We start from the raw sequence: 56,135 nt of genomic DNA, 5'->3' as shown, positions 1-56,135 counted from the left end.
CGGACCTGAATGGGAACTCCCAGAAAGGTTTTCATCGGCGGATGGTCGGGCGGGAATCCCACCGACACCGGATGCCGGGACAGGTCCACCAGCCGGACCGGCTTCGGATCCGTGATCAGGAAACCGAGGACGCCGCGGCCGCGGGGCAGGTCGCCGATCCGCTCCCGAGTCTCCTGGTCGATGCCCTCGTAGACGAACTCGCTCAGTCCCTCGGTCGGGGCGAGGACCCCCAGCGCACCGTATCGGGCGTCGACGAGATCGATCGCGGCGTGCACGATGGTGCGCAGCGTGTTGTCGAGGTCGAGCCCTGACGTGACCGCGAGCATCGCCTCGAGCAGGCCGTCGACGTGATCGCGCACATCGACGATCTGCGCGATGCGGTCCTGCACCTCGGTCAGGAGTTCGCGCAGCCTGAGCTCGGACAGGCTACCGAGTAGAGGTCCTCGGTCGCGCTCGTCCGGTAGACGGGTCACACGACGCATTGTCCCACCCGGCGACCTCGCGAGGAGCCGGAACAACCATAGGTCTTATCAGGTGCATGTCGGTTTCGGCGGCATCTTCGTCGCCAGCACCGCCGCCTGCGTCCTGCGCTCCACCCCCAGTTTGGTCAGCAGCCGGGACACGTAATTCTTGACCGTCTTCTCCGCGAGGAACATGCGTGCGGCGATCTGCCGGTTGGTCAGCCCCTCACCGAGCAGGGCGAGCAAGGTCCGCTCCTGATTGGTCAGGTGCGCGAAGATGCCGTCCTTCCCGTCGGCGTCCGCGCGAACCTTGTCCATCAGGACGCCGGCGGCACGACTGTCCAGCAATGATTTGCCGGCCCCCACATCGTGGACCGCCTGAGCCAGCTCCATGCCCCGGATGTCCTTCACGACGTATCCGCTGGCCCCGGCGAGGATCGCGTCGAGCATCGCCTGCTCGTCCGTGAACGAGGTCAGGATGAGGCAATGCAGGTCCGGCATCAGCGAGTGCAGTTCCCGGCACAGCTCGATTCCGTTGCCGTCGGGCAGGCGCACGTCCAGGACCGCGACATCCGGTTTCAGGGCAGGCACCCGCGCCATCGCCTGCGCGTACGACGCGGCCTCACCGATGACCGTCAGAGCGGGATCGGAAGCGAGGAGATCCGCGATCCCGCGTCGGACCACCTCATGGTCGTCCACCAGGAAAACCCTGATCATGGGCACCCTCCAGAACTTGCTGCGTCACCCTCGGAGAATCCAGATTACGCCGGCGAAGATCGGAAACGGGGCCGGTCAGCGCGCGGCCGGCCGGAACGGGCCGGATCCGCGACGGCGCGGCCGGTGCGGCATCAACATTGCCGCCGCCAACCCCACGGTGGCGACGAGCGTTGCCGCGGCGCCGACTCCGACGAGCGGAGTCGCGAGCCACGCACCGAGCAGGACCACCAGGCCCGCGGTCACCGCCCCCGACACCACCGCGAGCGCGAACCCCGCGGGATGCACGTACAGGAATTCGCCGGGTTCGTCCTCCCACCGGTGACGATCCTCGCGCGGCGATGCGGTGGAGTGTTCGAACATGGTGTCCTCGTTCCTTCACCGGCTGCTTGCGTCTTGCGCCGGCCCTCGTACAACGGTGCGATAACGGGGAGCGCAATTCCAGGGCCGAAGGTCACACGTCCGTCCTCAGATGTCGGCGGCGCCGAACCACCGGGGTAGCACACCGAGCAGATCCCGCCACGCGGCCGTCCGCTCGTCCTGCCCGCCACGGACAGCCCGCCCGTCTGGTCGAGCAGCAATCCGCGTCCGCCGTGCATCAGCCTGTACAGGCGACCGCGCTTCAGGGCGGCGTCCCGAAGCCGCCCGCCGAGCAGGTCGGACATGTCCGAGAAGAAGCCGTCGATCTCGTACCGTCTGCCCTCCGCGAGGAATCGGTTCAGCAGGTCGCGCTGATCCATCAGTTCGTTGCTGCGCACGTGCAGGCTGGGTGAGCGAACCACGTTGGTCGGCTCCGGTTCCTCGTCCGGCATGAGCACGGCCACACCGTGCAGCCTCAACTTGCCGGCCGGCATCCGGCCGGTCCGCCGCCGGCCACGATCACGTCGACATGAATACCCCCATTCGCGACTTCGACGTTGAAGGGAGCACGGAGTGGACGATCCCTGCCCTTCTTAACGAGACGACATGGCTGGTGGAGGTCGTCGTCGACGAACACGACTCGGATGAAGGCGGCTCCAGAATCCGCGCGCAGGCTCGGCTCCGAACCCGCGACACCCGCACGTTCGTCGGGTCCGGGCTCGCCCGCCGGAACCCGGACGATGCCGAAATCTCCGAGATCGGAGAGGTATTGGCCACCGCACGCGCGCTGTCCGACCTCGCCCACCAACTGATCGAGGCGACCGCGGCCGACGTGGAAACAGCCACTCACAGCCGAGTCCATCTCGCCGGATAAGTGCGCCCGTCGACGCACACCCGTCAGTCAGTGGGGGATGCGGCGGCCGACGGAGAGGACCGATTCGACGGGCCGTCTCGGTGTCTGCCGCGGTGCCGACTTCTTCTCGGTAGTACCCACCCTGATCAGCGCCTGCGGGAACCCGCGGTCGGGGAGCAGGTCGCGGATGATGTCCCTGCCCTGACGGAGTTCGGTCATGTGGGTGAGCGGACAGGTCGACAAACCGCCGACGGTGGCCTCGAGCAGCACCGCCGACAGGGCCTCTCCGGCGCGGAGCCACTCACCGCGACCGTCCGCGGCCGTGCTCAACACCAGCACCGTCGAGCGGTCCGGCTCCGTGGTCGCACCGGCGTCCAGGCCGGCGGGGAAGCGACGCCCGATGTCGACGCGGTCCCGGTCGTCCGCGGTGGCGAGCGCATCGGGGGGAATTCCGCCCTGAGCGATGGAATGACCGGCCCACCAATGCAGCTCGGCCTGGTAGGCGGTGTCGTACTTTCGTGCGGCCGCGGTCGTTTCCGTTGCTCGCGCGAGCGTCGGTCGCGCCTCCTGCCTCAGCACGGTCAGGTTCACGTCTCGGCGGTGTACCACGTCGTTCAGCGCGGCGGGCAGCGGCGTCTTCACGCTGACCGGCCCGAAGGGCCTGCGGTCGGAGTGCCGGTGCCGGATCGCGGCGAGCAGATCGAAGTCGTGCGACTGGGGCCGGGCCTCGTGACGGAACCGGATCGTCGCCAGGTGACCCGAGTGCGGCCCCTCCGGGACACGCCGGACGTCCGCTGCCCATTTGAGTGCAGTCAGCGCCGTCTGGAGATGATGCAGTGCTGCACCGCAGCTGACGACCAACTGCCGGCCCGTCGGGTCGGTGGAAGCCAGGACGCGGCCGCGTGCGGTGTAGAGGTCGAGTTGGCCGTCGGTGTAGGTCCATTGCCACGGCTGGCTGTTGTGTACCGACGGCGCCCGGCAGGCAAGGTCCACGGCGATTCGGACGACGTTCTCGTCGGGAATGGTGCTGTCCACGACCGCCTCCTGGGGTGAATCGCGTTCCGCCTCGGCCGACGCGGAACGCCGGTGCCTAGATCCCAGTGTTCGCCGTCCATCGACGCGAGATTAGGGCCGATGGTCACCGCCGGGGCAACGATTCGCGGACGGGATTGCTTCCATTTCGGCGCAGCGTCGAAATGAAACGACAGCGGCGCGACGGTTGCTGGTCGTTTGCGGTGACCAGTACGGTATCGACCCTCATGCCCGGTGTGCGCACGCGGTCATAGATGCAGAATCGGACGAGTCGCCTCCGACCGTGACCAGGTGGTGCGCCAGCCGACACCCTCGGCGTCGCCATCCCCAACGTGCGGTCCGCACCATCCCGACTGGTTGCGTGCCGTCGGGGGGGTCCACCAGGTCGCGAACGCCGCAGTGGCGGCCTGTTTCGACGATCTGCGGACGCCGCACCGCGATCCCGGCGACGTGGTCGATGCTGGCCGTGCGCGGGTTGTCGGTCAACGCGTAGGTCGGCACCACACCGAAGCGGCGCACCGAGGCACGCGATCAACGTCGGCAATGTTTGGTCCCCCACCGGGATCACCACCCGGTAGCGTGACCAGGCCAGCCAGGCGCAGAACAGCAGCGTCGAGCGCAGGGCTCCGCCCGCTCCGGGTACTTTCGGGCCTTCACCCCAGTCGAATTGCATCCACAGCCCGGGTTCGGTGATTCTCCCACTCGTGGGAGGTACCCCCCAGGTCGGTAGGTGCGGTGGTGCCCGGCCCGCCATGCGGCTTTCGCCTCCGCGACGGCGCGTCGAGTGGCGTGTTCGGTGCCGTCGAAGCAGAGGGCAAGGAGGCGTTCGTGGACGATGTCGGCGCGGACCCTGCCTTTGCTGCGCTCAACCCATTGCTCGATCTGGGGTAGATGATCGTCGATGATGCGGGGTCGCCGCGACGGGCCGGTCACCGGCATGCCGGCGTCGGACGGTGACGTAATGCCGGACGGTTTTCGGATCGACCCCGGCCAACGACGCCGCGGAGTGCGCGGTGCCGGTGGTGTCGTAGGCCTCGAGAATTTCCATGATGTCCCTGTCAGACCTCTTCATGCGTCCCTCCGGTGGGAGTCGCTCGTATGTGGTCGAAGACCTCGAGCAAAACCCCGGAAGGGGCGTCTGTGCCAGGGCCGACACACCGCCGGCCCCATGTCCATCGACAGGGAGATCAGCTGTCCGTCAGCAGGGACGAACCTGTCCGCCTACAGGGAGGTTGGTAGGTCCGCTTGCAGCTGTCCGGTGCTTCGCCCGATGGACAGGTCAGTGCGCAAGTCGGATAGGCACGCTGCTGTGACGCTCCTACTGTTTCCTTCACGTGATCTGAGTCACGTCGGTACGTGACCGTGGAAGCAGAGGAGTTCGCCTTGTCGGGAAGTTGTTGTTCGTCCGGTTCCGAACCTGGCCTGTCGCGACGGGGCCTGCTGGGCGCGTTGGGAATAGGTGCTGTTGCTGCCGGTGTCGCTGCTTGCTCGGGTCCCTCTGCTGGGGCGGGAGCGCAGACGGGACCAGTCTCAAACCTGGATGCGGACGGGCCGTTCGGGCCACTCGAACTCGTACTTCTCGGAACCAAGGCGGGTCCGCCCATCGTCCCGTCTCGCGCCGGAATCTCGACGGCCCTCGTGATCGACGGAGCGACTTACGTCATCGACTGTGGCCGGTCATCGACTACCCAGTTCGCGCGGGCCGGTCTCAGGTTCGACGGGCTGCGTTCAATTTTCATCACCCATCTTCACGCCGACCATATCGCGGATTACTACAACTATTTTCTGCTTGCGGGTTCTATTCCCAACCAGGAGACTCGGGACGCGCTGGCCAACCCAGTCAGTGTGTTCGGGCCGGGACCGGCGGGTGGACTCCCTGAGAAGTTCGGTGGTGGTCAGGCCCCAACGGTATCGGCCGAAGATCCGACTCCCGGACTTGCAGCGTTCACCGAAAAATGCCACGACGCCTTTGCATACAGCTCCAACGTGTTTCTCCGGGACACCGGAATACGCGACATTCGCACACTGGTGGACGTGCACGAGATAGCCGTTCCTGACGTGGGCGCGAGTTACACGATGACGAGCCCGCGCATGGATCCGTTTCCGGTCATGGAGGACGACCACGTCGCGGTGACTGCCGTGCTCGTGCCCCATGGTCCCGTATTTCCCTCGTTCGCGTTCCGCTTCGACACCGCCCACGGGTCGGTGACCTTCTCCGGTGATACCAGCTATTCCGACAACTTGATCGCTCTGGCACGGGGATCGGACGTCCTCGTCCACGAGGCCATCAACGTGCAAGGACCAAATGTCTCACTGCCGCCCGCGGCGATGGACCACATGCTGCAGTCGCATGTGGAGGTGCAGAAGGTCGGTGCGATCGCGCGCGCGGCGGGGGTGCGGACACTAGTGCTGAGTCACCTCAGCGACTTCGACGAGGAACCCCTCGATCCTGTGCGTTGGCGAAAGTGGATAGAACCGGAGTTCGACGGCGAGATCGTGATCGGGGACGATCTGCAACGGATACCGATCCCATCATCGCTCTAGACCCAGCGCCACGAACGGCACTTCCGTCGTCGAACGGGACCCACACGGTCTTTCCGCCGCTGTGTCGCTTATCGTCTCATGACGGGGCCCGTGCGCGACCGCGCAGATGACTGGTTCGGCGCCCCTTCGAGCCGACCTTTTGCCTGGTGGTCGTCGCGGCGGCACCGTTCCTCCTCCTGGCAGGATTCGGCGCAGCGTACGCGGACCCCGGGCCCTCGATTCCGGCGGAGTTCGATCCGTGCGGTGCGGCGACGTTGGCGTACGACCCGAACTGCGATATAGCGACGGGGCACGAGGCGATCGGTGGTGCCGGTCTTCCTTGCTCCGTGAGGACAGGATCGAGCGCGACGCGAGGACACGGCGGAGCACGCCGTCGGTTTCCGTTCGGTGCGTCGTCGGTAGATCGGCGGAGCTGCTCTGAACTGCTCAGCAGAATTGCGCGACGTTGCCGATATCAGACGGCCGGCAACGGGGGACGTTTGTGGAGTTCCCGATCGACTGTCGGCCGGCAGTGTGACCCATGCAGAAAGTAGCGTGTCCTGCGTCATAGTTCCCGAATTGTCGTGGCACGGTTTCTACACTCGTCGTCGCATCGGCACGCCCCCCCGCATTCGAGCCGTGCTGCGACCCCGCCAGCCGACCCCCAGTGGCCGGCGGGGTTCGAGCATCGTGATTGCGATGCGCAATTGGGGCGTCTGGTCTGTTTTGCGCGCGCTGGGTCGTGTCTCGAGGGGGTCGCCCACATCGCGCACCAAGAGTCGTCACGTCCGCTCCGCGATGCGAGGGGGAGGGGCGTGTGTGCGCGAACTGCGGGCACAACTCCGCTGCCGGCGTCCGGGTCTGCTCGCGCGGTGTCGCCCGGGGCTGGCGCCCACGGCCTCGAGCAACGACTCGGAGCGGACTCGTGTCACCGCCTCGACCTCGAGCCCCAGGGTTGTTCTCCCGGGCCAGATTTCAGAATGCCGAGCACGCTGCCCCGCCCGGTCCGGGTCGGGTAACCGGGTTGCGTCGCCGGGATCCGACCCGGTGAGAGAGCTTGCGCGGGCTTCCGGCGTTGTCGGCTACCTCGAAGACCCCGGCCGGCCATCACCGGATGCCCGTCGGTTGTGACCGGTCGCAACCGCGCACTCACGAACCCCAGTGCACGGGGTCGAGGTGGTGCGTCCGGGTGAGGTGCTGACGCTTCGCGACGTGCGCACCGGCGACCGTCACGAGGTCACCGATCCGGCCGCCAGTAGGGCGCTGGGTGGCCAGGTGACTCGTGTTGTGCCCGAGTGGTCCCCACCGATTCCATGAAGTAGACCTGCGAACCCGAGGGTCGCGACCGGGGCAGTGTGGTCGGCTGATCGAGTTGCTCGTCCCGGCGCCCAACGATCCGCGGGGAGCTCATCGCGTTCCTCCGCGGCCCGGTTTGCTACGACTGGCCGGGGTGCCGGGTTCGCCGTGGATCTGCCCGGTTCTCGGGTGGGGCCGAAAGCTCGGTCGTTGCTGGCCTATTGCGGCTATGCGTATTGCGGAATTGTTATCGGACCGGTATAAAGATCCACATCGTGTGCTGTGCGTCACGATTCTCCGAATAAATCGAACTGGAGTTACACATGGATCTCGCATTCTTCGCCGACTTCTTCTCGAACGTCTCCACCCTTCTCGGCGTTCTCGACTTCTTCTCGGGTTCTGCCGAGGCGCTCAGCGGCGCGTAGCGGCTGGCCGGGAGTCTGAACTGCTCTTTCGTGACAGGAAGGGTCCGTATTTCACTGTGCGGACCCCTTCTGATGTGCTGGAACTCCCCGTCGTGTCTCTGCCGCGTCGGTTCCTCGCGGGATATCTCAAGGACGTAATTCTCCGCGGATGGGAAACCCACTTCAAGATCATTTGCTGGTTCGCGCGCCGACCTATCTCGATTCGGTAACTCGACATTCGAGGGCCGCATTATGCGTGTCGCCGGGTAATGGAAAACAAAGGAGTTACTCCGACGGTGGGCGGCGCGCGGGCCGGTAAGGCGGTGGCGGCGCACGCTCGATCGTCGCACTCTCCGGTCCTACTGCGGCTGTGGGCTCCTGAAAGTCCTTCCCACAAGCGTTGTTCGGAGTCCGGCGCCGAGCGGGTGTGCGCGGGGGCAGGTCGCCTACTCGAACCGTGGACCGGCGCGGGCGACCTCATCTTCATCGGTTCGGTGTACCGGCCGAGTCGGTGCGCTGAGACCACTTTCTTCCGCCAGCTGTGGTCGGCGGCTCGGGCTGCGTACCAACCTCGGATCGGGGGGTCGGGGAGGACGAGGATGTGTCCCCACGGTAATTGCGCAGCAGGTGCTGGCAATTGGTCAGGGTATTCGGCGGCGAGGGTGCGCATTTGGACCGGGTTCCGCTAGAGCAACTCGCGCATGCGGCGTTGCTCGGGGGCCCGATGTGAAGAATAACCGGCAGAAATAGGCATCCCAATGGGCCGAACTGCCCGTGTGCAACCCCGCAGTTCAACCCACAATTGTGACCGAACCGAATCACGGCAGCATCGCCAGCAGGCCCCCGGAGGGAGGTCGCCGGACACAGCGTCCGATCCACAACTTCACTCGCAGACACGCGAGCAGCACACCCCGCGCAGACAGGCAACATGCGCCCCCTTATGAGGGATCGGTGCTGCACTCCAAGACCGCACCCACGCCCAGGTGCGAGTCGGGGGATGGCCCGCCCGTACGCCGGCTCTGTCGTACGGGCGGGTTCTCCGGCGTCATTCGGGTGGCCAGGAATGAAGACTGCCAACCACGGGGCAGGTACTGGCGTGTCGGAGCGATCCGCCGGAACTCCATCGCATGTGCCGAACTGCATCGCCCCACGAACGCTCGGTGTCCGTCCCTCTCCCTCTCGGGCTGCAGGAGCGACGACCATACGGCGGATCGCTTCCTCCCTCCCGCAACGACCAGCGAGCGTGTCGACCTGCTGCGTGCAGTGCCCCTCTCGTCGAAGACCTGGTCCGCTATCGTCACCAGGCAGGACCGACGCTTGCGAGGCGGAAGGCGAATCAGCACGGGTGAACGCGAGCAGCTGCTTCCCGGGCCTCCGACATCACTGACGAACCGCATCAGGAACTCGCGCGATGGGGGCGGCATGTCTGTGCGGAATGTGGCGTCAACTGCGCCGGGCATGAAACGCCGCGGTCAGCATCGCCCGATGGTGGGCCGGAACATGGTCTTCCTCGCATAACGGAAGGTGCCGACAACACACTCATCATCATTCGGCCATCTTCGAAAGATACTGTCGAGCAACTGATGTGCCACCCGAGCGTTCACGCCGTATCGGCGACGCCAAGCACGCTCGCAGCGCGCAAACTGACCTGCACCGAGAGGGCATCGCCGCAGCGGCACGCGAGCTGGGGGAGCAGTAGGCCGGTCTCACCACTGAACGCACCCCTCCGACGCATAGGGGAGAGATCCACGCAGTCCTCGACAATCACGCCCGCTTCGCGGATCCAGGAGGATCGGCGGGTGAACGAGATCCTGGACTTCCTGCACGCTCGTATAGACGAGGACGAAGCGGTCGCGAAGGCAATCCACGTCGACCGGAATTGAGCTTACGACGGGACCAGCGGCGTCGGCGGGTTCGTCTACGAGTGTGGGTACGGCGCATGGACAGGGTGGGCCAGTGAAGGGAGCGCACATCGCACGTCAGGATCCTGCGTGAGGTGGAGGCGAAACGCGCCACCATCGATATTCTTGCGCATCGGCCGAAGGGGTCACGCGCCAGGATCCCGTTCGGCTCCACCCCTTACCGACTTGCGGCACATGGCTTTTCTGCGTACGCCGGCCACCGGGAATATCGGCAGGAGTGGGCTGTGTCATCCCAATCCGTTATCGACCTGGGTGCGGCCGGAGCGGCGTCCGTCGCTCAGACCGAGCCGATCGGCCCGAACGGTCCCACCGGTGGTCCGTGCCCGATCGTGACCACGTACTCGCAGGGTAATGAGACGGTGACCTACGGCAAACCCGGTGACCGCAACGGTGCCCTGGTGTGCGGTGCGGACGGTGAATGGACGATCGGTAGGTCGAAGGGCAACCCCGGGCAGATCCAGACTCAGCCCGGTCTGTCGGTCGGATGGGAGATGACTCCCTGATCCCAGTAGGGCATTCGCCGTCGGAGGGGTCGTGTCGTCGCTGCTGGTGTAAGGCATTGCGGGCGGTCGGCAGTCAGCTCCGACCCGTGGCCGACCGTCACCCTTGCGCAAATCCGCCGCGTTAAATCCCCAGCAGATGAAGCAATTTCGGGAAAATACTTTGGAGATTTGCCTCTGCCAAGGGCGAGCCACGCTCGTCGCGCATGAAGACCGGTGCGATGTGAGTTTGGTCTCCCAGGGGTCGTGTTGGTCTGCCGCATGGACAATGTTTTAGGCATTGAAATGTCAGTTCGGGTGAGCTTCCTCATTACCGAGACGGGTCTGCCGTTACTGTGTGCGGTCGACGATTGCCGATGTAGAAGGAGAGCACTATGGCGGTATCACCGAGGAATTCCGCAGGGTCGGCGAAGAGGACGACCAAAGAGATCCGTGAGTGGGCGATTGGAGAGGGTCGTGAAGTGTCGCCTCGCGGTCGGATTTCGGCCGAGGTCGAGCGAGCTTTCCATGACGCTCAGACAAAATCGGCGCCAGCGAAGAAGACGGCCGTGAAGAAGACGGCTGTGGAGAAGGCAGTCGCCAGGAAGGCGCCCGCGGCGAAGAAGGTGGCTGTCAAGAAGGCGGCTGCGAAGAAGGCAACAGCGCCGAACACGACGGCCTCGGAGAAGACAGTCGCGACGAAGGCGCCGGCGAAGAGCGCGGCAACGGTCGGCAAGGCCCCGGCGAAGACGACGACCAAACAGATCCGTGAGTGGGCGATTGGAGAGGGCCGTGAAGTGTCGCCTCGCGGTCGGATTCCGGCCGAGGTCGAGCGAGCTTTCCATGACGCTCAGACAAAATCGGCGCCCGCGAGGAAGGTAGCCGCGAAATCGTCGGCCGCGAAGAAGACGGCCGTGAAGAAGACGGCTGCGGAGAAGGCAGTCGCCAAGAAGGCGCCGCCGGCGAAGAAGGTGGCTGTCAAGAAGGCGGCTGCGACGAAGGCAACAGCGCCGAACACGACGGCCTCGGAGAAGACAGTCGCGACGAAGGCGCCGGCGAAGAGCGCGGCAACGGTCGGCAAGGCCCCGGCGAAGACGACGACCAAACAGATCCGTGAGTGGGCGATCGGAGAGGGCCGTGAAGTGTCGCCTCGCGGTCGGATTCCGGCCGAGGTCGAGCGAGCTTTCCATGAAGCTCAGACAAAGGAGATTCAGGCAGAAGCGATGCCGGCGAAGAAGACGCCTGTGAAGAAGGTAGTTGCTGAGAACGCTCCGGCGGAGACGTCGGTTGCGAAGAAGACGGTCGCGAAGAAGGCATCGGCGGCGAAGAAGGTGGCTGCGAAGAAGGCTACGGCGAAGACAGCAGCGCCGAAGACGACGGCCGCGGAGATTACGGCCGTGAAGAAGAAGGTCGCGAGGAATGCTCCGGCGAAGACCTCGGGCGCGAAGACGGCGGCTGTGGAGTCGGCTGTGGAGTCGGCTGCAGATGCGGAGACGACGGCTGCGAAGACGACGGCCGTGAAGAAGAACGTCGCGCGGAAGGCTCCGGCGACGGGAGCAGCGGCGGGCACCGCTCCGGCGGACGCGACGACCGAGGAGACTCGCGAGTGGGCAATCGGGGAGGGTCGTAAAGTGTCCTTCCGCGGGCGGATTTCGGCCGCGATTGTGCGAGCATTCCATGACGCTGCAGCAAAGTTGCCGCTCCCGCTCGGCTGAAACGGGCGAGGGTCCGCTGATGAGCGTGACCGACCGACTCCTGTTGCCGCGGTATGCCGTCTCGGGCGATCCCATGTTCGGCGCCGTGGAGGTCACCATCGAGGAGCTTGCTGAGTTGCTCGAACGTCAAGTCCCTCCCCGTGACCAGGATGCTGAGCCGCAGCGACGGTGCCTCTCGTGTGTAGTGTCGGCGTTGCCCTCGATCAGGACGTCACCGCGCGAGGCGGGCCGCCCCGGCGGATGCCGGTGGTGGTGTCGAGCCGGAACCACTCGCGCTGGGACGTCGCCCGCCCGGGTGTCATGGGTGCGGATCAGGTCGCCGCGCTGAGAGTCGCCGTCCTGGCTTATCTGTGACGGCGCGACGTGGCCGTGGCCCGAAGTGTGGGCGTGAGAGGTGTTGTGGCGCAGCCAAGCGCAGCCCCCGCCAACGATGGAGATCAGCTGGCAGGGGCGCTACACGGACAACCTGCACGTGATGACGAGCGGCGCATTTCTGATCTTCGTGAGCGGCGGCATCGAAGTCCAGGGAGTGTGATCCACACCATCACACTATTTTCGGCCAGCTCGGGCCGGATTGCCGCGAGGGGCGATGGTGTACGGCGCCGCGTACGAGCGGGTACTGGAGGTAACCGGCGCGGGGCCGGCCCGGCGTCGTCTTCGACCGGTTCGGGCGGGGTGTGGTCCGACGGAGGCGTGTCAGAGTGCGGCGGCTGTCAGGGCGGCGATGCCGGCGACCGCGACAAGTATCACCAGGACGAGCGGTGACGAGCCGAGGACAGCGGCCCACACCAGAATGACCAGCAGCGCCAGACCGAGGGGTATGGCGATGCCCGCTTCCCGGCCCTCGACCAGGGCGAGTCCTCCGGTGTGGCGCCGTCGCTCGTGGTCGGTGGTTCGCACGGGGCGGCAGGGGCAGTCAAGATCCTCCTTAAGAGGGTCAAGATCCTCCTTAAGAGGGTATGGTGCCGGGGCGGACCATCAGGAGGTCGTTTCCGATGGAGTTTGCGATTGGCGACCGAGCACTCGGGGTAGTCGCGGTATACGCCTCGCGCGCACCGATGCGCCCGTAGTTCCCATGCTCCCGGCACCGACGCAGTGCGTGGCGCCGACACACAGCAAGTGGGGTTGATCATGAAAATAATGAAGGCCAGATCCAAAGTTGAGGTTGCCGCAGCGGTCGGCGCCGGGTACCTACTGGGGCGTACGCACCAGTTGAGAATGGCCGTGAAGATTGCTGGTGCGGGCGGGCGGTGCCCCATGGGGCCTGAGGATCTGCTCGCACAGGGATCCGAGTTCCTGGCCGCGTCTCCGGAGATCGCGGATCTCGGCGATTCGGTTCGGGATGAGCTACTCGACACGGCGGCGGCGACGGCCGAGGCCAGCAGCGAGCACGTCGGTTCGTTCCGCGACCGCGTCCGGTCGGGCGGCGCGCACTTCGTGGCCGGCGGTGGGAATTTGGTCGCCGGGGTGAAGAGGATTGGCCGTCGCGGGCACGCCCACCCGCGGGACCCCGAGGATTCCACCGTCGACGGGGCGCTGGACCACGGAAAAGGCGAGGACGGACCATCCTCTCCGGCGGTCCAAGAAGAACGACAGCCGAAGCCTCGCAGACGGCGCAAACCACGGATCACGACCCCCAGCGACTCGGCGGGGGCGTCCCGGGACGAATCCGCACCGGAAGCACGACCGGACACAGCCGCACGGCGGAAGGGAACGGCTAAGGCTCACTAGTCTCCTCACCCGCTGGCTGCCCGGTACGCATCTATCAGCGCCGGGTTGTCAGTGCCCGCAATGCCGCAATCGATGCTCGTCAGTTCGCTCTGACCGGCGCCGAACCGCATCTTCGTCTCATGCAGCAACTCCTCGCGGACAACGAACACTTCCTCACCGTCGTGATGTGCGTGGTCGTGGTGGCGCTCGTCGCCGCCGCGGTGTGGACGATCTTTCGCTGACCGGACATGCCCTCCGGTCGCCGAGCGGATGGGGCGCCGGATATCGACACCTACTGACGCGTGTGAGGGCAGGCGGGCCGGGCCGGAGCGTGACCGAACCCGGCGGGTATCGGCAGCTTGCACACCGAATCCGTACGAGTTGGTGCTGAGCGATGCGATACCGGAGCGGGCTCGACGCACACTAGTCGAACAGAAGGTAGTCGGGCGCCCGGCCGGTCGATCACCGTCCTGCGCGAGTCGATGCGCAGACCACCCGAGGATCTGACCGGGATGCACCGCGAAGTGCATCGGCATGCTCGTCCGGACTGTGATCGCCAGACGGGAAACCTATGGCGTACAAAGGGTCGGCGAGCGCGCTTGGAGATGAAGCACTTCGGACGTCACGTCATGACCCAGTCCGTTCTCCATCCCGACGAGATAGAGGGTGGCGCGGAGAGATCCGGGATGGCAAGGTTGTCGAACCCGACGAGTCCGAGGACTACCAGGAACCGGCCGAGGACGAAGCGCAACCCGATGCGGGTGACGAGGACGAGTACGAGGAGTCGGAGGAAGAGCAAACATCGCCGCCGCCGGCACGCCGTGGCCGCCCGCGCAAAACCTCCGGCCAAGTCTGGCCGCTCGAAGCAAGGAGCGCGGGCGGTGACGTCTATACAACCCGCAGGCAGTGGCGGCGGCGGAGTCAGCGGCGGTCCCAGATCGGGCAGCCTCGCCGACGTCATCGACAAGGTGGCGGTGGCCGGCATCTGCCACTTCCGACGATCACTTCGCGACCTGGACACCGTGGCCAGCGCCGACGCGGGACTGTCCCGTTCGCCGTCCCAACACCGACTTGCTCGCAGGGCATCGTAGCGTCGGCTGAAGGAACGCCAGGGAGTTGAGTGAGCAACGGTGCCCATGCTGTGAGACACACGAGAGATGTGCAGGTCCCAGCTACTCGAAAAGTTGAGATCTCGAGATCGATTCGACCGCCAGGACATCAGGATCATGCCGTTTGCGTGTTCTCTGCCGTACTGCTTCTAGCATTGGTCGTATGGAGGGCACAGGGCCGTCCTCGATACCGCTCGGAGATCTGCTGAACTCGCGGCGCCGGCGAACCTACGTCGGCCGCGAGGGGGAGCGTGAATTGGTCCGGGCCAGGCTGGAGTCGGCCGATCCGCAGTGGTCCGTGCTGTACCTGCACGGTCCCGGAGGGATCGGGAAGACCGCACTGCTCGACGTGCTGGCCGAGATCGCCGAGGACGTGGGCGCCACGGTCGTTCGGCTCGACGGCCGCGACCTCTCGCCGTCGCCCTCCGCCATCCTCGCGGCGTTGAGCGACGCCGTCGAGGTGCCCGTCACCGGCGTGATCACGTCCACGGAGGAACGGCTCTGCGTCCTTGTCGACAGCTATGAGGTGCTGGGGCCGATCGACGAGTGGATGCGTACTCGGTTGCTGCCGCGGCTACCGGCGACGGCGCTCACTGTGATCGCGGCCCGGACACCGCCCAGCCCACAATGGCGGGCCGATGCGGCGTGGAGTGCACTGTTGCGGGTCGTGTCCCTGCGAAACCTCACCCCGGGGGAGTGCCGGGAGTTTCTTCGCGCGGTGGCGGTGTCGACGCAGTTGCACGATCGGATCTGCCAGGTCACGCACGGGCATCCGCTGGCGCTGTCATTGCTGGCCGACGTGGCATCCCGGGGTGGCGAGGTCGCCGCCGATCCGTTGACCCCCGACCTCATCGGGGTGCTCATGCAACGGTTCATCGAGGTGGTGCCGAGTCCCGTGCACCGCCGGGCGCTCGAGGTGTGCGCCCTCGCCCGGGTGACCACCGAGTCCCTGCTGCGGGACGTCCTCGAACTCGACGATGCGCATGAGGTGTTCGCGTGGCTGCGGCAGTTGTCGTTCGTCGAGGCAGGCCCGGAGGGACTGTTCCCGCACGATCTGGCTCGCGACGTCGTCGACGTGGATCTGCGGTGGCGCGACCTCGACTTCTACACGGAGGTGTTCCACCGCGTGTGGCGGCACCTCCGTCGCCGGTTGACCTCGTGTAGCGGGCGCGAACAGCAGCGCGTGATCTTCGACCTGAAATTCGTGTTCCGGAATCTTCCCGGGGTCCTGTCCCCTGTGGACTGGGAGTCGTGGGGCCACCACTACCCGGAGCCCGCATGCGAGGAGGATCGCGAGACGATCGTCGAGTTGGTCCGCTCCCACGAGGGTGCGGAGTCGGCGGAGATAGCCGCCGCGTGGTTCCGGCGCCAACCGGAGGGGTTCTACATCGTGCGCCGTCCCGACGGCACGGCCCGTGGGTTCTTCGGTCTGCTCGATCTGAGCCGCGCGTCCGCCGACGACATCGCCGCCGATCCCGGTGCCGCGGCTGCCTGGGACTTCGCCCGCACCCAGTCGCCGCCCAGAGAAGGGGAGGCGATCACCCAGACCCGGTTCGTCATCGACGCCACCGCCTATCAGGACCCGTCGCCCACGTTGAACGCGATCCCGATCATGACCATGCAGCGGTACCTGTGCACCCCGAGGCTGTCCTGGGACTTCCTCACCCTGGCCGAGCCGGACCGGTGGAACGAGTATTTCGCGGTTGCCGACCTTCCGCGGGCCGGGGGCGCCGATTTCGAGGTCGGTGCGCGGAGGTATGGGCTGTTCTCACACGACTTCCGTCGCGTCCCGGTGGATGCCTGGTTCGAGCAGGTCGCCGTTCGCGCATTGTCCGACAATCCCGTTGCACCCAAGCGGCCGGCGCCGCAACTGCTGGTGCTGTCCCAACCCGAGTTCGAGCAGGCGGTCCGGCAGGCGCTGCACGACTGGCGCCGCCCCGACCTGCTCCGGCGGAATCCGTTGATGCGCACTCGGGTCGTGTGCGATCGCGGCGGCGCCGAGCCGGATGTCGCTGAACTGGACACCGTGCTCCGCGACGCGGTGGACGCCCTGGCCGACGATCCCCGCGACGACAAAATGGTACGTGCGGTCGACCGGACGTATCTGCGCCCGGCCGCGACCCAGGAGGCCGCCGCCCAGATCCTCGGGTTGCCGTTCAGCACGTATCGGCGCCACCTCACACAGGGGGTTGCGCAGGTCGTCTCGTGGTTGTGGGATCGCGAAATCTACGGACGTCACGAGTGAACACCACCGAGCAGTAATCGGACTGGTGATCGAGCACCGAATTCTCGCACCCTTCTCGTAGTTGTCATCCATCACATCGAGGAGGCTCTCATGACAACTCGAATCGGTCACCGAGCAGTGGTGCTCGGCGCCAGCATCGCCGGCTTACTCGCGGCCCGGGTGCTGTCCGAGGCGTATGCGCAGGTGATCGTGGTGGATCACGATCACCTCCCGGGTACCGCGGCCCCACGCCGCTGTGTGCCCCAAGCCCGGCACACCCACGTGCTGATCGAACGCGGTCAGCAGGTCCTCGAGGAGCTGTTCCCGGGCTTCACCGACGACCTGGCTGCGCGTGGGGTGCCGACATTGGACAACCTGCGCGACGTGCGATGGTGCCTGAGCGGGCACCGGTTTCCGCAGCCGGAGAGCGGGATGACCGTCGTCAGCGCCAGCCGATCGTACCTGGAGGGCTGCGTGCGTGCCCGGGTGAGCGAACTCCCCGGTGTCACACTCGTGGATTGCTGCGACGCCGCCGGCCTGACCATGACGCCCGACCGTCGCCGCGTCACCGGGGTCCGTGTGCTTCGACGGGCCGACGGCAGCGCCGAGGAGGTCCTCGACGCCGACCTGGTCGTCGACGCGACCGGGCGGGGTTCACGAGCCCCAACATGGTTGGCGGAGCTGGGTTTTGAATCGCCAGAGGAGGAGAAGCTGCAGGTGGGTCTCGGCTACACGACCCAGATCTACCGAGCCCCGGCCCCGGGTTTGGGCAATGACCTCGGGGTCGTGATCGGTCCGACGCCCGATGCTCCGCGGGGCGGCGCCTTGCAGCTGCTTGAGGGGAACCGCTTTCTGGTGACGCTGATGGGAATGCTCGGCGACTATCCGCCCACCGATCCGGACGGCTTTCTCGACTTCGCCCGTACCCTACCGATCCCGGATCTCTGCGACGTGATCCGGGACGCCGAGCCGCTCGAGCGGGCCCGGTCGTTCCGGTTTCCGGCGAGCGTCCGCCGGCGGTATGAACGCCTGTCACGATTCCCCGCCGGATTCCTCGTGACCGGAGACGCCCTGTGCAGCTTCAACCCGATTTACGCGCAGGGCATGACTGTCGCGGCTCTCGAGGCGATTACGCTGCGACGTCACCTGCAACGAGCCACCGAACCCCACCCACGTACGTTCTTTCGCGACGTCGCGAAAATGATCGACGTGCCGTGGGACATGTCGGTCGGCGCGGACCTGGCCTTCCCCGACGTGATCGGAGCCCGCAGCCCGAAGATGCGGATCGCCAACGCCTATATTCCGCGTCTGCATGCGGCTGCCGCCCATGATCCCGTGCTCGCCACGACCTTCATCCGCGTCGCCGCCCTGGTCGATCGCCCGGAGCGGCTGATGAGCCCCGGCACCGTGCTGCGCGTCCTGCGCCAGATCCTGCCCCGCCCCCGCTAGCTGGGACGCGCCATCTCGACCGGCGCCACCCCGGATCGTCGAGCGGTCACAACCATTCACGAAACCGGATCCGCATGTGCGGTGCGGGTCAGGCGGCCGGGATGAGGGTGACGTGGCGGAGGGTTTCGAGTTGCCGATGTGATTGCGTATCTTCATGTCCGGGTTTGACGTTGCGGCTGGAGTGCTCGGTCCCGAGGCCGTGGAAAGTGGCGCCCGCGCCGTCGAGGGGGTGCCAGATGATGGCCAGGATGGACCGACCGTCGGCAACGATTTCCTCTGCGTTGCTTTTCCGTTTCCCGCCACCGTGTCTGGCGTGCCGGCCGTCGACCACGCGAAAAGGGATGGGGGTTTACGCGTTGGCTTGTGCGAGTACCGACGCGATGCGCGGTGCAGAGTAGACGTCTCGGATGGGCACCGACCCGCCGAGGACGCCGAAGATCCGCTCGACTACCTCCGGTTGGGTGGCGGCCGCTCTGTAGAACGCAGTGAGTCCGTTCGAGAGCGGCGCGAGGCGGGCCGTGTTGAGCGCCAATTCGAAGCCGTTGGCGGTGAGCTGGTCGCGCTGACGCTGGTAGTCGCCGAGTGCGTCGTCGACGGAACGGCCGGCGCGCGCGCTCTGGATGGCCTTCGCGAGCAGGTCGGCGCTGAGGAACGCATCGGCGATGCCCATCCCCGTGGAGGGGTCCTTGTGGTGGCCGGCATCGCCGAGCAGCGCCCAGCCCGGTCCGACCGATGTTCGGTACTGGTTGGGTAGGTCGGCGGTACCGACGAAACGTTGTTCGCGGTGGCCGGAGGCGACCGTGTCACGCAGTCCGGGCACCAGATCGAGGGCGGCCTGAAAGCTTCGGTCGAGGTCTGTGCGGACACGCGCAAATTCCCGGCGGGGCCAACCGACGTAGATGCAGGTGAGTCCGTCGTTGGTGGGCCAGACCAGGATCAGCTGGCCGGTTCGGGCGTGGAACGACGCGCGCACATTGCCGAGGCCACTCCAATAGGAGTAGTACACGCACGTCAGCGGCGGATGGTGGTTGTAGACACGAGCAGCGACTCGCCGCGCGACGGTTGAGTGCAGACCGTCGGCCCCGACGACCAGCGGTGCCCGCAACGACAACGAGCCGCCGACACCTCGGCAACGGCCGCGCACGCCCGATACCCGACCGTCCGCCCACACCACGTCGTCGACGACGACGCCGTCGATCAGTTCGGCGCCCGCCTCGACGGCCGCCTCGACCAGCACCGCGTCGAGAACCGTCCGCCTCGGGCAGTACACGGCCGTCTGCCCTTCGACGCCCGGCCCGATACCCGACATCTGCACCGGGCCGACGTCGAAGGTGATCTGCTCGATCGGTGCGCAGCCGCGGGCGTGCAACCGATCGAGCAACCCCCAATCCCGCAGTCGGAACGCGGCACGTTGCCACAGGAAATGGGTGGACATGGTGTCGCTGGGAAACGACGCTCGATCGACCACCGCGACACGGTGCCCGCCCCGTGCCAGAAGCATCGCCAATGATGCGCCTGCGCATCGGGCGCCCACCACGATCACGTCGAACATCAGGCCTTCTCCTTCGGGCCGGCACGAAGGCCGACCGGAATTGACGATAGCACGATCGTTCGTGCTGTACTAGGGTGAGTTCATGGCACAGAAGCGGAACACGACCCCAGGCGCCAAGACGCGGGAGACCGTGCTGCACGCGGCTGCCGACGTCGCATCGATCGATGGTCTGGACGGACTCACCATCGGGCATCTCGCGAGCCTGACCGGGATGAGCAAGAGTGGGCTGTTCGCCCACTTCGGGTCGAAGCAAGACCTCCAGTTGGCCACCATCGAGGTCGCGCGCCAGCGTTACGTGCGCGAGGTGGTCACACCGGCGCTCGAGTCGGGTCCGGGCATGCAACGCCTCACCGCCCTCTGTGAGTCGTTCCTGTCGTATGTCGAACGGGGAGTCTTTCCTGGGGGATGCTTCTTCGCCGCCGCGATGGCCGAGTTCGACGGCAAGACGCCCGGCCCGGTCCGTGACGCCGTCACCGAGTGCCAGCGCCAGTGGATGGAGACCCTCGCGCAGTCGGCACATGAGGCGCAGCAATCCGGTGAGCTGTGCATCGACACCGATCCGGACCAGCTCGCGTTCGAGCTGGAAGGCACGCTGCTGGCGGCCAACTCATATTTCCATCTCTTCGCCGACACGCGTTATCTCGACCGCGCTCGCCTCGCGGTACGTACGCGCCTGTCGAGTGGAGCATCGACACCAGAACGGACGGCAACCCGCGCATGAGCACCCCCACAACCGGCAACGTCGCCTCCGGCGTCAGCGCTACCCGGCGCGGCCTCGGTATCTGCGTGACCCCACTCGAAACGCGCCGTGACGTGATACTGCATGTCGCCCGCCGCGCCGAAGATCTCGGCTATGACGGGTTTTTCCTCGCCGAGGGGTGGAGTCAGGATGCCGCCGTCCTGCTCACCGAAATCGCCACCAAGACCGAACGAATCACCATCGGTACCGGTGTGCTCAGCGTCTGGGGCCGCACCGCCGGCACCCTCGCGATGCTCGCCACCAGCCTCGACCAGGTCTCACACGGCCGTTTCGTCCTCGGCTTGGGTGCAAGCAGCCCACAGCTCGTCGAAGGACTGCACGACCAATCGTTCACCGCGCCGGTGGCCAAGCTGCGCGCGGTCACCGCACAGGTCCGTCGACTGCTCGACGGCGAGCGAGTCAGCCCGACAACGACCCACGACCACCGGTCCCTGCGGCTGGGTGTCGCCGCGCGCACCGGCCTGCCGATCTACCTCGCCGGACTCGGAAACAAATCCATCCAACTCGCCGGTGAACTGGCGGACGGCTGGATGCCCTTCCTGGTCCCGCGGTCGTGGCTGCCCCACGGAATCGACCTGCTCCAGCAGGCGGGCGCCCGATCCGGCCACACCACACGCCCCTTGGTGTGTCCGGCCGTCCCCACCGCCGTCGCGGCCGATCAGGCAAAGGCCCACGAGATCGCGTCCTGGTGGATCGCGTTCTACCTCACCAGCATGGGCTCGCTCTACCGCCGCTCGCTGAGCGAACGGGGATACCACCACCAGGTCGAGGCCGTGCTCGCCAGCAACCCGACCCACGACACCACCGACGTGCCAGCCGCAGCCCATGCTCTGCTCGACGAGCTCACCGTCTGGGGCACACCCGACACCGCTCACGACCACCTCCAGCGCTGGTACACCGCAGGCGCCGAGACACCGATCCTCACCCTCACCCTCCCACCCCACCGCACCACCGCCGAACTCGACTACATGCTCGAAACCATGCGCCCACACCCCTGACGTTCCGCGGGAGCGGACGGTGCGGCCGCGGCGGCGACAACGACCGTCAGCTTCCGATGTGATCGCGTGGTGAAGTACCCGCCCGCCCTGTCGAGGCATAGATATGAGTCGCTCCATCAGACCGCACACGCGGCCTGAAACTGCACACCCCATGTGTCAACCAGGGGGCAGTCCCGGCCTCCTACGCCGCGGTGGGACTTGAGACCCCCAGCATTCGCCGGGAACCATTTGGAGCGGGCGACCCTGCCCCTACATGGCATCAGGTGTGTCTACTCCAAGGGTCAGCCTCGCATTGCTTGCCGAGGAAGGACACTCTGAAGAGTCGTAGACCCACGCCGCCTACGACCAGGCGACCGCGTGATCGCACCGTCAGCACACCATCGCTGCTTGACATCCGAGATCCAGGGATGTCTGACTTCAGCGGTGCCGTCGCACCGGTCCGACCCACAATCCGGTGGCGGGTGGATGGGGCGGCGGGGCGTCGGCCACCACGACGCGAATCAATGGTGGGGCCGCGGCCCACGGTGCTCGCCCGCGCCGTCGTCCCCGAGGTTCGGGCACTATCGCCTCGGCGTCCACCCGGTCTGCTTCTGTCCGGTCTGCTTCTGCCTGGTTGTGGGCGGCGCGGTGGTCGGGGTCGCGGAGCAGGGCGTAGGCGGTCATGACCTGCTGGAGGTACTCGTCCGCCGCCGGGTCGGCGGGGTGACGGGTGCGGGTGTCGGGGTGGTGCCGGCGCAGCAGCCGCCGGTAGGCGCTGGCGATGTCGGCCTGGGACGCCGACGGGGACAGGCCCAGCACCCGATAGGGATCGCGTTCGGTGGCCATCACCTCGCCTCACTCGTGGTGCATGAGAATAGGTGGTTCCGGGCTCGGGATGCCGGAACCACCAGGGCGGGGCGGGCCCGCCCGCACGAAGGGACCCGCCCCCGCTTGTCGGCTTCAATGCTGGGTGGGCACTGCCCGCCCGGACGGCCGACGAGATACTGTATGTGCCAGTCAATGGCGGTGCGCCCCGGTCGAATCCGCTCGCGAATGCGTGTTCGTCGAATTCTCGGTCGGCGCCGTTACTGTCATCTCGGTGGATCGGCGGTGCCGGACGGTGTGCCCGGGTTTCGCCGCGCCGCGTCTTGAGAACATTGACAGGAAGGAGACGGCGGCGGGCGAAACCCCGTCCATTGGGTCGTCTCTGGTTCCTCACTCCTTTCGACACATCAGACCTTGCCCGGCTTCTCCGGCCTCGGAGGTGAGCGCTGCGTGGCGCGGATCTCGGGCAGCGGCGGGGGAAGCGCCGTCCACCCCACCGGAGTGGGAGGAGATGGACGCGCCCGGCCGGCCGGTGCGGTGGCCACCCGGTGGAGCAGGACCACGGCCTGCGGCGTGAGCGCGTCGGCGAGGATGCGGTCCGAATCGGCCACGAGCAGTGCGTAGTCGAGCTCGTGCCACGGCCACATCGTCTCGCGTTCGGTGCGCTCCCTGGTGTCGGTGGCGTTCACCTCGGCAACCGGGTTTGTCGATGTCATCGTCTGTTCACCCCCTCCCGGATCGTCGAACCTCGGTCAGGTGCAGCGGGTCGCGGTCGTCCCGCGCTGTCAGGCGTTGACGGCCTTCTGTTCGGAATGACCGTTGCTGCTGATTTCGATCTTGCGGGGCTTGGCCTTCTCCGCGATCGGGATCGTCAACCGCAGTACGCCGGCGTCGTAGTTCGCCTCGATCTTGTCGACGTCGAGGTTCTCGCCGAGGAACAGTTGCCGGCTGAACACCCCGCGCGGGCGTTCGGCGGCGACCATCTCCCGGTTCTCGTTCAGTGCGGCCCGTTCGGCGTGCACTGTCAGGGTGTTCTTCTCGACGTCCAGATCCAGCGAGTCGGCGTTCACTCCGGGGAGATCGAACTCCACGACGAATCGGTCCTCTTCCCGCCAGGCGTCCATCGGCATCACCGCCGGACGGGCCGCGGTACCGAAGATCTGCTGGGTGAGTCGGTCCAGATCGCGGAACGGATCCGTGCGCATCAACATCATGTCCACCTACCTCCAGAATCCTTTCATCCCATCAGGTAAACTTCCTACAGATGCTGTAGGTTCGTTATAGCATTTGTCGTAGACTATGACAAGAGATTGAGCGAGAAAATTCCCGATCGGAGCGAAAACATGTCCGAAGAATCCGGCCGTCGGGATCGCGAATCGCCGTCAGTGCGTGGTGTTTACGGAATCTCGGTGGCCGCCGAGCTGTCCGGGTTCGGGGTCGCGGCGCTGCGCCTGTACGAGGAGTACGGACTGATCACCCCGGGTCGCACCGGCGGTGGCACCCGCCGCTACAGCGACTTCGACCTGGCCCGGCTGCGGCGCATCGCCGAACTCATTGACGCCGGGGTCAACCTCGTCGGGATCGGCCGGGTCCTCGACCTCGAGCACCGTACCGGCGAACTCGAACGCGACAACCGCCGGCTGGAAGCGGACAACGCGCAGCTGCGCGCCGACCAGGACCCCGACGCCGCCTCCGCTGACGATCCCGCCGGTGAGACGGCACCGGAGCCGGGAACCGGCCGAACCGGGCGGCGTCGGTCCCCGACGTCCCAGGGTCGAACCTGCGTGGGGGGCGGCGCTGCCCGGGAACAAGCCGGCGGCGACCACCACTAGAGCGACACCGGGGCGCTTCACCTCGGGCACTACGAGTGTCGACGATGAACTTCGCCGGCGGCCGGCAGTGCGGGGCCCCGGCGTCGGGGGGTTACGTCGGGGCCCGGTGTTCCTCGAATCGGACTCGGATGGGATTTTCTTCGGGGAACGGTGTCGAGAATACGCCGCACCCCTCGGCGGTGAACAGCACCTGCCGACCGGTGGTGGCAGGCCATGTTCGAGGACCTTCGGCCTTGGCCGGGACGGTGTCGTGGTCGTGGTCGTGGTGATCGGATGCTGCCGTCCCCGGCAGGTGAGGGCGGCGCCGCGAAGATTGACCCACCGCACGGCGTGTGTTCGGCAACTATCGGGTACCCAACGGGGTGAGCGGCGTCGAACCCGGGACGACATTCTCGCCCCGGCGTCGGTGCACTCCTCAGCCGCGGCCGCCGGGTCGTCACGTCAGCTAAATGTGAACGTGGGCGAATCCGTTGTGCGGCTGAGGTTGCACCTGACCGGGGTGTGCTGCACCGCAGGATCGATCGGACCGGTGGGCATCGCGTGGTGCGCTGACGACCCGTGACACGAGGAGGCCGAGGTCGATGACCACATCACCGCATATCACCACCGATCACGCCGAGATCCGTCGATGGATCCAGGCCCATCGCGGCGGACCGGCACGCGACGGCACAGGCAGTCTCCGGATCGACTTCCTCGGTGTCGCCACCGGACTCGAGCATCTGTCCTGGAAGCAGTGGTTCACCGCCTTCGAGGACCAGAACCTGGCCCTGTGCTATCCGCAGCCGCATGTTCACGGCGGCACCAGCGCCTGGTGCGAACTGGCGCCGCGCACCCGAACCGCCACCGGCGCAGCCGGTTCGGTCCGATGAGCACACCGACCCGCTCGACCACCCCTCCCTCGTCCGGCCTGCCGACGGCGGGGCCGACCGATTCCCGGGTTCTCCCGTCGGCTGCGCGATCACGGACGGGACAGGGTGAGAAGTGACAACGGTCGAAGTGGCGAGGGTGGTCGTGGGGGAGCGGCGACGGCATCCTCACCGCCTGGGAGCAATCCGCCGCCGACCATGACGAGCTATCCCTCCAACGCGCCACCCGCGACCTCGACCACCGCCAGGGGCCGGTAACCGCGCGGCGGTCCGGGTCCGGGCAGTTGTCGACGCCGCCGCGCACGGGCGTTCGGATCCGGACTGGCCCTGACCAGCGCCGGTCGCGGTGTCGGTGGGGGTCGCCGTGATCCCGGGTTCGCCGACGCCGCGCGAGCAGGTCCTGCGCCCGGGCGGTCGCCCGAGCGACGTGTGGTCCGGCCTGCTCGATCAGCAGCAAGACATTCTCGGTGTCCTCGAACGCTTGCACCCCGGGTGCCCGGGCCGACACGCCTGGGCGCAGGTGGTCGGTGACCGCCCGCCACAACGACTCGGTGTGGTGGAAGAGGGAGGCTGGAGGCCATGACCACCGTCCCGGATCCTCCCCGCCGCGGGGTGCTGCGGCGCGCCCACATCGGGCGGGCGGACCGTGCCGAGTGCGACGGCATGCCACCGGTGCGGCTACGCCGACCAGGTATGCGTCACCGCCTCCCCAGGCGAAGTCAGCGGAGGGGTGGCCGGTGATCGGCAGGGCCAGCGCCGCGCCGGTGGACCACGGTCGGGACCGGAAAGCGTTCCGGGGACCGGCATTCGAGGTGCAGCAGGTCGGTGATCACCTCGTCGGCCCGATCCGCGATGCACTCCGGTAGCGGCTGCCGGCCGAGCCCGAGCCCGCCGATGATCAGGACCCGATCGGGACCCTGTCCCTCGATGCCCAACGACCACCCGAAATGATGGTTCCAGGCGAGAAGGATGCGTCGCCCGCTGCAGTACCGGCTCTGCTTCGACAGCACCACCACCGCGTCGAAGGTGACCTCGTCCCATCGGCGGATCGTCTCGGCGCTTAATGCCCGCGCGACCGCGAACACGTACGCACTGCTGTCGGGATTGTCGCCGGCGCCGACGCCGCTGCTCATCGTGGACACATCCTTCATCCGCGGAACCATGCACCCGTCCGCGGCGATGTCGAACCTACCCCTCGGCGCTGGTCGGGGCCGCAAGATCGACCGATTTCGTTGGCGGAGTGTGCCTACGGTGGGGATGGGTACCCGGCGGTCATGGGGTCCGATCTCGGCGGGCGCTTCGGCCCGGATGCGGAGGTGGCCGGCCACCTGCTCGCGCTGGTCTCCGAACACCGGTACCCGGCGCTGGGCCGGGAGCTGTCCTCGCTGATGGCGCCGCCGGATCCCGCGGCCGGCGGCGGGAGTTGCTACGGCGGGGTGCTGGCCTGGCTGACCGGCGCAATCGCCGACGTGGCCGTCGCCCGGCTCGGGCCTGCCGCGCAGGATGAATCGTTCATCCTCGAGGTCCGCACCGCGGCCGGGCAGCTCGTCGACGCCCGGAAGCTGCCGCCGCGGCAGGCCCGGGTGGCGCGGTCGGTGCTGGCCCTGCTGGCCGGCGACCGAGCCGCCGCCCGGGTGCACCTGGGTGCCGCCGAACGTGAACCCGACTCGCAGGTGCGGGTCACCACCCTGATCGAGGCACTGACCTGGCTCAACGCCCTCCTCGACGCCCCCACCCCGGCGCTGCCCGACCCACCACCCCAATAGGGAGAGGAAAGGTGGTCGCCACTCGGCGGACCGACGACCCAGCGGAACGCGAACAGGCGCGCCCGGGCAACAGGGCCAGCGAACGAGCGGACCGGCGAACGAGCGGACCGGCGAACGAGCGGACCGACGAATAGGGGTCCAACGAGCCGGCGAAGAGGGGCGCCCTCGTTCGGATTCGGGTGCGGGTCTCGGGTATTCCGGTCAGTGATGCGGTGAGGTCCCGCTCGATGAGACAAAGCGTTCCGGTGATATCAACGCAACCTGCCCAGCGTGGTTCTCGTTCGCCACCCCGGTTCAGGCGGCGTCCCTGCTGGTGGGGGCGGTGTTCCTGGTGGTCGGGGTGCTCGGGTTCATCCCCGGGGGTGACCACCGACTACGACACGCTCACCTTCGCCGGCCATCACACCGAGGCCGCACTGCTGGGAATATTCCAGGTGTCCGTCCTGCACAACATCGTGCATCTGCTGTTCGGGGTGGCCGGGATCGCGGCGGCGCGCACGGCCGGCGCCGCGAAAGGCTTCCTCGTCGGCGGCGGGCTCATCTATCTGGTGCTGTGGATCTACGGTCTGGTCATCGATCAGGACGGCAGCGCGTACTTTGTGCCGGTCAACACCGCCGACAACTGGCTGCACCTCGTCCTCGGTGCCGGGATGGTTGTCCTCGGGTTGCTGTTGCCGCGGCTGCGCACCACCGCACCGAGATTGATCCCACCGCCTCTGCCCGGCCGCGGTGCCGTCGCCCTGCGGCTATCGGTGGCCGGGCCAGGCGGCGCGGGGGTCGAATCCGGTGGCCTTCTCGGCCTTGTCGTAGGCGCGTAGGGCGTCGACGGCGCTGCGGTCCAGCCGGGTCGGCACGGCGACCTGCACGGTCACCCGCAGATCCCCTGCGGGGCCGCCGCCGCGGTGCACGCCGCGACCACGTAACCGGAAGGTGCGCCCGGACGGGGTGCCGGCGGGGATCTTCACGCTGACCCGCCCGTCGAGGGTGGGCACCGAGATGGTGGTGCCGAGGGCGAGTTCGCCGAACCCGACCGGCACGGTCACGGTGAGATCGTCGCCGTCGCGGCCGAAGACCGGATCCGGATCCACCGTGACGGTGACGTACAGATCCCCGGCGGGTGCCCCGCGCAGGCCGGGCTCGCCGTGCGCGGGCAACCGAATGCGTTGGCCGTCGGTGACCCCGGGTGGGATGCGGACGTTGATGGTACGGGTGCGGTGCCCGACCCCAGTTCCCTGGCAGTCCGCGCACGGGTGGTCGACGATCATCCCGGTGCCGCGACAGTCGTCGCAGGGTTCGCTGAACCCGAAGCCGCCCTGATTGCGGGTCAGGGTCCCGGCACCGCCGCACGAGGGGCACCGCCTTGGACGGGTTCCGGGCCGGGCGCCGCTGCCGTGGCAGGTGGTGCACACCGTGGGTCCGCTGACCTGCAGGGGCAGCACCACCCCGGTGACGGCCTGCCGCAGCGGTAGCCGGGTCTGCGCCTCGACGTCGCTGCCCCGGCGGGGGCGGGACGAGGCGGTGGTGGTGCGGGTGCCGCTGCGCCGGAACAGATCTCCGAACACGTCTCCGAATCCGGCGTCGCCGGAGGTGAACGCGGCACTCCCGCTCCCGAACAGGTCGGAGAGGTCGAACCCACCCATCCCGCCGCCCGACCGGGCGGCGGCGCCGGCGCGGGTGCCGGCCTGCCGGAAGGACCCGGACCGGTACAGCTGCCGGGTCCGGTCGTACTCGGCGCGGGTGGCCGGATCCGAGAGCACCGCGTGCGCCTCGCTGACCGCCTTGAATCGTTCTCCGGCCGCCGCGTCGTCCGGGTTGGCGTCCGGGTGCAATCGGCGGGCGAGCGTGCGGTAGGCGCGTTTGATCTGCTCCGCCGACGCCGTGGAGGGCACACCCAGGTCTGCGTAGAAGTCACGCTCGATCCACTCCTGCTGCGTCACAGGGTATCTCCTCCCTCCACCAACGCTGCGTCACTTCTCACCATCACCCGGCAGCAGACTCCGGTGGCGACCGGCATGCCGCCGCGACCACGTCATCCGCAGCGGTAGGGATTCGGGTCGTCACCCGGGTCCCCGGCCCCGCCGGACTCCGGCCGCGCGTCGGTGTCCGCCGGGGGGCCGGGGTTGCTGGTGTTCTCGTACCGGTCGCGGTCGATCACGGTGACCAACGCGGTCCGCAGCACCGTGTGCACGCCGAAGGTGTAGCCGCGGCGCAGCACGGTGTCCACCACCAGGTCGGTGCCGTGACCGTCGTGGCTGGCGGCCTCGTGCAGGGTGGGATCGAAGCGGTCCCCGCGCTCCCCGAACGCCGCGACCCCCATCCGGGCCAGGATGGTCCGGATCTTCCGAGACAGGCTGTGCCGCGGCTCCCGGGCGGTGTCACCGTGCTCGCGGGCCCAGTCCAGGTCGTCGAGAACACCGAGGAACTCGGCGACGACCGACGCTTTCGCGTTCTCCGCGGCCGCCGCCCGGTCCCGCTCGACCCGGCGCCGGTAGTTGGCGTACTCGGCCTGCAGGCGCTGTAGATCGGCCGTCAACTCCGCCACCCGGTCCGAGTCGACCTGCCGGGGCTCCGGCCGCGCGGCACCCGTGTCCAAGGACGATGTGCCTGCCTTCTCGCCCGGGGACGCCTTCCCGCTCAGCGTCGATGCCCCTCGATCCTGCGGGGAATGGGATCCGGGTGTGTCCTGCCGGACCCGGCCGGTGACCGGGTCGATGCGGCGCCGGTCGGTGATCGCGATCGGCTCGCGCGGCGGCTGCCGACCGTTGCCCCGGCCGCGACCGGCCGTTCCGGAACGTTGCTGCTCGTCGTATGGTGTGTTCATCCCGCATCACCGTCCCTCCCGGGGTTCGTCCACCACCTCCGCGTCGACGACGTCGTCGGCGCCGTGCCCGTCACCGGACGCTCCGGCTCCGGCCCCGGGGCCGCCGTCGCCACCGGCTGACGCTCCGTCCTGCTGGGCTTGGGCGGCGTAGATGGCCTGGCCGAGGGCCTGGGATTCGGTACCCAGCTTCTCCATAGCCGTCTTGATCGCCGCGATGTCGGTGCCGGCCAACGCGTCCTGCACCTGTGCGATCGCGGACCGCACCTTGTCTGTGACGTCGGCGGGTACCTTGTTGTCGTTGTCCTTGATGAATTTCTCGGTCTGATATACCAGCGACTCGGCCTGGTTGCGGGTTTCGGCTTCCTCCCGGCGCCGGCTGTCCTCGGCGGCGTGTGCCTCGGCGTCGCGGATCATCCGGTCGATGTCCTCCTTCGACAGTGCCGAGCCTTCCTGGATGCGGATCCGGTTCTCCTTGCCGGTGCCCTTGTCCTTGGCGGTCACGTGCACGATGCCGTTGGCGTCGATGTCGAAGGTGACCTCGATCTGCGGCACCCCCCGCGGGGCGGGCGGAATCCCGGCCAGCTCGAAGCTGCCGAGCAGCTTGTTGTGCGAGGCGATCTCGCGCTCCCCCTGATACACCTGGATCTGCACCGACGGCTGGTTGTCGTCGGCGGTGGTGAAGGTCTCCGACCTTTTGGTCGGGATGGTGGTGTTGCGCTCGATGAGCTTGGTCATCACCCCGCCCTTGGTCTCGATGCCGAGCGAGAGCGGGGTGACGTCGAGGAGCAGCACGTCCTTGACCTCACCGCCGAGCACACCGGCCTGCAGGGCGGCGCCGACGGCGACGACCTCGTCCGGATTGACACCCTTGTTCGGTTCCTTCCCGCCGGTCAGCTCGCGCACCAGATTCGTCACCGCGGGCATCCGGGTGGAACCACCGACCAGCACCACGTGGTCGATGTCGCCCACGGAGATCTTCGCGTCCTTGATCACCGAGTCGAACGGGGCCCGGGTGCGGCCGAGGAGGTCGGAGGTGATCTTCTCGAACTCGCTGCGCGAGAGCTGCTCGTCGAGGAACAGCGGGTTCTTGTCCGCGTCGACGGTGATGTAGGGCAGGTTGATCGAGGTGCTGTGCGACGAGGACAGTTCGATCTTCGCCTTCTCCGCGGCCTCCCGCAGCCGCTGCAGCGCCATCTTGTCCTTGGTCAGGTCGAATCCGCTGGACGCCTTGAACTTCTCGGCCAACCACCGCACGATGCGGTCGTCCCAGTCGTCACCGCCGAGGTGGTTGTCACCGGAGGTGGCGCGGACCTCGACGACGCCCTCGCCGATTTCGAGCAGGGAGACGTCGAAGGTTCCGCCGCCGAGGTCGAAGACCAGGATGGTCTGTTCCTTGCCGCCCTTGTCCAGGCCGTACGCCAACGCCGCGGCCGTCGGTTCGTTGATGATCCGCAGCACGGTCAGCCCGGCGATCTGCCCGGCTTCCTTGGTGGCCTGCCGTTGGGCGTCGTTGAAGTAGGCGGGGACGGTGATCACCGCGTCGGTGATGTCCTCGCCCAGATACGATTCCGCGTCCCGCTTGAGTTTCATCAGCACCCGGGCGCTGATCTCCTGCGCGGTGTAGTTCTTGTCGTCGATCGCCACCGTCCAGTCGGTGCCGATCTCGCGTTTGACCGAGCGCACCGTCCGGTCCACGTTGGTGACGGCCTGATTCTTGGCGGGCTGGCCGACCAGCACCTCGCCACTTTTCGCGAATGCCACCACCGACGGCGTGGTGCGGGAGCCCTCCGAGTTGGCGACCACCACCGGGTCACCGCCCTCGAGCACGCACACCACCGAGTTCGTGGTACCCAGATCGATCCCGACCGCCCGCGCCATGACCGTCCCTCCTCACACCCCGGGCACGCCGCCGGCGCACCCGCCGAACCCTTCCGTTGACAACTCAATTTTCTCCCCGTACAACAACCACGGTCAAGAAAATATGCTGCAAACACACGAACTTTTCTCAACCATCCGAAGGCCGCGGATGCGTAGTGGGCGGCGCGTGGGATCCGCTCCGTCTCAGGGGTGTCGACTCGGCGCCGACGGCGCGGGAGGAACTCGTCGCAGCCGGGCGCGCTCCCGCCTTGCGGCACCGCGCACCACGGAGGCGGAACTCGTAAGCAGTCACCCGAACCGATAAAACCCTTCCAATTCACAGAGATTTTCTCTGTCAATCGCGGGAGGTCGGTGGCATAATGAAGGCCACTCCGGCAGGCTCCGGATGGTCGGCGCCCGCACACACGTGATCGGGGGTGGTGAGGATGACGGACGAAACGCTCGTGGCTCTGAAGAACTACGAATATCTGATCCTCGAGCACGGCTGCGAGAACGTCAGCCTGGTCTGGCACACCGATTCGGTGGTCTTCGGCGACGACGGGTGGGCGGACATCGACATGCTCACCCAGCCGGGTTTCACCCCGGCCACGGAATGCTTCGCCCACCGCGACTGACCTTCGCTCGAGCTGTCATTGGGTGCCGGTGATGGTCCGGTGAGGTCACCGATAGTGCTCTCGCTGAGCCCGTCGACACCGCCACCTACCCCACCCTGACCGGCCGCCCACCCCCGGCCGGGGTGGGCGAGCGGGCACCGGCGGGTGCATCGACCGACATCTACCCAGCACCTCGGAGACCGAGACACCCAGAACAATCCGAGGGAGCACAGAAAGGACACTGGTGATGGACGACACCGAATTCCTGTCACGGGTCCGCGAATACGGTGAATACGACAGCCTCGGGCAGGCCACGCGGGTGACGACGGTGGTGCTCCGCAAGCTCGGGGCGCGGCTGACGCCCGGAAAGGTGCGGGCCCTGGCCGCGCAGCTGCCGCCGCTGGCGCGCAACGCCCTCGGCCCCATCGAGGACGGGCGGTCCGCACCCGACTTCGGGGTCGAGGAGTTCCGGCACCGGATCGCCCAGGCCCTCGACGCCCACCCCGCCACCGCCGAATGGGATACCAGCGCGGTGCTGGCCACGGTGGCACAGGCCGTCGACGACGACTGCCTCCGCGCCGTTCTGGGGTCCCTGCCCGAGGGTTTCGCGCCGCTGTTCGGCCGGCCCGAAACGGTGTGAGCTACCACGATTTCCGGGCTGCCGGATCACGCCTCGAGTTCTTCGCTGGGTGACGTCGTCACCCGGCGATCTCCCCTGTGCCTGTCCAGACGGGCGGCCCCGCCGAGGACGAGGACAACCGTGCGCGCTGGGTGGGTGAGCGGGACCGGGTGAGCCGGGTCCCGAGCCCGTCGCGCCGGTCGATTCTGGACGTGACGTGCCGTCCGGCGAGGTCGGCGGCCTCGGTCACCTCCGCCGCGTCCACGTGATCGAGCCGGGCGGGTTTCGGTGTCATCGACCACAGGAAACCTGTTGTTGGACAACATTATTCGGGCAGTGATCAGCTCATCGCGAGGTCACCGTCCCGCTGCGCCACCGCAGCAACACCGCGTCGGCCCGGTGCCGTTCAGTCCGCACCGGTGCCGTTCAGCCCCACCCGGTGCCGTTCAGGGCCGGAACAGGGCACCCCATTCGGTGCGGGCCGCGTCGTCCGCGGCGGCATCGGGTGACTCGGTCCCGCCGGCGAGCGCGACCAGGGCCTCGGCGAGGGCGAAGAGGGAGACGCCGTGCCGGCGGGCCGCACCGACCAGTTCGTCGAACGGGTCCGCGGCCGGGATGCGGCGGATTCCGATCAGCACCCCCTCGGCGGTGTCGAGGGCGCGGGTACGCGATCCCGTGCCGCGGGGATGGGTGTGGGGACTGTGCAAGGAGGCCGCCATCGAGAACACCTCCGTCGAAGTCAGGGAGCGGAAAGTCAGGGAGCGGAAAGTCAGGGAGCGGATCAGGGAGCGGATATGTGTGCGTCGTGCCCGAACGGGTGGAATCTCAAACGTGTCCCGACCCCACGCCTGGAGAATTTCCGGACACATCGGCCGCACAGGCCCTCGCCGCGACGCCCCCGGGTTGCGCGACCCACCGGACCTGTGCCTACCGCCCGCACGGAGGGTCCCGGAGAGTTCGACGTCCGCGTTCGTACTGGTGACACCGGGTGCCGAAAACATGCTGGACGCCCGTCCGAGCAGCACAATCCTGGCAGCTTCCTGTACAAAGGAACTCATCGACACCTACTTGTGACTCATCTCACACCAGTTTGTGATGGGGGTGTACGGATGGACGTTTGTGCAATCTCCGACCGGACCCCGCCGGCGTGCGCACCCGGGGAGGGGGGAGGAATGGGTTCTGCACCGATGTTGTTGCCGATGTCGCCGACCGATTCGTTGTTTCTGCTGGGGGAATCCCGCGAGCATCCGATGCACGTGGGTGGGCTGGCGGTGTTCACCCCGCCCGAGGGCGCCGACGCCGCGGTGGTGCGGGAGATGTTCGAGGCCGCTGTCGACGACGAGCAGGTGGCATCGTTGTTCCGCAGGCGGGCCCGCCGGTCGCTGACCTCACTGGGCCAGTGGGGCTGGGACACCGCCGACCACGTCGATCTCGGCCATCACGTCCGCCGGGACGCGCTGCCCCGGCCCGGGGGCACCGGGGAGCTGCTGACCCTGGTGTCCCGGCTGCATGCGACCCTGCTGGATCGGTCCCGGCCGCTGTGGGAGATGCACCTGATCGAGGGCCTGGCCGACGGCCGGTACGCGGTTTACACCAAGATCCACCACGCCCTCGCCGACGGCGCGACGGCGATGACCCTGCTGCAACGCAGCATGACCGAGGATCCGTACCGCCGCGGCATGTCCGCCCCTGGCAACCGACCCGCGCCGAGAATGAATCGTCCCGAGTTTGATGCACACCTTCTTTCTTGGGAAGGTGTGCATCAAACTCGGGACGATTCAAGGTGCGGTGGGTGCTGACGAAGGGCAAGTTGCCGACGGCGACGTGGGTGGAGGTGGTGACCACGGCGCACGAGGTGGGGTTGCGGTCGAGTTCGACGACGATGTAGGGGCATGTGGACAATCCGAGGCATTGGGTGGGGCATCTGCGGGTGCTGTCCGGGATTCAGGATCGGATCGGGGGGTTCACGGAGTTCGTGCCGTTGCCGTTCGTGCATCAGAGTGCGCCGTTGTATCTGGCGGGGGCGTCGCGGCCGGGTCCGACGAATCGGGACAACCGGGCGGTTCATGCGTTGGCGCGGATCATGTTGCACGGGCGGATCCCGAACATTCAGACCAGTTGGGTCAAGTTGGGGGTGACGGGTACGCAGGTGATGTTGCAGGGCGGGGCGAACGACCTCGGGGGCACGTTGATGGAGGAGACCATCTCGAGGATGGCCGGGTCCGAGCACGGGTCGGAGAAGACCGTCGAAGAGTTGCGGGCCATCGCCGAGGGCATCGGCCGCCCTGCACGCGAAACGCACCACCACACACGCCCGCCAGCACCCCCTCCCCGCGCTGTTATGAGCACGATCGGGGTCGACGGCTATGCGGTGGTGGTGCCGATCAGATCCCTGAGGATGGCGAAGAGTCGACTTCGGACATCCGACACGATGCGTTCGCAACTCGCGTTGGCGTTCTTCCTCGACACGATCACCGCCCTCGAACGCAAGCACCGAGGTGGAGCGGATCGTGGTGGTCTCCGGCGACGCCACCATCCAGGCGTTGGCGCGGGGGCGCTGCGACGTCCTGACGGACGACGAAACGGGCCTCCCCGACGCAATCAATCGCGGCATCGAAAGGCTCCGAAGGATAAGCCATTCCGGGCCGGTGGCCGTCGTCCTCCCGGAACTGCCCTATGCGACCGCTGGCGCGTTCGACATGCTTCTCGCCTCTGCACGCGAACACCTGCGGGCCTACCTGGCTGACGCCACTGGCACCGGCACAACGTGCGTGATAGCCGCCTCGACCGAGGCGGTGATCCACCGTTTCGGATCAAACTCGGCGCGAGCTCATGCCGAGGCCGGCCTTGCAGCATTCGATATTCCAGTCCCCGGCCTACGTGCCGACGTAGATGTCGTCGACGATTTGTGTCGGCAACCGTTTTGGCTAGGTGTTGGGACCGGCAGGGTGACGGAGTGTCGGCGTGGAACTGGTTAGCGCGAATGCACCGATTCGCTGATGCGGCTCGGTGTGGATCGGCGCCGGGGGTTGGCCGGAATCACGGCGGGGGCCGGTGGGGGAGCGACGGCCACGGTTGTCGTGGGCGTGACCGGGGTGATCGGCGGGGCGACGGCCGCCGATCTGGTCACAGGCAGGGCGGCGGTTGCCGTGGTGGGCGCCGGCCCGTGGTGGTCGTGGGCCGTGCGCTCGATACGTCGACCAGCCGGGCCACCGATGCCGTGGTGGTGGTCGATGTGCTGCTGGACTGCGTGCCGCCACCGGCAGCCGCTGAGGAGTGCGGAAATGGCCAGCGCTGCCATCGCGAGGGTTGTCTTCTTCATTCCGGCATGAATCAGCAAACCGGACGCTGGTATCGCTGAGTGACCGACAGGCGCCCGAAGATCGCCGCATAGACCGAGTCGTTGTTGCGGTTGTTTCGTTTGTTGCGTATATTTCGTTTAGGAGGTGCGTGATGGCCGCAGCACATGATCAGCCGACCGTTGTCGAGCAGGAGCAGGCCCGGCAGGCCCTGCAGTTGCTTCGTGACGTCGATCCGGCGGGGGAGACCCTCGATGTGACCGTGGCCGGCACCTCGGAGTCGGTGCATCTTCCTCGCGCGGCCCTCGATCTGATCCGCGAGGTGTTGGCGAATATGGCCGCGGGGCAGGGGGTCACCGTCGTCCCGGCGCACGCGGAACTGACTACCCAGCAGGCCGCACAGATGCTCAATGTCTCGCGCCCGCATGTGATCAAGCTCCTCGACGAGGGGCACATCGAGTACCGGATGGTCGGCCGCCATCGCCGGATCCTCACATCGTCGCTGCTTGCCTACCAGCGGACGCAACTGGGGGCCTCGCGTGCCGCCGCCGACGAGCTGGCGGCCCTGACGGAAGACCTCGGGCTGTACTGACGTGACCTTCACCGTGCTCTACGACGCGAATGTGCTGTACCCGAATGTGTTACGAGATGTGCTGATCCGGCTCGCGCAGACCGGCCTGGTGCACGCGCGGTGGACGGATCGCATCCTGAACGAGACGTTCGAGAACTTGGCCGAAGATCGCCCGGACATCCCGGCAGCGACGTTGACGAAGCTACGGGAGCTGATGAACAGGGCGGTACCGGACTGCCTGGTCACCGGCTACGAGAAACTCATCCCCGCACTCACGCTGCCGGATGCGGACGACCGACATGTGCTCGCCGCGGCGATCCGCGCCGGCGCCCAGGTCATCGTCACCGCCAATCTGCGGGACTTCCCCGACGCGGAGCTGGCGCAGTTCGGCATCGAGGCCAAACATCCGGACGAGTTCGTGATGGATCTGTTCCACCTCGACGGGGTACGGGTCCATCAAGCGGTCAGCGCGACGGCCGCGGCCTGGCGCAATCCACCCGGGACCCCGGCCGATGTGTGTGACCGCCTTGCGGCGGCGGGCCTTCCCATCTCCGCGGCCGCGCTCCGCCGCTGAGCGGTGCCAACGACCAGTCCGGTGGCGACTGCTGTTGCCGCTCGGTGTGGGGACACGGACCGTTAGGTGGTCGGCCCGATTGCGGCGCCCGCCGGCCAGTTGCTTCTGCTTTGGAAATATTGGGTGGCCTCCGGGGTTTCGGTGTATTCGAGGAGGTTGCCGACGTGGGCGGCGAGGACGTCGCGGACTTGGGCTGGTGTGGCGAAGAAGAATTCGCGGCGCGGGTTGGCGTGGTTGAGTCGTTGCCCGGTGAATGCGTTATGCAGTTTGTTTTCGAGTGTGATGGCGTCGTCGGAGAAGTACAGGGCGTGGGTGTCGAAGGGGAAGGGCACCGAGGCGCTGCCGAGCTCGCGGACCCGGTCGGTGGGGTCGAGGCGCCGGGTCATGCCGATCTTGACGACGTTGGGGCCGAATGCGCCTTGGTTGCTGATGACGTAGACGTAGCCGGCGCGGATGTTGGCTTGCCGGTGGTCGTTGTCCTCGATGGCCTTGTCGAGGTCGGCGATTTTGTCGAGGATCCGCTGCTTCTCCTGCGGGTCGGTGCCGCCGATTGAGGTGAGCACTTTGCGGTAGTGGGCGCGTTCGTTGTCGAGTTTTTCGCGTTGGGCGGCGAGTTCTTGTTCGACTTTGCGTTCTTCCCGGAGGTGTTCGCGTTCGGCGCGGGCGGCTTCTTTCTCTTCCTGCGCCTTCATCAGGTAGTCCGCGGTCAGTTCGAGCTCCCGGATCCGCAGGGCGTGATAGGTGTCGGCGAGGTGCATGTCCATCATGGCGCCGAGCTTGGTGATCGTGGTGGCGGCTTTGTTCAGGCGTGTGATCGCGGTGGTGAGGTTGCCGGCGCGGAGGGTGCGCACGCAGATGTCGGCTTCGGCGTTGTAGGCGCGCAGCATCAGTTTCGACAGGTCCGCGGTCTTTTTGCGGCCGTTGGCGAGGGAGTTGTTGGAGCTGAACATGTTCGAGGCGGCGGTCGCCTCACCACTGGTGACCGCGTCCTTGATCTGGGCTTGCAGGGTGTCGAGTTGGTCGCGGTATTGGGCGGCGTTCTCGAGGGGTGGTGGTAGGTGTAGATCCCGACTTCTTGCAGCACGAGGCGATCGTCGGTCTCGACGATGCCGGGATCGGTGCCGCCGCCGGTGGGTGCACGATCCTGGGAGGATGGCGCGGCGGCGCGGCGGCGTTCTCGGTGGCGTGCGCGGGGTCGCGTTCGAGGCCGGCGATCCGGTCGAGGAGGGTGTTGGCCTCGCGTTCTTTGATCACGAGCATCTCGCGCAGGGCTGTGATGGTGACGGCGGGGGCGGGGGTGGTCATCGATGTTCCCTCTCGCCTGTTAGCCGCGGACGCCGCGGGAGTGGGCGACCGGCACCAGGTCGTGCGGATTCTTCGACACCCCGGCCCGCAGATGGTCGAGGGTGGCGCGGGCCTCGACCCGGGAGAGGTCGAGGCGGGTGAAGGTGTCCCGGTCGGTGGCCACCTGCACCACGGTGATGGTGGTGTCGTGCCCGGTGCCGGGGTCGACCACGAGGGTGCCGAGTTCCATCGAGATGGTCTGCACCGCCCATACCGCACCGCCCATACCGCACTGCCCATACCGCACCGCCCGTACCGCACTGCCCCTCGTGACCGCGTATGGGCAGCTTTTCATGTTCGCCGACAGACAGCGGCTCGGAGCAGAAGTCGCCGGTGCCGGACCTGGTGACCGGCTCGGTCGGCCGCGGCGTGGGGGCGGCGTCGGCGTTGTCGAAGTGCATTCGGCGCGTGAGGTCAGGGGAAGGTCGCCCGGGCGCGGTGACGCGTTCGGGTCTACCCGACACCGCTGAATCGAGGATCCGTCGGGCGCCGGTTCCGGTGGGTGTCGAGACGGAGGAGGCGGGACCATGGCGCGTACGGGTGGGAGTGGGACGGACGATCCGGTCGTGAACCGGAGCGCGTGGAGTGTGCTGCGGACGCCACGCCTGGTGATGGCCCCGGTCGTTTTGGTCTGCATCGTGATGTCGCTGCTGGCTGTTCTGTACATGGGCGCCATGCTCGATCCCACCAAGCACCTCCATCACTTCCCGATCGCCCTCGTCGACCAGGACGAGGGCGACACCGTGCCCGGCTCGGATCCACCGGTGCAGCGGAAGCTCGGTGACCAGATCGCGGCCGGGCTGATCGACGGCGTCGATCCGGAGAAGATCCAGTTCCGACGGATGGGCATCGTCGAGGCGCGGTCGCTGCTCGACGACGGGAAGATCTACGGTGCCATCGGCATCCCGAGCGACTTCACCAAACGTACCTTCGTCCTCGCGCAGGCGAGTGTGGTTCCCGGCGACGTGGATCGTCCGGTGATTACCGTCTACACCAATCCCCGGGCCGGCACGATCAGCGCCAACATCGTCAGGGCCGTCGGTGCGACGGCCCTGGACGAGGCCAACCGGGCATTGGGCGAACAGCTCACCGCACAGGTGAACGAGCAGTTGGCGGCGGGTGGCGGCGGGACGCAGCTGTCGGGGGCGAGCCGACTCGTACTCGCCGACCCGATCGACGTTCGGACGGTCGCGCACAACCCGTTACCCTTCGGCACGGGTTTCGGCCTGGCCGCGTTCTATTACGCTCTCCTGCTCGTGTTGGCGGGGTTCACGGGGGCGAACCTCGTCAACGCGCTCGTCGACGGCATGCTCGGCTTCACCCCCACCGAGGTCGGTCCGCTGTATCTGTATCGAGCGGCCGTGCCGATCTCCCGCTTCCACACCCTGCTGGTCAAGTGGGCAATCGTGGTCGCTCTCGGCATGATCGTCTCCGGGCTGTACCTCGGGATCGGTTCGGCGCTGGGACTGCCCGTCACCGACCCGCTGGCACTGTGGGGATACGGCGCGTTCGCGATCGCCGCCGTCGGGATCACGGCCGTGTCCGTCGTTGCCGCGATCGGCAACCTCGGACTGCTCGCAATCTGCTCTTGTTCGTGATGCTGGGGCTGCCGTCGTCGGGCGGCACCATCCCGCTCGAGGCGACTCCGTCGCTGTACCGGTGGCTCGGCGGGTTCGAGCCGATGCATCAGATCTACCGCGGCGTCCGCGCGATCATCTTCTTCGGGGCGAGCGGCGCCGCCGGCCTCATCCACGCGGTGTGGATGACGTTCGCCGGCCTGGTTATCGGGCTCGTTGTCGGGGCCGTCATCACCCGGTTCTACGACCGAAAGGGTCTGCACCGACGCCTCGAAGCGCAGGCACCGGTACCTGTGGAAGCTCGGAGCTGAGGGGTCTTCGCCGGTGTCGCCGACGGCAGTCCCGGCGGCGGTCTCTGCAACCACGTTGTGTCGCAGGGCGTCTCGTTCTCGCTGAGCACGCGGTTCGTGCAGAACGACTCGGTGATGGAGAGCGAACTGTACGAGCGTTGCCTGTCGCTGGAGTTGCTCCCGATTCTTCTGCTATGTGCCGGCGGTGGTGGTGTGGGTTTCAGCTTCGTCAGCACGGTTGGCGGCGCCTCGTCCGTACCGGAGCGCTCTCCCTCACCTTGCTGACCGCGCACTTTATAAGTAGATTGAAAGTATGTCTGTGGGTGAGGTGCCGTTCTCGGATATTCAGAACAAGGGGAAGGCGACGTTGGCGGAGTGGCAGCGGTCGGGTGCGCGGCCGTTGCGGGTGACGCGCCGCGACGATGAGGATTTGGTGTTGATGACGGCGGTGCGGGCGGATCAGGAGCGGGAGGTGCTGGCGGCGGCGACGGCGATGGTCGAGGCCCTGTTGCACTCTGATGATCGTGTTTTGGTCCGCAAGGTGGTGGCGGCGGCGTTTCCGTGGGTGAGCTACCTCTCGGGTGAGGAGCTCGCCGACTTCGTCGACGAGCTGATCGCGTCGCTGCGGGCGGGGTCGTCGCTGGATAATCCGGCTCCGCCTGCTCGCACGATCGAGACGTGGCGGCACACGGCGGAGGTGTATGCCGATCCGGATCTTGCCCGGATCCTGTCGGCGCCGTCCGGCGGTGACTTCGGGGTCGTGCCGGTGCCGGAGCTGTGAGCCCGAAGCGGGGCGAGCGGGTCGCGCCGCCGGCCGCTGGGGAGCTGTGGGACCTGCGGTTCGCGACGAGTGATGCGGCGAAGGGGTGGGACGAGCTGTGCCGGCAGGCGCCGGCGAACACGCTGGTGGCGTACGAGGAACTACGTCGCCGCGCGGTCGGGCAGGAGTCGACGACGCGTCATCACCGGTTGAAGGGCAGGCTCGCGACCGGGGTGCACAACGGGGTGGAGATGGAGCAGTGGCAGTACGAGGTCACCGCCGGCGGGCGGGTCTGGTACGTGGTGGACGTCGAGCACCGCACGTTGTGGCTGAAGTATGCGGGCACGGCGCACCCCAAACAGACCGAATGATGGTGCCGCTGGCACGAATAGGAACCTACTCGTCAATCGGCGAGGCGGAGGTCGGGGGTCGAGGTGGCCGGCTCCAGACCTCGAACCGCGCCGCAACGAGCGATGGTTGGCCGTGCTAGGTATCGAGGACGTCCCCTTCTCTGCCAAGGACCCCACGCAGTGCTGAAACCTTGCCGTTGACCATGCCGAGCTCGAAGTCCGTTGTGCCGGAGACTGCCGGCGCCCGCGCCGCCGGCGGCGCCTCTGATTTTGGTCCCGCCGCGTAACAACCGCCCTGCCTCGGTTCCCGGTCGCCGGCGCCTGGGGGTGAGAGGGTGCGGGGTATGACAGTGCGGCTGCCGACCACCCTCGCGGGTGGTTTCGGACGCTGCTGCGGCGATCGCGGCCCTGACCCTCCGGTTCGGCTCGCCGGCGGGCGCGGCGACTGGTTCGAGGAGTCGCCCTGCGGTGTCGGTGCCGATGATGAGGAGCCGTTCCTCGCCGTCGTCCTCGTACTCGGCGTAGCGGATCGCGTTCTCGAACGCGTGGGTGATGTCGGTGTTGCTGATGTGGTGTTTACGTGCCGAGTCGGTGATCCGCACTTGCAACGGTCACCTTTACGCGTGTGGTTGTCAAGGTTTCCTTTACAAGGTGGCTATCGGCAAGAGAACGGGTGGGGCGAGGGCGTGTGGATGTATGTGGCTTCCGCGAACGTGGTGGTTTTCGCCGGCTGCGTCGGGTGGCCGTCGTCGGATCGATGCGCATCTGTGCCGCCGGCCGGTCTCGAATGTCCCTGTGGGTCATCGGCGACCCTCGATCACGTCCGCGGCCGCGACCAGTTCGGCGGCGATTCTGCGGGCCTCTTCCGGTGTCAGGCGTGGCCGGAACTCGGGGTGGTTACCGACCTCCCAGGTCATGGAGACGCGGGGTCGGCGGTCTGCCTCTCGGACAGGGGTGACGAAGCAGAACGACGATTCGATGCCGTCGTCGTCCAGTGTGAGGTAGTCGAGTGCTGCGGTCAGCTCGATGCAGTTGCTGTTGTCACCGGTGCAGGTGTGATCGTTGCGCCCGCGGGCGTCCTCGTTGGTGCACCAGGGTGCGCATTCGGTTCCGGTCGTCTCGTTGGTGTTCATGTGTCGATCCTCCTCCGGTGACCGTTCGGCTGTTGCGAGTATCGGCGCGGGTGGACCCGGGTTCGTGTGCGGAGGGTGGGTGACAAGGCACCCAGGTGTGGGTGACGGTGGACTTCGATATGCGGATCAGGTCGACGACGTTCGGGAGCGGGTGAGGCGGGATCGGAGTTTTTGGAGTCCTGTCATGACTCTTTCGGCCTTGCTCCCGGGTGCGGGGAGCAAGCCCTCCTGCAAGGCGATGTCGTCATGTTGGTGATGATCCGCAGTGGCGATTTTGCCGTCGCGGTATTCGTGGATGTCGACGCCGTCGAATTCGATGTGTGTGCCGGTGGCGGGGATACCGGGTGGGTCGAGCGGGCCTTGGTGGGTGGCGGTCGTCTTCACCAGTAGGCGGCGCGGGGGCCGTCGTTCGTTGTGTGTGGGGCCGGCGGCGAGTTCGAAGGTCAGGTCGGGGAACGCGCGCCAGCCGTGGTCGAGGAACTCTCGTACGTCGGCTGTGCCGCGCATGGGCTTGGGCCGGGCCGAGTGTCGTTGTAGACGATGTCGTCGGTGAGCAGCTCGAGGACCTGTTCGGGGTCGTGGGCATTCCAGGCGTTTCCCCAGCGCTCGGCGAACTCGCCCACCCACGCGGGGTCGAGGTTCTGCGCCGATGTCTGCTCTTCGATGACTTCACTGTTACGGGGGTGCGGGTCGGTTTTGCTGGCTGTGATGGGGCTGTGACCTGGTGTGATGACATGTCCCCGGTTTGTGATGTGTGGGGCCGTCGACCTGCTCGGAGACGCTGCCGGCGCTGGGGTGTCGGCGGGTGAGGGTATCCGTTTCGTCCGTGTTCGAGTCGTTTTGAAAGATGTTGTTATCCAATGTATTTGGATAATCAATTGATGGATAAGTATTTACGTATGTTGTGCACAAGCTGTGCGGATTGATGTGCGTGAAGCTGTGCGGATTGATGTGCGTGAAGCTGTGCGTGGCGGCAGGCGTGTCGCAATGCGTGCTGACGCACGAGAGCAGATGCGTGTGGTTCAGCGAGTACGTCTCTGGCTGGAGGCCGAAGGTCCCGGAACTACCCGAAGCAGGGTTGGCCGGTGGCCGTCTCGGAGTGCGGCAGAGAAGTTCTGATCTATTTCGTCCACATCGACTGGAATTTGACAGTCCTTCCCCTCGCCGAGCGCCGGAGCATGTGCACGGCTATCAGTCCGGACGCTGTGTCCTTCGCCGCGTCGTGGGTGTGGCCGACTGGGATGGGCGCTACCCCTGTCCGCCTCATAGAGCGCGAGTGTCGATCTGTCTGAGGGACAGGTGGTGGTGGCTATCGCATCGGGTGCGCTGAGAGTCGTGGTCCCCGTGGGCGCGGCCCGGGGGACACCCCGAGGACTGCTAGGGGGCGCCGCTCGTTGTCCGGCAGTGCGTTGGCTCGCCACTTTTTCACTGCCCGGTAGAGCCACTGGCCCACCTGTTCACCGTCGGCGGTGACATAGTTTGCGGGGACGAGTGCGTCGCCGTGTTCTTCGCGGTAGGCGGCGATTTCGGTGAGCATCCGTCGCCGCTTGCCCTCGGCCGGTGGCACGGCAGGGAGCGGCGCGCTGTCATCGGTCCACACGAAGCCGATCGCATCGAGTTGCGTAATGCGTTGCGGCGGCAGGGTGCCGAGCATGCGGGCAACCCGCTGACGGTTCTGCCAACGTCCCAGTCGGAAGCCGCACTCGGTGACGTAGTTGGCGGGCATCACGAGTGCGGGGTGACGGCGGCGAAACTCGGCGTAGAGCTGCAGAGGTGAGGCCGCCGGCGGCCGTGCTCGCATCGAGATCACATCCTTAGAAAGGCCGTCACGTGTTGCCTGGTAGTCACTCAGTCAAAGTATGTCCACTTCTTTGACGATCCGTCATGGAAGTCGACGCGTGTCGGATGGCAACCTGTGCACAGGTCGTGACACTGGTGGAGCCCAGAAGCTGATCGACAGCGCGCAGGACCATTCCGCGCTCGCGCACCGGCCCGCCGAGATCCGAGGCCGCCCCCGGTGCAGGCCAAGCGCCCTCCCCGTCCTGGCGTCGGCCTGATCACTCCGGCCCGTGCCCGCGGCGATCTCGGTGCACTGTCGCCGCCGGGCGGACATGTCGTAGTCACGGGGCACGCTTGAAAAAGTGCGGATCGGGTCACAGGTTCCAGAGTCGGAGCAGCGCGGCCCGCAGGCTGGCGGAGACGATGCGGTGGTCGGTGCGCAGCCGGGGACCCGGGTGCCCGGCATCGGCGAGCAGTACTTCCGCATCGGTCACCGCGATCGGCTCCAGGTCGACTCGGGTACGCAGGTGGTACGCCACCGCTGTGCGAGTGTGGGGGATCGCGTTCGGGTCGGAGTCCACGACCGCCGGCGAGTAGAGCCATTCGTTGTCGGCGGTGACCTGGAGCAGGACGTCGTCCCGCTGGAGCCGGCCACGGCCGCGGCTGCCGGGGGTGTCGATGCGGAACCAGTCGAGCTGGTACTTCGCCGCCGGACCCGCGGACGTACGGTGGCGGCTGATGTGGGCTGCACGCTCGTGTTGTTCCGCCGCGCCGGGCTGGTAATGGGTGATGTGCCACAGGAACATCCGGGTTACCGGGGTGGGGAGGAAGTCGGGTTCGCCGCGGTTGCGGCCGCCGATCCCGGGCAGGGGTACGGCCCGGCCGATCTGCCAGACGGCGGTGGCGTTGTCGAGGAACACCTGGTCGACCTCGGTGATCTCGTCGATACCGTCGATGAAGGCCCGGACGGCGGCCACGACCTCGCCGATCATCGGTGACGACGACGGCCTCATCCGAGATCGTGGAGCTGTGGGAGGCGCCTGCGGAGCCGATGACCGCCCGTCTGTCGGTGGCGATGACGTTGGCGTGCAGGTTCGGTGACGACAGCACCCGCACCCCGGCGTCGAGGTAGTAGGCGAGCGCGATCGGGGAGGTGGCGTGCGCGCGCACGGCGGCGCGGGAGGCGTTGACGACGAGGACGTCCCCGGCGCGCAGCGGCAGCAGGGTGGGCGCGTCCTGGCCGAGGTGGGCGATCGCGGCGTGCCGAGGTCCGCGCGTGCGGATGGCGCGGGTGATGTGCGGCCAGGGGCTCGGCCCGTGGAAGGTGGTCCCCATACGCGGAAAGAGTAGCGGGATGATCACTGTTAGCTTCCTTGCAGCAGTGTCGGCGGCTTTCCTCCCTCACAAAGTCCGCGGCTCCCGTATCTTCGGCGGAGACGGGGCGCGGCGCGGGTCGGGCTCTCGGAATTCGCTCGAGGAGTGACATCGAGCGTGTGGGACTGATGTCCTCCCGGTGCCGGCGTTCGAGCTCGCACACGTTCGACGTGACCCACTCGGTTCTGCTCGCGGCCACCGGTAATACTCAGTTCTCGCTGTGCCGAGCGGGGCGATGCTCTCCAGCCACCGGTTCCGTTCCTTGTCCGTCGCCGAACCGGGACACACATTCTCGTGGCCCGGCGACCATCATGTGGGGAGCGGGGGGAGTCGCAGCATAATCGCAGTTCAAGTGGGCTAGAAAAAGTTGTCGATGAGGTGGGGAGTGAGGATGAAAAGCGGCACTGAAGCGGGTTCAAAGACACTCGATCAGGCCGGTAGCGCCCATCTCGGCGATGCCGGTCAGGAGCCGTCCGCACCGCAACGCGGCGGTGCGCATACTCCCCTGGCACATCGGTCGGAAATTTCGCATCCGCGCTGGTCTCGACCGGCTGCCCGACGACCTGCTCTCGCCCAACCCGCGGTGTGGTGTCCGGTGCGTCATTCTGTTTTCGGATCGAAGGGCGCCGGTGATGTCGATGCTCCGATCGATCGACGGCGCTCTTGTCCGGGCCGCCACGAGAGTGCCGTCCCCTGTTTCGGTCGGCGCGCCTCAAGGCGGCTACCCGCGGGAAGCTGACCGGCAGCGGTTCAGTCGCCCCGGCGCCCGACTGGTGTTGCCGCGGTCTACACAAGACCGCGGCGCCATCATTGCCGGGCGAAGAGTGCCTCGACGAGCGCGGCCGCTGATGCGGTCTTCGCCGCGGTTTTCGTGGTCGCATCGGCGGTGGCGGTGTGGCCGGCGAGGTGCACGGTGGCGGTGAAGCGGGGTGCGTGCGCGGGACCGTCGGTGCGGATCTCCCACTCGGGCGGAGCCTGACGGTTGTTCTGGGCGAGACTCATCAGCCAGGCGATGGGGTTGGACAGGGCCTTGGACTTCTTCGCCCCGTCCAGGTTCAATACGGTCAGCGTGGCCGTATCGTGCGGTGGCGAGGCGATGGCCGGGCCGGGATCTGCGGCCGCGGGCGTGGCAGGGGGCTGCGGGTTCTGCGGTGCTGCAAGCCATTCGGGTTCCGGGTCGGGGTGGTTGGTGCCGGTCAGTTGCGCGCGCAGTCCGGCCCAGAGGGCGGCCTGTTCGGCCAGCTTTTTCGCGGCCGCGATGGTCCAGGGTCCGTGGATGCCAAGGTGGGTGGCGCGGGCGGCGAACAGTGGGTGGTGGTCGGCGCCGCCCCGCCGGGTCTCGAGGTCGGTGGCGGGGTGGTCGGGGTGGGTTTGCCGCCACACCGACGCCACGCTGGGGCCCATCTCGGGATGGGTGTCGGCGAGGGTGTCCAGGACGCGGAGTTGGAGGGGCAGCCAGGTGGGGTCGGCGGCGTCGATCAGGACCGCGACGTCCGGGGCGGTCATCAGGTCGGCGTCGACCCGGCGGGCGAGTTCGGTGGCGATCTCGTCGCGAAGCGGCGCGGCGGCTGCAGATTTGAGGACCTTGTGGAAGGTGCGGGCATCGAGGGCGGTGAGATCGCGTGCCGCCTCCTGGGCGATGATGCGTTGGTCGGCGTGTTTGAAGTGATTCTTCTTCGCCTCCCGGGCGGCGCGGGTGCGCCGGTTCAGATCGTCGCCGAGGGCGGCCAACTGATCCGAGGTGTAAGGGGTGGGGGAGGAGTCGAGGTGGGCGAGAATGACCCGCTGGTTGATCAGGTCCGCCACCCGGCGCAGCGGTGAGGTGACATGGGTGTACGCGCTCAGCCGTAATCCGTAGTGGCCGTGGACCGTCGGGTCGTAGGTCGCGGCCCGCAGCGTCGACAGCAGCCGTCCGCGGAGTTTTGCGAACAGGTCCGGGTCCCCGGCCGCGGCGGCGATCTCGGTCATCAGCTCGTCGGTGCTGCCGGCGACCGGGTTGGGTCGGTGGTTGCGGAACAAGATCGGCAACCCCCGCTCCACACACCACAACGCGACGGCCTCGTTGGTGGCGATCATCAGCTCTTGCACGATGACGTAGGCGACGGTCCGCAGCGCATCCGGGATCGCCACGATGGCCCCGTCCTCATTGCTCGCCCAGCCGCGGGTGAGGTCGTAGAACGCCAGCGCCCCGCCGTCGCGGCGGGCGCCGAGCAAGACTTGCGCGGCGGCATCCGCCGCGGCCAACCAGGCATGGAGCGGATGCTGCGGGTCGGTCAGGATGCCGGGCGCCTGAGCGTGATCGACCGCCACGCACCGACCCGACGGGATCTGTCCGCGGGCGACGGTGACGTCGACCAGCCGGCCGTCGGTGGTGAGGGTGCCGGTGACCCGCAGACTGGTCCGCGCGGCTTCGGAGGTCAAGGTGGCGGCCTGTTCGGCCGTCTCGCCGAGCATCGCAATGGTGCGGCTGCGCAGGTACCGGGTCTCGGCTCGCAGGAACGCCTGCTCGTCGGCGACCGACCCCAGGCCGACGACGTCGGCGACACCGGCGATGTGGACGTCGACCGCCCACCCGCGGCCGCCGGCGGGCGGGGTGACGGCGAAGGCGTCGTCTCGGTCCCGTGCATGCTGCGAGTCGATCATCAGCAGCGTCGCCATGTCGGTCGTGGTCGGTGATGTCATGGCCGCGTACCCCCTTTGTTTCTACGCAGGTCCGACGATAACCAATCTCTTCCCCATGCCCCTCGTGACGCGCCTTGCTGGTCCATCACCGCCCGTCCCCAAAACCGGTTTCAGGTATCAGTCCCCCTGGGGTGCGGTGATCCGCTCATCACCCGGTTGCAGAAAAGGCGTCGACCACCGCCTGCGGCCGAGGCTCTCGAGTAGCCGGCCACGGTCGCCACCTCGCGGCGAGGACTACGCCGGATGGGGAGCGCTGGCAGCAACCGGAAACCTTAGAGCCCCAACGCTTCCCGCAGCCGGTGCGCGCTCATCGCCCCCGGCCGATCCTGCTGAGGGAAGGAGTCGAGCAGCCGGATCAGCTCGTCGCGGCGGGTGGGGTCGGCCGCGCACTGGCGCGGGGTGTGACCGCCGAGGGCGGGGATCGCCTCGTCGAGCCACTGCTGCTCGTATCGGCGGATGTGCTCGTCGAGCGTCGCCGCGATCTCGGGGTCCTCGGGGTCGACGGGTTGGTGTGGGTGAGCGCCGTTGTCCTGGGTTTGTGCGATCAGTTCCGCTGCCGGCGTGCGGGTCTGCTCGCGCAGTCTCCCGCCGGGGTCGGCGGCGCGCACGGCGTCGATCAGGGACTCGAAGCGTGGCTCGTTCATCGCCTCGGCCTCGAGCTCCCAGCGGTCGGTGCTCCGGGTGAGGGTGAGCACGCCGAGCACACTGTTTTGTTCGGTCCAGGTCCACCGGTCGTTGTCGGCGGCGCCGAAGCGGCGGCTGAGCTTGCGCCGGATGCCGGTGGTGTCGGCGATCTCGAACACGGCCCGGCATGCCACCATCGGATGCCCGTCGGGGGTGATAAGCCGTGGCGGCGCGAATCGGGCGCTGAGGAACTCGACGAGCTCTTCGGGGTCGGTGGCGTTCGAGTCGAGCAGCTCGATCAACTGTCCACGCTGCCCGGGGGCGATCGGTTCGATGCCGCCGAAGATCTGCGTCGTGGATCCGGCGGGAACGACGCGGGCGCAGAAGAAGTCGCCGACCCGAAGCTGTCTGCTGGCGGTGCGTTCGGTGACCTCGTGGCGGTCGCCGGTGCGGACGTCGCGCAGGGTCAGCCCCTCGCCGGGACGCACGGTCTCGACCTCGTGCACCGACCGCTCGGTGAGCGACCACTGCTGTGCGAGCAGCAGTTCGTCCGCGGGCAGCAGCACGCCGCGCTCGGCGACGAACCGCGCGAAGGCTCCGCATTCGAACATCACCACATCCGCGACCAGCGGGTCGTCGAGCGCGTGATACAGCGCGAACGGGTCGTCGTTGTGTACGGACCGAATTTGTGCGAGCGAGAGCAGCAGCGGTCGCCACTCGATGCCCTGCGCGAACGAGCCCGCCTTCTGGTACAGCCACCCAGCCCGCTGCTCGAGTGAGTGTTCGGCCGTGCCGAGGTGGCACGCCTTGTATTTGCGCCCGGATCCGCACCAGCACCGATCGTTGCGCCCCAGGTCCGGCCGGTCGACAGGAAGAAACGACTGGAGCAGGTCGTACATGGGTTCGCGATACGCACCCTCGACCCGGTCGAGCAGTCCGATCGCGCGCACCGCGTCACCACGATCGGACGCGAAGCGGGCCAAAGCCTCGAGCGCCTCGTCCCAGTTCGGGTCCACGGCCAGGGCCCGCTCGTAGTGCCGCTCGGCGTCTGCGGTCCATCCGTCGAGTTCGGCTGCCTTGCCCGCCAGCCAATGCGCGGTCGGGGCGATCCGGCGGGGGCCGCGGTCGCGGAGTACCGCGGCGGCCGACCGTAGGGTGTCGGTGCCGGCGTGTGCGGTTGCGTATGCCTCGCCAAACGCGGCGCGGGCCGCGTTCGGGTGGGCGAGCCCGGCGAACCGGTCACCGAAGTTCGCCGCGACCGCGTCGACGGCGGCCGCGCGCTGGTCGTCGGGGGTGCGTTCGAGCACCCCGATCAGGGCCAGGAACGCCAGGACCGCGTCGGTCTGATCGTCGGTGAGATGATGCGCCGCCGCGACCGTCGCCATGTGCGCCTTCCCTCGGTGGGCGGCGAAGTCGAACCCCGCGGCCGCGATGTCGTCGCCGTCGCACACGTATCCGGCGGCGGTGATCAGCTCACCGAGCGGGGTGGTCGGCGCCGTCAGCAGGGACGGGTCGTCGGCCATCAGCTGCCAGATCACACCGTCGAGGGGCTCAGGGCGATCCTCGGTCACCAGGCCGGTCAGGGCGGCGGTGAGATCGGGTGCGGGTGCGGGTGGGTTTTCCGCGGCGGTGAGCCGCAGGACGCCGCCTGTGAAGGTGAGCGCGACCAGATCACCGGGCCGCAATCCGGTGAGCGCGTCCGGTTCGAGCAGCAGCGCCGCGTCCGCCGGCCAGTCCGCGTCGAGGGCGCCGCGCTCGTCGAACACGTCGTCATCGAGGTCACGAAAGAGGATGCGCAGGCCGCCTGCGGCCGGGTCGTCATCGTCGAAGGGCAGCAGCGGCATCAGGTCCGGATTGGCGTCGAGGATGCCGGAGGAGATTTCCATCTCGGTGAGCCGGTGGGTGAGCACCCGACCGTCGAGCAGCGCGTCGAGGGCCGCGCTGCGACCGTCGGCCAGGTAGCCGAGCCGGGGATGACCGATGTACTCGGTGAGTTCCTCCATGTCGGCGAGGTAGCCGTGTCCCTCGGCGACCAGCCGCCGCGCCCATTCGTCGGGGTGCAGGGGCCCGTGCTCGCGGAGGAGGCTCATGGCGGCTTCGGCGGTGGGATCTGTCGGATCGGTCACCGAGCGATGGTATCGACGCACCCAGGTATCTCGTCGGACCCGCAGACTCGGCGTGGGAGGGGATCATGTTTCCGGGTGACGGTGCGCTAACTGGCATTAGCGGTTGTTCCCCCACCAAAACGGGCAACGAGTTGGGGCGGATGCCGACGCACCCGGAAAATCCCAGGTCGTCGTCGTGTGGGGGAGCGGGAGGGTCCGCCGGTGTGTGGAGTGGCTGCGGTATCACAACATTTCCGCAGCGTCTCGATCAAAAAGCCAGTTCAGCACACCTTTTGCTCTGCAGAACGCTGTCGGCGTGAGCCGGCCAGCGGGTTCGCGCAGGGCGGAAACGCCCCTGCAGGCGCTGCGTCGGGCGACGTCCGACAAGCCCGCGCGGTAACAGCGCGGATCAGGCGCGGCGGGATGTCGGCGGTGTGATCGGGTCCAGGTGCATGGTCGTCACGGCCGTCGGTAACCCGATCTGCGGCCATCCGGTGGCCAGGGTGAGCGCCCACGCCGGTGCGGTGGGCAGCCAGTACAGCGGTTCGCTGCGGTAGGAGCAGATCCCGGACGCGGCGGCCTGCAGGTCCGGGCGTGGGAAGTAGGGATCCGCGGCCGCGAGGTCGCCGCTTCCGGCCCACACCTCCAGGTACGACCAGTGCGCCGACAGATCGGTGGGGTCGGTCAGCGGCCGGGTCTCGTGCCAGGCCCGCCGCGCCGGCCGTCCGGTCGCGGTCAACGCCAGTTGGACCGCGAGCCCGGACGGGTAGGAGGTGATCCGCACCAGCTCCAGCATCAGGTCGGTGTTCCTCGTCAGCGGCAGCCGGTCGTGCACCCGGTCACCGCCGCAGGGCGGTGGGGCGGTCGCGGGCCAGCGGGCTCTGCGCACGACCCCGATGGTCCTCCACCACCTGGCCTCCGGCAATGGTTCGGCTCGGTGAAAGTGGCTGTACGCGTGAGTAACCTGCCGCAGCCGGATGCTTCCGGGGTATTCGGGTCGCCTGCCGGTGGGCGTGGTGCTTATGCTCCACTCCCGGGGAGTTCGCCGAGCGAAGAGGTGCAGCGATGGCCCACAGAAGCAGTACCAGGCGGGTACACGGCCCCGAGTTGAAGGTCGGCGCCCGGGTGCTCGTCCGCCGGCACGCCGAAGCCGACGTGATCGGGGAGGTCGTCGAGGACTACGGGCCACTGACCGAATCCGGTGGTCGTGGGCACGAGTGGGCACCGGCGCATCGGTGGGCGGTCGCGCTCGACGACGGGCGGCTGATCTTCGCGGACACCGACGAGGTAACCGTCGATCCCGGTAACCGCTGACGCTGGGCGGTCGGCGAAGGCCCCACCGGTGCGAAACACGACTGACGCAACCGGTGGAGCAGTAGTGACACCGCCCGGAAGCCCGCGGGTGTTACAGGAAGCCCCACCAGCTGGGGCGCGGTGCAGATCTCGTAGCGAAGCGGGTCGGGCCGACGTCGTAGGTCTGCCCCGGTGACTCGGCTTGCTAGTGGTTTCCGGTGGCGTCCGTGGGTGTCGTGGTCTCCTGCGTGCCGGGCGGTTTGGGATGACGCCGGGTGACGTGCGTGTTCTCGTGCTCGGCGATCGCGTTCTGCCAGTCCGCGTCGGAAGGTGTACCACCGGCGCCGGTGGTGTGCGGGGTCGGTACTCCGAGTCGTGCGCCGATCTCTGCCCAGGAGGCGCCGTCGGCGAGGGCGGCGGCCACTGCCCGGGCGAGGAATTCCTCGCCCAACTCGGCGGCGGGACGGATGCCGGCCCGCCCGGACGGTCGTCTTCCGTCGGGTCCGGTGGGCTGTGTGCGCGGTCCGTCATCGCGACCGATGGTAGAGGGACATTCGCACCGGATCGGCGGAGTCCGCCCGCCCTCCCGCGGCCGCCCCGCGCCCGAGTACGCACCTTCGGCCGTAACCCCGCGCGCGTGCGACGGGGTGGGATCTGACCAGGCCGGATAGCGGTGAGTAGGTGGCCGCGTCCTCCAGCGTTCGCGGGTCCGGCGGATTTAGGATCGGGTGGTGGCGCGCACAGCAGGCTTCGTCAAGCAGGTGATCTCCTCGACGCTCTACCGGCCGGACGGGACGGTCGAAACGACACGAGACCCGGCGGTATGGACACTCGCTCACCGCGGCTACAGTGGATCCGCGCGCCTGGATGTGTGGGCCTACCGAACGAAGGACGACGCGCTGCGGGCCGGCGCGAGACTGGCGATGGACTGCGGCATGGACGAGGACGCTCGGTGCCGGGAGCTGTTCGATGCCGGTCGCTGGACGGCGGTGATGGAACGCTACGAGGAACTCAGCCCGGACGGGCATCTGCTGCGCGTGCAGGCCGCGTTCCTGCAACTCGACGACGAATGAACCGTGTTTGTCCCGGGGGCTTCCCACGGGCCGAGTGGCCGCACCGTCCGGTGCGAGCCTTGAGCTCAGCACGTCCACCCTGGAGGACTTCGAGCGTGTGTTTGCCGGAGTTGGCCTCGATCCTATTTGGTGCACAACGCGGTCAAGGCGATCGCTGCGGGACCTACCCGTTGCCGCAGTTCGTGCGCGCGCGTCGCGCGTGTTGGTGGGGCTGCTTGTAGTGATGGCTGGTGAACTCGATACTGGGGATGCCCCGGCATGGCGTCCGCGGGAAGTGGTCCCGGGAGCTCTCCGGATGGTGAGTCGCCCGGGGTCTTGCGCAACCAGGGATCGCCCACGACGGAGAGGGGCTTTGCATTGGCGCAATCGTTGGTCGAGTTGGCGGCCTGGCCCAGGCGGAGGGTCTGCACACCGTTGATCTGTTTTTGCCGCGGGTGCAGTTCCGGAGCGTGGGGCTCAGCGATCTCGACGCGTGTCTGGATTGGTTCGCGGAATTGACCATGACGGTGGATCTCGACGACGCCGACGATGTGGTCGTCGGTTCCCTCGACTTCACGCTGATCCGCCTGGGTACCGAGGATCCGATCGCCCTGTGCCTGGGCCAATTCGACGGCGATCGCGAGATTATGGCCTGTTCGATGGCAATCAACTCGCCGAACAGGTCGAGGAGCAGTACGAGACGCTGGCCGTGATCACCGAGGTGGTGCTCATCCCCAACATCGCGTCCGTCACCGAACCGTTGCGGGGTCACGATCTTGGAGTGTGGTTGGTGGCCGAGACAATTCATCGGATGCTGCCTGCCGGGATCGTGCTGATGTGGCCCTATCCGGTGCTCTCCGTCGACGCTGAACCCGACCCTGAGCTCGGCTAGGATTCGGATGCGGTGCAGCTCGCGGCGCTCGATGATGCCAGCCGGCCTCGTCGGCAGCCTCGGCCCCAGAGGCGTTCTCGTCCGGCAAAGTTTTGCAGCAGTATGCCGCCCTCGTCTTAGGTTTTCAGCCGGCTGCCGCCGCCTGCGTGATACGGTGCGCGTCGGCGAGGCGCTCCAGGGATTCGGCGATGACATCGACTGTCGTGTCATGCATGACCCGATCCTTGAAGGTCAGCCACTGCGGAACCAGACCATCTACGACTGTGGCGATCGCTCGAGCCAGAACCTCGACCAACTTGACGTTGTCGTCGGGCCTCAAACCCTGCCGCAACAAGCCTTCGAGCACGTCGAGATGAAGTTGATACAGCCGCTTCGCCAGATCGCCATCTTGCCTGAAGACCCAGAAGAACAATTCCAATTGAGCCTGCGCGTATGTGTCCTCCTTCCCGAACCATGCTTCGATCTGACGCAGAAGTCCCGCCGCTGCCCGGCCGAGTCCTGAGCCTTCGCGTACGTGAAAACCTTCTCTCAACTGCGACGCGGCCATATCCTCATAGATGGCGAGGAACAACTCCTCTTTCGTATGGAAGCAGTAGTGCAAGCTCGCCAGCGGTGCCTGTGCACGTTCCGCGATGCGGCGGGTGGTCGCCCCATGCATCCCGCGTTCAGCAATAATCTGCACCGCCGCGGCGATGAAGTCCTTTCGACGTTGCCCGGCAGGCAGACGTGCCATCTTCGTTTCTCGTTTCTCCCTTAGATCCGATAGCTATCAGCCTGTCGGATAGTGGGTCCCATTGACTTGGTCGCGAATTCGATGCGCATAGGCATGCGAGATGTAGTCCAGAAGACCGCACGACGGCGTGTCCTGTAGTGACAATGCTTTGGAAGCCGCAGTTCAGGACTACATGCGCTCGCGGTGATACCCGGTCAGTTGCACGAATAGCCCTTGTCTCGCGCGAATCCCGTTTGATGTTCACGATTCTGTTCGGCAGGTCAATTGGGCCGATTCGAGGGTGAGAAGAGAAGTGGGGACTCTTCGGTATTTCTGGCGATTCGATCTACGGAGACAGAAACAGTCACCTCTCATCCTTCCTGGGAAGTTCAATGTTGCGGCATTACCCTGCTCTGTCGGGATGATGTGCGCTACTGAAAGGTGCAACGGCTGGAACGGCGTGTGGGTGAATTGTGCACACATTCCGGAACGACGTCTGGCTGCCGGATGCGCGGACCTGCGACGGCGCTTCGGAAGGGTGCACCCTGCACCGGGCTGCGCGCGAATGTGCGCCAAATCGTAATCGCCTGACGATGCTGCCTGGTGCAACATGCTTCACGTCACACCCCGAGGGTGGGTGATCGAAGCGAATTGAACGTGCGTGGGCAGTTCGCGGCACCGCAGACCAGCCTCCGGAGTGGCGGTACCCCCGGAACACTCCGACGCACCCGATCTTCAGAACAAGGAGCCGAACTGATGCTGACTTCTGACACCCTTGCCGCGGCGCGTAACCGGATCAAGACCATGCAGGTTACACACTTCATCGACGGTGCCTTCGTGGATCCCGAGAGCGGTTGCGACAGCACCGATATTGTCAATCCCGCTGACGAATCGGTTCTGGCGACAGCTCCCCGCGGAGGTCCCGAGGAAGTCGGCCGAGCCGTCGACGCCGCCCGACGGGCGCGCCGACGCTGGGCCAAGACC

At 67.3% G+C, this 56,135-nt stretch carries 55 protein-coding genes and 7 pseudogenes (2 of these 62 cut by a window edge); 29 read left to right on the top strand and 33 right to left on the bottom strand.

Annotated features, from left to right (window positions below; translation table 11 throughout):
• From ROP_RS00870 to ROP_RS45020, 4 genes and pseudogenes are all read right to left on the bottom strand, one after another.
• Nucleotides 1-482 carry the 5' end (the start) of a GAF domain-containing sensor histidine kinase gene (locus tag ROP_RS00870; RefSeq protein WP_012687449.1) on the bottom strand. 1,249 nt of this gene lie to the left of the window's left edge, so 482 of the gene's 1,731 nt are visible here — the first part of the coding sequence; the start codon lies at nt 480-482; the stop codon falls past the left edge of the window.
• A 48-nt stretch (nt 483-530) separates the two neighbouring features.
• Entirely contained in the window at nt 531-1,178 is a 648-nt protein-coding gene (locus ROP_RS00865) for a response regulator (RefSeq protein WP_012687448.1), read from the bottom strand.
• 75 nt (nt 1,179-1,253) lie between these two features.
• Complete coding sequence (locus ROP_RS00860; RefSeq protein ID WP_043823996.1) at nt 1,254-1,538, bottom strand: hypothetical protein; 285 nt, start codon at nt 1,536-1,538, stop codon at nt 1,254-1,256.
• A 356-nt stretch (nt 1,539-1,894) separates the two neighbouring features.
• Nucleotides 1,895-1,987: pseudogene (locus ROP_RS45020) on the bottom strand (hypothetical protein); the annotation flags it as partial.
• 77 nt (nt 1,988-2,064) lie between these two features.
• Between ROP_RS45020 and ROP_RS00850 the strand changes: the two are divergent.
• Entirely contained in the window at nt 2,065-2,409 is a 345-nt protein-coding gene (locus ROP_RS00850) for a DUF1876 domain-containing protein (RefSeq protein ID WP_012687445.1), read from the top strand.
• A 27-nt stretch (nt 2,410-2,436) separates the two neighbouring features.
• Here the strand turns inward: ROP_RS00850 and ROP_RS00845 are convergent, their stop codons facing one another.
• Entirely contained in the window at nt 2,437-3,423 is a 987-nt protein-coding gene (locus ROP_RS00845; RefSeq protein ID WP_012687444.1) for an Acg family FMN-binding oxidoreductase, read from the bottom strand.
• Nucleotides 3,424-3,813: 390 nt separating this feature from the next.
• Nucleotides 3,814-4,492: pseudogene (locus ROP_RS00840) on the bottom strand (IS21 family transposase); the annotation flags it as partial.
• Nucleotides 4,493-5,058: 566 nt separating this feature from the next.
• Here ROP_RS00840 and ROP_RS00835 point away from each other — a divergent pair.
• The 4 genes from ROP_RS00835 (at nt 5,059) to ROP_RS43135 (ending at nt 12,113) form a co-directional block, all read left to right on the top strand.
• Nucleotides 5,059-5,964, top strand: coding sequence for an MBL fold metallo-hydrolase (locus ROP_RS00835; protein WP_231868838.1), 906 nt, complete (start codon nt 5,059-5,061; stop codon nt 5,962-5,964).
• 3,825 nt (nt 5,965-9,789) lie between these two features.
• A complete protein-coding gene (locus ROP_RS00830) occupies nt 9,790-10,068 on the top strand; it encodes a hypothetical protein (protein ID WP_012687438.1) in 279 nt (92 codons plus the stop codon).
• Nucleotides 10,069-10,439: 371 nt separating this feature from the next.
• Nucleotides 10,440-11,759, top strand: a complete 1,320-nt coding sequence (locus ROP_RS45175; RefSeq protein ID WP_080512427.1) for an Lsr2 family DNA-binding protein — start codon at nt 10,440-10,442, stop codon at nt 11,757-11,759.
• Nucleotides 11,760-11,936: 177 nt separating this feature from the next.
• Nucleotides 11,937-12,113, top strand: coding sequence for a hypothetical protein (locus ROP_RS43135; RefSeq protein ID WP_012687434.1), 177 nt, complete (start codon nt 11,937-11,939; stop codon nt 12,111-12,113).
• Nucleotides 12,114-12,455: 342 nt separating this feature from the next.
• Here ROP_RS43135 and ROP_RS00810 read toward each other — a convergent pair whose 3' ends face one another.
• On the bottom strand, nt 12,456-12,659 hold the full coding sequence (locus ROP_RS00810) for a hypothetical protein (RefSeq protein WP_012687433.1): 204 nt from the start codon (nt 12,657-12,659) through the stop codon (nt 12,456-12,458).
• 219 nt (nt 12,660-12,878) lie between these two features.
• On the opposite strand from ROP_RS00810, the gene ROP_RS00805 reads away from it, so the two are divergent.
• Nucleotides 12,879-13,490, top strand: a complete 612-nt coding sequence (locus tag ROP_RS00805) for a hypothetical protein (protein ID WP_231868837.1) — start codon at nt 12,879-12,881, stop codon at nt 13,488-13,490.
• Nucleotides 13,491-14,091: 601 nt separating this feature from the next.
• Here ROP_RS00805 and ROP_RS45170 read toward each other — a convergent pair.
• Nucleotides 14,092-14,268 carry a hypothetical protein gene (locus ROP_RS45170; protein ID WP_158306499.1) on the bottom strand — a complete coding sequence of 59 codons (177 nt, stop codon included), beginning with the start codon at nt 14,266-14,268 and terminating at the stop codon, nt 14,092-14,094.
• Between the two features lie 82 nt (nt 14,269-14,350).
• On the opposite strand from ROP_RS45170, the gene ROP_RS43125 reads away from it, so the two are divergent.
• From ROP_RS43125 to ROP_RS00795, 3 genes are all read left to right on the top strand, one after another.
• Nucleotides 14,351-14,560, top strand: a complete 210-nt coding sequence (locus ROP_RS43125) for a hypothetical protein (protein WP_012687430.1) — start codon at nt 14,351-14,353, stop codon at nt 14,558-14,560.
• Between the two features lie 181 nt (nt 14,561-14,741).
• Nucleotides 14,742-16,823: an ATP-binding protein gene (locus ROP_RS00800; protein WP_012687429.1), complete on the top strand. Its 2,082-nt coding sequence runs from the start codon at nt 14,742-14,744 to the stop codon at nt 16,821-16,823.
• Nucleotides 16,824-16,940: 117 nt separating this feature from the next.
• Complete coding sequence (locus ROP_RS00795; protein ID WP_231868836.1) at nt 16,941-18,251, top strand: FAD-dependent oxidoreductase; 1,311 nt, start codon at nt 16,941-16,943, stop codon at nt 18,249-18,251.
• 88 nt (nt 18,252-18,339) lie between these two features.
• On the opposite strand, the gene ROP_RS00790 is transcribed toward ROP_RS00795, so the two are convergent.
• Together ROP_RS00790 and ROP_RS00785 are read right to left on the bottom strand one after the other, a co-directional pair.
• Nucleotides 18,340-18,582: a hypothetical protein gene (locus tag ROP_RS00790; protein WP_012687427.1), complete on the bottom strand. Its 243-nt coding sequence runs from the start codon at nt 18,580-18,582 to the stop codon at nt 18,340-18,342.
• 18 nt (nt 18,583-18,600) lie between these two features.
• Nucleotides 18,601-19,803: an NAD(P)/FAD-dependent oxidoreductase gene (locus ROP_RS00785; RefSeq protein WP_012687426.1), complete on the bottom strand. Its 1,203-nt coding sequence runs from the start codon at nt 19,801-19,803 to the stop codon at nt 18,601-18,603.
• 82 nt (nt 19,804-19,885) lie between these two features.
• Between ROP_RS00785 and ROP_RS00780 the strand changes: the two genes are divergently transcribed.
• Together ROP_RS00780 and ROP_RS00775 are read left to right on the top strand one after the other, a co-directional pair.
• The gene (locus ROP_RS00780; protein ID WP_012687425.1) at nt 19,886-20,524 is read left to right on the top strand and encodes a TetR/AcrR family transcriptional regulator; all 639 of its coding nucleotides are present in this window, start codon (nt 19,886-19,888) and stop codon (nt 20,522-20,524) included.
• Nucleotides 20,521-21,561, top strand: coding sequence for an LLM class flavin-dependent oxidoreductase (locus ROP_RS00775; protein WP_012687424.1), 1,041 nt, complete (start codon nt 20,521-20,523; stop codon nt 21,559-21,561). The genes ROP_RS00780 and ROP_RS00775 overlap by 4 nt, the downstream gene beginning before the upstream one ends.
• A gap of 417 nt (nt 21,562-21,978) precedes the next feature.
• Here the strand turns inward: ROP_RS00775 and ROP_RS00770 are convergent, their stop codons facing one another.
• The 3 genes from ROP_RS00770 to ROP_RS00760 form a co-directional block, all read right to left on the bottom strand.
• The gene (locus tag ROP_RS00770; RefSeq protein ID WP_012687423.1) at nt 21,979-22,386 is read right to left on the bottom strand and encodes a J domain-containing protein; all 408 of its coding nucleotides are present in this window, start codon (nt 22,384-22,386) and stop codon (nt 21,979-21,981) included.
• 386 nt (nt 22,387-22,772) lie between these two features.
• Nucleotides 22,773-23,081: a hypothetical protein gene (locus tag ROP_RS00765; RefSeq protein WP_012687422.1), complete on the bottom strand. Its 309-nt coding sequence runs from the start codon at nt 23,079-23,081 to the stop codon at nt 22,773-22,775.
• Between the two features lie 69 nt (nt 23,082-23,150).
• Entirely contained in the window at nt 23,151-23,576 is a 426-nt protein-coding gene (locus ROP_RS00760; RefSeq protein ID WP_012687421.1) for an Hsp20/alpha crystallin family protein, read from the bottom strand.
• Between the two features lie 132 nt (nt 23,577-23,708).
• Between ROP_RS00760 and ROP_RS00755 the strand changes: the two genes are divergently transcribed.
• Both ROP_RS00755 and ROP_RS00750 read left to right on the top strand, forming a co-directional pair.
• A complete protein-coding gene (locus ROP_RS00755) occupies nt 23,709-24,197 on the top strand; it encodes a MerR family transcriptional regulator (protein ID WP_012687420.1) in 489 nt (162 codons plus the stop codon).
• Nucleotides 24,198-24,778: 581 nt separating this feature from the next.
• On the top strand, nt 24,779-25,066 hold the full coding sequence (locus tag ROP_RS00750) for a hypothetical protein (RefSeq protein ID WP_012687418.1): 288 nt from the start codon (nt 24,779-24,781) through the stop codon (nt 25,064-25,066).
• Between the two features lie 716 nt (nt 25,067-25,782).
• On the opposite strand, the gene ROP_RS00745 is transcribed toward ROP_RS00750, so the two are convergent.
• Nucleotides 25,783-26,214: a DUF6292 family protein gene (locus ROP_RS00745; RefSeq protein ID WP_231868835.1), complete on the bottom strand. Its 432-nt coding sequence runs from the start codon at nt 26,212-26,214 to the stop codon at nt 25,783-25,785.
• A 123-nt stretch (nt 26,215-26,337) separates the two neighbouring features.
• Between ROP_RS00745 and ROP_RS00740 the strand changes: the two genes are divergently transcribed.
• Nucleotides 26,338-26,829: a hypothetical protein gene (locus ROP_RS00740; RefSeq protein WP_012687415.1), complete on the top strand. Its 492-nt coding sequence runs from the start codon at nt 26,338-26,340 to the stop codon at nt 26,827-26,829.
• A 250-nt stretch (nt 26,830-27,079) separates the two neighbouring features.
• Nucleotides 27,080-27,539, top strand: a pseudogene (locus ROP_RS00735) (DUF4383 domain-containing protein); the annotation flags it as partial.
• A gap of 36 nt (nt 27,540-27,575) precedes the next feature.
• Here ROP_RS00735 and dnaJ read toward each other — a convergent pair.
• The 3 genes from dnaJ to dnaK form a co-directional block, all read right to left on the bottom strand.
• The gene (gene dnaJ, locus ROP_RS00730) at nt 27,576-28,766 is read right to left on the bottom strand and encodes a molecular chaperone DnaJ (RefSeq protein WP_012687413.1); all 1,191 of its coding nucleotides are present in this window, start codon (nt 28,764-28,766) and stop codon (nt 27,576-27,578) included.
• A gap of 92 nt (nt 28,767-28,858) precedes the next feature.
• Nucleotides 28,859-29,650 carry a nucleotide exchange factor GrpE gene (grpE, locus tag ROP_RS00725; protein WP_012687412.1) on the bottom strand — a complete coding sequence of 264 codons (792 nt, stop codon included), beginning with the start codon at nt 29,648-29,650 and terminating at the stop codon, nt 28,859-28,861.
• A 6-nt stretch (nt 29,651-29,656) separates the two neighbouring features.
• Nucleotides 29,657-31,528, bottom strand: coding sequence for a molecular chaperone DnaK (dnaK, locus tag ROP_RS00720; protein ID WP_012687411.1), 1,872 nt, complete (start codon nt 31,526-31,528; stop codon nt 29,657-29,659).
• A gap of 425 nt (nt 31,529-31,953) precedes the next feature.
• Between dnaK and ROP_RS00715 the strand changes: the two genes are divergently transcribed.
• Nucleotides 31,954-32,142: a hypothetical protein gene (locus ROP_RS00715; RefSeq protein WP_012687410.1), complete on the top strand. Its 189-nt coding sequence runs from the start codon at nt 31,954-31,956 to the stop codon at nt 32,140-32,142.
• Between the two features lie 226 nt (nt 32,143-32,368).
• Complete coding sequence (locus ROP_RS00710) at nt 32,369-32,761, top strand: DUF2267 domain-containing protein (RefSeq protein ID WP_043823990.1); 393 nt, start codon at nt 32,369-32,371, stop codon at nt 32,759-32,761.
• Between the two features lie 58 nt (nt 32,762-32,819).
• Here ROP_RS00710 and ROP_RS00705 read toward each other — a convergent pair whose 3' ends face one another.
• Together ROP_RS00705 and ROP_RS00700 are read right to left on the bottom strand one after the other, a co-directional pair.
• Entirely contained in the window at nt 32,820-33,035 is a 216-nt protein-coding gene (locus ROP_RS00705; RefSeq protein WP_012687408.1) for a DUF3052 family protein, read from the bottom strand.
• Between the two features lie 151 nt (nt 33,036-33,186).
• A complete protein-coding gene (locus ROP_RS00700) occupies nt 33,187-33,459 on the bottom strand; it encodes a hypothetical protein (RefSeq protein WP_012687407.1) in 273 nt (90 codons plus the stop codon).
• 468 nt (nt 33,460-33,927) lie between these two features.
• On the opposite strand from ROP_RS00700, the pseudogene ROP_RS00695 reads away from it, so the two are divergent.
• The 3 genes and pseudogenes from ROP_RS00695 to ROP_RS42435 form a co-directional block, all read left to right on the top strand.
• Nucleotides 33,928-34,431, top strand: a pseudogene (locus tag ROP_RS00695) (wax ester/triacylglycerol synthase domain-containing protein); the annotation flags it as partial.
• An 89-nt stretch (nt 34,432-34,520) separates the two neighbouring features.
• Nucleotides 34,521-35,085, top strand: a pseudogene (gene fbiC / locus ROP_RS40855) (7,8-didemethyl-8-hydroxy-5-deazariboflavin synthase); the annotation flags it as partial.
• A gap of 165 nt (nt 35,086-35,250) precedes the next feature.
• The gene (locus tag ROP_RS42435) at nt 35,251-35,718 is read left to right on the top strand and encodes a hypothetical protein (RefSeq protein WP_148222428.1); all 468 of its coding nucleotides are present in this window, start codon (nt 35,251-35,253) and stop codon (nt 35,716-35,718) included.
• On the opposite strand, the gene ROP_RS00685 is transcribed toward ROP_RS42435, so the two are convergent.
• The gene (locus tag ROP_RS00685) at nt 35,715-36,062 is read right to left on the bottom strand and encodes a hypothetical protein (protein WP_012687404.1); all 348 of its coding nucleotides are present in this window, start codon (nt 36,060-36,062) and stop codon (nt 35,715-35,717) included. The genes ROP_RS42435 and ROP_RS00685 overlap by 4 nt on opposite strands.
• Before the next feature lie 131 nt (nt 36,063-36,193).
• Between ROP_RS00685 and ROP_RS00680 the strand changes: the two genes are divergently transcribed.
• Both ROP_RS00680 and ROP_RS00675 read left to right on the top strand, forming a co-directional pair.
• Complete coding sequence (locus ROP_RS00680) at nt 36,194-36,631, top strand: helix-turn-helix domain-containing protein (protein ID WP_043823984.1); 438 nt, start codon at nt 36,194-36,196, stop codon at nt 36,629-36,631.
• 1 nt (nt 36,632) lies between these two features.
• Entirely contained in the window at nt 36,633-37,184 is a 552-nt protein-coding gene (locus ROP_RS00675; RefSeq protein ID WP_012687402.1) for a PIN domain-containing protein, read from the top strand.
• A 62-nt stretch (nt 37,185-37,246) separates the two neighbouring features.
• On the opposite strand, the gene ROP_RS00670 is transcribed toward ROP_RS00675, so the two are convergent.
• From ROP_RS00670 to ROP_RS00665, 3 genes are read right to left on the bottom strand one after another with little or no spacing between them, the layout of a single operon-like run.
• Entirely contained in the window at nt 37,247-38,134 is an 888-nt protein-coding gene (locus ROP_RS00670) for a DUF4041 domain-containing protein (RefSeq protein ID WP_012687401.1), read from the bottom strand.
• A gap of 19 nt (nt 38,135-38,153) precedes the next feature.
• A complete protein-coding gene (locus tag ROP_RS43890; RefSeq protein ID WP_012687400.1) occupies nt 38,154-38,489 on the bottom strand; it encodes a hypothetical protein in 336 nt (111 codons plus the stop codon).
• Between the two features lie 19 nt (nt 38,490-38,508).
• Complete coding sequence (locus tag ROP_RS00665; RefSeq protein WP_231868834.1) at nt 38,509-38,754, bottom strand: hypothetical protein; 246 nt, start codon at nt 38,752-38,754, stop codon at nt 38,509-38,511.
• A gap of 301 nt (nt 38,755-39,055) precedes the next feature.
• On the opposite strand from ROP_RS00665, the pseudogene ROP_RS00660 reads away from it, so the two are divergent.
• The 3 genes and pseudogenes from ROP_RS00660 to ROP_RS00645 all read left to right on the top strand — a co-directional run bounded on the left by ROP_RS00660 (nt 39,056) and on the right by ROP_RS00645 (nt 41,526).
• Nucleotides 39,056-40,416, top strand: a pseudogene (locus ROP_RS00660) (YhgE/Pip domain-containing protein).
• Between the two features lie 292 nt (nt 40,417-40,708).
• Nucleotides 40,709-41,176, top strand: coding sequence for a hypothetical protein (locus ROP_RS00650; RefSeq protein WP_012687395.1), 468 nt, complete (start codon nt 40,709-40,711; stop codon nt 41,174-41,176).
• Nucleotides 41,173-41,526, top strand: a complete 354-nt coding sequence (locus tag ROP_RS00645) for a hypothetical protein (RefSeq protein WP_012687394.1) — start codon at nt 41,173-41,175, stop codon at nt 41,524-41,526. Before ROP_RS00650 ends, ROP_RS00645 begins: the two co-directional genes overlap by 4 nt.
• 779 nt (nt 41,527-42,305) lie before the next feature.
• On the opposite strand, the gene ROP_RS00640 is transcribed toward ROP_RS00645, so the two are convergent.
• The 7 genes and pseudogenes from ROP_RS00640 to ROP_RS00605 form a co-directional block, all read right to left on the bottom strand.
• Entirely contained in the window at nt 42,306-42,638 is a 333-nt protein-coding gene (locus ROP_RS00640) for a DUF6907 domain-containing protein (RefSeq protein ID WP_012687392.1), read from the bottom strand.
• 126 nt (nt 42,639-42,764) lie between these two features.
• The gene (locus ROP_RS00635) at nt 42,765-43,145 is read right to left on the bottom strand and encodes an ester cyclase (protein ID WP_012687391.1); all 381 of its coding nucleotides are present in this window, start codon (nt 43,143-43,145) and stop codon (nt 42,765-42,767) included.
• 802 nt (nt 43,146-43,947) lie between these two features.
• Entirely contained in the window at nt 43,948-44,439 is a 492-nt protein-coding gene (locus ROP_RS00625; protein ID WP_043826116.1) for a helicase associated domain-containing protein, read from the bottom strand.
• A gap of 352 nt (nt 44,440-44,791) precedes the next feature.
• Nucleotides 44,792-45,752 (bottom strand): annotated as a pseudogene (locus ROP_RS00620) (phosphatidylserine/phosphatidylglycerophosphate/cardiolipin synthase family protein).
• Between the two features lie 846 nt (nt 45,753-46,598).
• Nucleotides 46,599-48,473: an RNB domain-containing ribonuclease gene (locus ROP_RS00615; RefSeq protein ID WP_012687388.1), complete on the bottom strand. Its 1,875-nt coding sequence runs from the start codon at nt 48,471-48,473 to the stop codon at nt 46,599-46,601.
• Nucleotides 48,474-48,745: 272 nt separating this feature from the next.
• Nucleotides 48,746-51,223 (bottom strand): SEC-C domain-containing protein, encoded by a 2,478-nt coding sequence (locus ROP_RS00610; RefSeq protein ID WP_043823977.1) that lies wholly within the window; start codon nt 51,221-51,223, stop codon nt 48,746-48,748.
• A gap of 388 nt (nt 51,224-51,611) precedes the next feature.
• On the bottom strand, nt 51,612-52,091 hold the full coding sequence (locus ROP_RS00605; RefSeq protein WP_231868833.1) for a serine/threonine protein kinase: 480 nt from the start codon (nt 52,089-52,091) through the stop codon (nt 51,612-51,614).
• A 176-nt stretch (nt 52,092-52,267) separates the two neighbouring features.
• On the opposite strand from ROP_RS00605, the gene ROP_RS00600 reads away from it, so the two are divergent.
• Nucleotides 52,268-52,516, top strand: a complete 249-nt coding sequence (locus ROP_RS00600; protein WP_012687385.1) for a hypothetical protein — start codon at nt 52,268-52,270, stop codon at nt 52,514-52,516.
• Between the two features lie 184 nt (nt 52,517-52,700).
• Here ROP_RS00600 and ROP_RS00595 read toward each other — a convergent pair whose 3' ends face one another.
• Nucleotides 52,701-52,946, bottom strand: a complete 246-nt coding sequence (locus tag ROP_RS00595) for a hypothetical protein (RefSeq protein ID WP_012687384.1) — start codon at nt 52,944-52,946, stop codon at nt 52,701-52,703.
• Between the two features lie 280 nt (nt 52,947-53,226).
• Between ROP_RS00595 and ROP_RS00590 the strand changes: the two genes are divergently transcribed.
• Entirely contained in the window at nt 53,227-53,568 is a 342-nt protein-coding gene (locus ROP_RS00590; protein ID WP_231868832.1) for a hypothetical protein, read from the top strand.
• A gap of 122 nt (nt 53,569-53,690) precedes the next feature.
• Here ROP_RS00590 and ROP_RS43885 read toward each other — a convergent pair whose 3' ends face one another.
• Entirely contained in the window at nt 53,691-54,173 is a 483-nt protein-coding gene (locus tag ROP_RS43885) for a hypothetical protein (RefSeq protein ID WP_231868831.1), read from the bottom strand.
• On the opposite strand from ROP_RS43885, the gene ROP_RS43880 reads away from it, so the two are divergent.
• On the top strand, nt 54,161-54,439 hold the full coding sequence (locus ROP_RS43880; protein WP_231868830.1) for a hypothetical protein: 279 nt from the start codon (nt 54,161-54,163) through the stop codon (nt 54,437-54,439). The genes ROP_RS43885 and ROP_RS43880 overlap by 13 nt on opposite strands.
• A 124-nt stretch (nt 54,440-54,563) precedes the next feature.
• On the opposite strand, the gene ROP_RS00575 is transcribed toward ROP_RS43880, so the two are convergent.
• On the bottom strand, nt 54,564-55,172 hold the full coding sequence (locus ROP_RS00575) for a TetR/AcrR family transcriptional regulator (RefSeq protein WP_012687380.1): 609 nt from the start codon (nt 55,170-55,172) through the stop codon (nt 54,564-54,566).
• A 735-nt stretch (nt 55,173-55,907) separates the two neighbouring features.
• Here ROP_RS00575 and ROP_RS00570 point away from each other — a divergent pair.
• Nucleotides 55,908-56,135, top strand: partial view of an aldehyde dehydrogenase family protein gene (locus tag ROP_RS00570; protein ID WP_231868829.1) — the beginning only. Its footprint extends 372 nt past the window's final position; only the first 228 of its 600 coding nucleotides appear in the window; its start codon is at nt 55,908-55,910; its stop codon lies off the right edge, out of view.

Source organism: Rhodococcus opacus B4 (assembly GCF_000010805.1).
Taxonomy (GTDB): domain Bacteria; phylum Actinomycetota; class Actinomycetes; order Mycobacteriales; family Mycobacteriaceae; genus Rhodococcus_F; species Rhodococcus_F opacus_C.
Note: the sequence above shows the minus strand (reverse complement) of the source record. Positions and strands in the feature narration are given on the sequence as shown.

Excerpts from the sequence above, each read along its gene's own strand:
- ROP_RS00860 (WP_043823996.1), bottom strand. The coding sequence starts at position 1,538 with ATGTTCGAACACTCCACCGCATCGCCGCGCGAGGATCGTCACCGGTGG.
- ROP_RS00665 (WP_231868834.1), bottom strand. The coding sequence starts at position 38,754 with ATGGGCGGTGCGGTATGGGCGGTGCAGACCATCTCGATGGAACTCGGC.
- ROP_RS00760 (WP_012687421.1), bottom strand. The coding sequence starts at position 23,576 with ATGTTGATGCGCACGGATCCGTTCCGCGATCTGGACCGACTCACCCAG.
- ROP_RS00850 (WP_012687445.1), top strand. The coding sequence starts at position 2,065 with ATGAATACCCCCATTCGCGACTTCGACGTTGAAGGGAGCACGGAGTGG.
- ROP_RS00715 (WP_012687410.1), top strand. The coding sequence starts at position 31,954 with ATGACGGACGAAACGCTCGTGGCTCTGAAGAACTACGAATATCTGATC.
- ROP_RS00710 (WP_043823990.1), top strand. The coding sequence starts at position 32,369 with ATGGACGACACCGAATTCCTGTCACGGGTCCGCGAATACGGTGAATAC.
- dnaK (WP_012687411.1), bottom strand. The coding sequence starts at position 31,528 with ATGGCGCGGGCGGTCGGGATCGATCTGGGTACCACGAACTCGGTGGTG.
- grpE (WP_012687412.1), bottom strand. The coding sequence starts at position 29,650 with ATGAACACACCATACGACGAGCAGCAACGTTCCGGAACGGCCGGTCGC.
- ROP_RS00740 (WP_012687415.1), top strand. The coding sequence starts at position 26,338 with ATGGGGTCCGATCTCGGCGGGCGCTTCGGCCCGGATGCGGAGGTGGCC.
- ROP_RS00765 (WP_012687422.1), bottom strand. The coding sequence starts at position 23,081 with ATGACATCGACAAACCCGGTTGCCGAGGTGAACGCCACCGACACCAGG.
- ROP_RS00680 (WP_043823984.1), top strand. The coding sequence starts at position 36,194 with ATGGCCGCAGCACATGATCAGCCGACCGTTGTCGAGCAGGAGCAGGCC.
- ROP_RS00635 (WP_012687391.1), bottom strand. The coding sequence starts at position 43,145 with ATGCGCGGCACAGCCGACGTACGAGAGTTCCTCGACCACGGCTGGCGC.
- ROP_RS00705 (WP_012687408.1), bottom strand. The coding sequence starts at position 33,035 with ATGACACCGAAACCCGCCCGGCTCGATCACGTGGACGCGGCGGAGGTG.
- ROP_RS00615 (WP_012687388.1), bottom strand. The coding sequence starts at position 48,473 with ATGACATCACCGACCACGACCGACATGGCGACGCTGCTGATGATCGAC.
- ROP_RS00745 (WP_231868835.1), bottom strand. The coding sequence starts at position 26,214 with ATGAAGGATGTGTCCACGATGAGCAGCGGCGTCGGCGCCGGCGACAAT.
- ROP_RS00575 (WP_012687380.1), bottom strand. The coding sequence starts at position 55,172 with ATGGCACGTCTGCCTGCCGGGCAACGTCGAAAGGACTTCATCGCCGCG.
- ROP_RS00670 (WP_012687401.1), bottom strand. The coding sequence starts at position 38,134 with ATGTTCAGCTCCAACAACTCCCTCGCCAACGGCCGCAAAAAGACCGCG.
- ROP_RS00780 (WP_012687425.1), top strand. The coding sequence starts at position 19,886 with ATGGCACAGAAGCGGAACACGACCCCAGGCGCCAAGACGCGGGAGACC.
- ROP_RS00755 (WP_012687420.1), top strand. The coding sequence starts at position 23,709 with ATGTCCGAAGAATCCGGCCGTCGGGATCGCGAATCGCCGTCAGTGCGT.
- ROP_RS00640 (WP_012687392.1), bottom strand. The coding sequence starts at position 42,638 with ATGAACACCAACGAGACGACCGGAACCGAATGCGCACCCTGGTGCACC.
- ROP_RS00775 (WP_012687424.1), top strand. The coding sequence starts at position 20,521 with ATGAGCACCCCCACAACCGGCAACGTCGCCTCCGGCGTCAGCGCTACC.
- ROP_RS00865 (WP_012687448.1), bottom strand. The coding sequence starts at position 1,178 with ATGATCAGGGTTTTCCTGGTGGACGACCATGAGGTGGTCCGACGCGGG.
- ROP_RS00770 (WP_012687423.1), bottom strand. The coding sequence starts at position 22,386 with ATGGCCACCGAACGCGATCCCTATCGGGTGCTGGGCCTGTCCCCGTCG.
- ROP_RS00685 (WP_012687404.1), bottom strand. The coding sequence starts at position 36,062 with ATGAAGAAGACAACCCTCGCGATGGCAGCGCTGGCCATTTCCGCACTC.
- ROP_RS45175 (WP_080512427.1), top strand. The coding sequence starts at position 10,440 with ATGGCGGTATCACCGAGGAATTCCGCAGGGTCGGCGAAGAGGACGACC.
- ROP_RS00625 (WP_043826116.1), bottom strand. The coding sequence starts at position 44,439 with ATGCGAGCACGGCCGCCGGCGGCCTCACCTCTGCAGCTCTACGCCGAG.
- ROP_RS43890 (WP_012687400.1), bottom strand. The coding sequence starts at position 38,489 with ATGACCACCCCCGCCCCCGCCGTCACCATCACAGCCCTGCGCGAGATG.
- ROP_RS00785 (WP_012687426.1), bottom strand. The coding sequence starts at position 19,803 with ATGTTCGACGTGATCGTGGTGGGCGCCCGATGCGCAGGCGCATCATTG.
- ROP_RS00800 (WP_012687429.1), top strand. The coding sequence starts at position 14,742 with ATGGAGGGCACAGGGCCGTCCTCGATACCGCTCGGAGATCTGCTGAAC.
- ROP_RS00700 (WP_012687407.1), bottom strand. The coding sequence starts at position 33,459 with ATGGCGGCCTCCTTGCACAGTCCCCACACCCATCCCCGCGGCACGGGA.
- ROP_RS00650 (WP_012687395.1), top strand. The coding sequence starts at position 40,709 with ATGTCTGTGGGTGAGGTGCCGTTCTCGGATATTCAGAACAAGGGGAAG.
- ROP_RS00750 (WP_012687418.1), top strand. The coding sequence starts at position 24,779 with ATGACCACATCACCGCATATCACCACCGATCACGCCGAGATCCGTCGA.
- ROP_RS00600 (WP_012687385.1), top strand. The coding sequence starts at position 52,268 with ATGGCCCACAGAAGCAGTACCAGGCGGGTACACGGCCCCGAGTTGAAG.